Source organism: Clostridioides sp. ZZV14-6345 (assembly GCF_020657775.1).
GTDB classification, from domain to species: Bacteria; Bacillota; Clostridia; order Peptostreptococcales; family Peptostreptococcaceae; genus Clostridioides; species Clostridioides difficile_D.
In genome coordinates, this window is record NZ_JAGWCX010000028.1 from 1 (window position 1) to 49,382 (window position 49,382).

The 49,382-nt window shown below is 27.8% G+C and carries 39 protein-coding genes and 1 other annotated feature; of the genes, 34 read left to right on the forward strand and 5 right to left on the reverse strand.

The genetic code is table 11. From position 1 onward, the window contains the following. Nucleotides 1–129: 129 nt before the first annotated feature. Entirely contained in the window at nt 130–1,191 is a 1,062-nt protein-coding gene (gene ytvI / locus KGF39_RS09340) for a sporulation integral membrane protein YtvI (RefSeq protein WP_054274299.1), read from the reverse strand. A 274-nt stretch (nt 1,192–1,465) separates the two neighbouring features. On the opposite strand from ytvI, the gene KGF39_RS09345 reads away from it, so the two are divergent. From KGF39_RS09345 to KGF39_RS09395, 11 genes are all read left to right on the forward strand, one after another. Next, nucleotides 1,466–2,206 carry a tyrosine-protein phosphatase gene (locus KGF39_RS09345; protein WP_054274298.1) on the forward strand — a complete coding sequence of 247 codons (741 nt, stop codon included), beginning with the start codon at nt 1,466–1,468 and terminating at the stop codon, nt 2,204–2,206. Between the two features lie 11 nt (nt 2,207–2,217). Then, the gene (locus KGF39_RS09350) at nt 2,218–3,996 is read left to right on the forward strand and encodes a BglG family transcription antiterminator (RefSeq protein ID WP_227822094.1); all 1,779 of its coding nucleotides are present in this window, start codon (nt 2,218–2,220) and stop codon (nt 3,994–3,996) included. 177 nt (nt 3,997–4,173) lie between these two features. Beyond that, on the forward strand, nt 4,174–5,091 hold the full coding sequence (gene pfkB / locus KGF39_RS09355) for a 1-phosphofructokinase (RefSeq protein WP_227822095.1): 918 nt from the start codon (nt 4,174–4,176) through the stop codon (nt 5,089–5,091). 36 nt (nt 5,092–5,127) lie between these two features. Continuing rightward, nucleotides 5,128–7,047, forward strand: a complete 1,920-nt coding sequence (locus tag KGF39_RS09360; RefSeq protein ID WP_227822096.1) for a PTS fructose transporter subunit IIABC — start codon at nt 5,128–5,130, stop codon at nt 7,045–7,047. 496 nt (nt 7,048–7,543) lie between these two features. After that, entirely contained in the window at nt 7,544–8,551 is a 1,008-nt protein-coding gene (locus KGF39_RS09365) for a CPBP family intramembrane glutamic endopeptidase (RefSeq protein WP_107594490.1), read from the forward strand. A gap of 379 nt (nt 8,552–8,930) precedes the next feature. After that, a complete protein-coding gene (locus KGF39_RS09370) occupies nt 8,931–10,457 on the forward strand; it encodes an FAD-dependent oxidoreductase (RefSeq protein WP_227822097.1) in 1,527 nt (508 codons plus the stop codon). Nucleotides 10,458–10,483: 26 nt separating this feature from the next. Then, nucleotides 10,484–11,041: a hypothetical protein gene (locus KGF39_RS09375; RefSeq protein ID WP_227822098.1), complete on the forward strand. Its 558-nt coding sequence runs from the start codon at nt 10,484–10,486 to the stop codon at nt 11,039–11,041. 519 nt (nt 11,042–11,560) lie between these two features. Then, a complete protein-coding gene (locus KGF39_RS09380; protein WP_227822099.1) occupies nt 11,561–12,604 on the forward strand; it encodes a hypothetical protein in 1,044 nt (347 codons plus the stop codon). 110 nt (nt 12,605–12,714) lie between these two features. Continuing rightward, nucleotides 12,715–13,854 (forward strand): peptidylprolyl isomerase, encoded by a 1,140-nt coding sequence (locus KGF39_RS09385; RefSeq protein WP_227822100.1) that lies wholly within the window; start codon nt 12,715–12,717, stop codon nt 13,852–13,854. A gap of 457 nt (nt 13,855–14,311) precedes the next feature. Then, the gene (locus KGF39_RS09390) at nt 14,312–15,703 is read left to right on the forward strand and encodes a peptide MFS transporter (protein ID WP_227822101.1); all 1,392 of its coding nucleotides are present in this window, start codon (nt 14,312–14,314) and stop codon (nt 15,701–15,703) included. Nucleotides 15,704–15,955: 252 nt separating this feature from the next. Then, on the forward strand, nt 15,956–17,749 hold the full coding sequence (locus tag KGF39_RS09395; protein ID WP_227822102.1) for an aminopeptidase P family protein: 1,794 nt from the start codon (nt 15,956–15,958) through the stop codon (nt 17,747–17,749). 176 nt (nt 17,750–17,925) lie between these two features. On the opposite strand, the gene KGF39_RS09400 is transcribed toward KGF39_RS09395, so the two are convergent. Beyond that, complete coding sequence (locus KGF39_RS09400; RefSeq protein ID WP_227822103.1) at nt 17,926–19,308, reverse strand: peptide MFS transporter; 1,383 nt, start codon at nt 19,306–19,308, stop codon at nt 17,926–17,928. 256 nt (nt 19,309–19,564) lie between these two features. Here KGF39_RS09400 and KGF39_RS09405 point away from each other — a divergent pair, with 256 nt between their 5' ends. Next, nucleotides 19,565–19,912 carry a cupin domain-containing protein gene (locus KGF39_RS09405; protein ID WP_054274286.1) on the forward strand — a complete coding sequence of 116 codons (348 nt, stop codon included), beginning with the start codon at nt 19,565–19,567 and terminating at the stop codon, nt 19,910–19,912. Nucleotides 19,913–19,929: 17 nt separating this feature from the next. Continuing rightward, nucleotides 19,930–20,964, forward strand: a complete 1,035-nt coding sequence (locus KGF39_RS09410) for a DUF6398 domain-containing protein (protein ID WP_227822104.1) — start codon at nt 19,930–19,932, stop codon at nt 20,962–20,964. Between the two features lie 48 nt (nt 20,965–21,012). Here KGF39_RS09410 and KGF39_RS09415 read toward each other — a convergent pair whose 3' ends face one another. Then, entirely contained in the window at nt 21,013–22,062 is a 1,050-nt protein-coding gene (locus KGF39_RS09415; RefSeq protein ID WP_227822105.1) for a PTS sugar transporter subunit IIC, read from the reverse strand. A 275-nt stretch (nt 22,063–22,337) separates the two neighbouring features. Between KGF39_RS09415 and KGF39_RS09420 the strand changes: the two genes are divergently transcribed. The 3 genes from KGF39_RS09420 (at nt 22,338) to eam (ending at nt 25,806) form a co-directional block, all read left to right on the forward strand. Then, nucleotides 22,338–23,873, forward strand: coding sequence for a hypothetical protein (locus tag KGF39_RS09420; RefSeq protein ID WP_227822106.1), 1,536 nt, complete (start codon nt 22,338–22,340; stop codon nt 23,871–23,873). An 81-nt stretch (nt 23,874–23,954) separates the two neighbouring features. Beyond that, nucleotides 23,955–24,137, forward strand: a complete 183-nt coding sequence (locus tag KGF39_RS09425; RefSeq protein WP_227822107.1) for a hypothetical protein — start codon at nt 23,955–23,957, stop codon at nt 24,135–24,137. A gap of 400 nt (nt 24,138–24,537) precedes the next feature. Then, nucleotides 24,538–25,806 (forward strand): glutamate 2,3-aminomutase, encoded by a 1,269-nt coding sequence (gene eam, locus KGF39_RS09430; RefSeq protein WP_227822108.1) that lies wholly within the window; start codon nt 24,538–24,540, stop codon nt 25,804–25,806. A gap of 92 nt (nt 25,807–25,898) precedes the next feature. Here the strand turns inward: eam and KGF39_RS09435 are convergent, their stop codons facing one another. Continuing rightward, the gene (locus KGF39_RS09435; RefSeq protein ID WP_227822109.1) at nt 25,899–26,255 is read right to left on the reverse strand and encodes a hypothetical protein; all 357 of its coding nucleotides are present in this window, start codon (nt 26,253–26,255) and stop codon (nt 25,899–25,901) included. A 150-nt stretch (nt 26,256–26,405) separates the two neighbouring features. Continuing rightward, the gene (locus tag KGF39_RS09440) at nt 26,406–27,500 is read right to left on the reverse strand and encodes an AI-2E family transporter (protein WP_054274279.1); all 1,095 of its coding nucleotides are present in this window, start codon (nt 27,498–27,500) and stop codon (nt 26,406–26,408) included. 461 nt (nt 27,501–27,961) lie between these two features. Here KGF39_RS09440 and KGF39_RS09445 point away from each other — a divergent pair, with 461 nt between their 5' ends. From KGF39_RS09445 to asrB, 18 genes are all read left to right on the forward strand, one after another. Beyond that, nucleotides 27,962–28,783, forward strand: coding sequence for an AAA family ATPase (locus KGF39_RS09445; RefSeq protein WP_227822110.1), 822 nt, complete (start codon nt 27,962–27,964; stop codon nt 28,781–28,783). 20 nt (nt 28,784–28,803) lie between these two features. After that, nucleotides 28,804–30,015: a VWA domain-containing protein gene (locus KGF39_RS09450; RefSeq protein WP_227822111.1), complete on the forward strand. Its 1,212-nt coding sequence runs from the start codon at nt 28,804–28,806 to the stop codon at nt 30,013–30,015. Between the two features lie 150 nt (nt 30,016–30,165). Next, on the forward strand, nt 30,166–33,564 hold the full coding sequence (cspBA, locus tag KGF39_RS09455) for a bifunctional germination protease/germinant receptor pseudoprotease CspBA (protein ID WP_227822112.1): 3,399 nt from the start codon (nt 30,166–30,168) through the stop codon (nt 33,562–33,564). 9 nt (nt 33,565–33,573) lie between these two features. Further along, the gene (cspC, locus tag KGF39_RS09460; RefSeq protein ID WP_227822113.1) at nt 33,574–35,247 is read left to right on the forward strand and encodes a bile acid germinant receptor pseudoprotease CspC; all 1,674 of its coding nucleotides are present in this window, start codon (nt 33,574–33,576) and stop codon (nt 35,245–35,247) included. A 263-nt stretch (nt 35,248–35,510) separates the two neighbouring features. Beyond that, a complete protein-coding gene (locus tag KGF39_RS09465; RefSeq protein WP_227822114.1) occupies nt 35,511–35,714 on the forward strand; it encodes a CDIF630_02480 family spore surface protein in 204 nt (67 codons plus the stop codon). Nucleotides 35,715–35,883: 169 nt separating this feature from the next. Then, nucleotides 35,884–36,117: a binding site (T-box leader), on the forward strand. A 76-nt stretch (nt 36,118–36,193) separates the two neighbouring features. After that, nucleotides 36,194–37,591, forward strand: coding sequence for an asparagine--tRNA ligase (asnS, locus tag KGF39_RS09470; protein WP_107594657.1), 1,398 nt, complete (start codon nt 36,194–36,196; stop codon nt 37,589–37,591). 270 nt (nt 37,592–37,861) lie between these two features. Further along, entirely contained in the window at nt 37,862–39,226 is a 1,365-nt protein-coding gene (locus KGF39_RS09475; RefSeq protein ID WP_227822115.1) for a hypothetical protein, read from the forward strand. Between the two features lie 21 nt (nt 39,227–39,247). After that, the gene (locus tag KGF39_RS09480; protein ID WP_227822116.1) at nt 39,248–39,739 is read left to right on the forward strand and encodes a zinc ribbon domain-containing protein; all 492 of its coding nucleotides are present in this window, start codon (nt 39,248–39,250) and stop codon (nt 39,737–39,739) included. Nucleotides 39,740–40,014: 275 nt separating this feature from the next. Then, nucleotides 40,015–40,686 carry an N-acetylmannosamine-6-phosphate 2-epimerase gene (locus KGF39_RS09485; RefSeq protein WP_227822117.1) on the forward strand — a complete coding sequence of 224 codons (672 nt, stop codon included), beginning with the start codon at nt 40,015–40,017 and terminating at the stop codon, nt 40,684–40,686. A gap of 69 nt (nt 40,687–40,755) precedes the next feature. Then, nucleotides 40,756–41,637: an N-acetylneuraminate lyase gene (locus KGF39_RS09490; RefSeq protein ID WP_413927034.1), complete on the forward strand. Its 882-nt coding sequence runs from the start codon at nt 40,756–40,758 to the stop codon at nt 41,635–41,637. Nucleotides 41,638–41,669: 32 nt separating this feature from the next. Continuing rightward, the gene (locus tag KGF39_RS09495) at nt 41,670–43,172 is read left to right on the forward strand and encodes a sodium:solute symporter (RefSeq protein WP_227822118.1); all 1,503 of its coding nucleotides are present in this window, start codon (nt 41,670–41,672) and stop codon (nt 43,170–43,172) included. 133 nt (nt 43,173–43,305) lie between these two features. Next, nucleotides 43,306–43,758, forward strand: coding sequence for a YhcH/YjgK/YiaL family protein (locus KGF39_RS09500; RefSeq protein ID WP_227822119.1), 453 nt, complete (start codon nt 43,306–43,308; stop codon nt 43,756–43,758). A gap of 160 nt (nt 43,759–43,918) precedes the next feature. After that, nucleotides 43,919–44,722: a sialate O-acetylesterase gene (locus KGF39_RS09505; RefSeq protein ID WP_227822120.1), complete on the forward strand. Its 804-nt coding sequence runs from the start codon at nt 43,919–43,921 to the stop codon at nt 44,720–44,722. A gap of 57 nt (nt 44,723–44,779) precedes the next feature. After that, the gene (locus tag KGF39_RS09510; RefSeq protein WP_227822121.1) at nt 44,780–45,667 is read left to right on the forward strand and encodes an ROK family protein; all 888 of its coding nucleotides are present in this window, start codon (nt 44,780–44,782) and stop codon (nt 45,665–45,667) included. A gap of 18 nt (nt 45,668–45,685) precedes the next feature. Continuing rightward, nucleotides 45,686–46,534, forward strand: a complete 849-nt coding sequence (locus KGF39_RS09515) for a MurR/RpiR family transcriptional regulator (protein WP_054274188.1) — start codon at nt 45,686–45,688, stop codon at nt 46,532–46,534. Nucleotides 46,535–46,597: 63 nt separating this feature from the next. Next, nucleotides 46,598–47,287, forward strand: coding sequence for a Crp/Fnr family transcriptional regulator (locus tag KGF39_RS09520; protein WP_227822122.1), 690 nt, complete (start codon nt 46,598–46,600; stop codon nt 47,285–47,287). Between the two features lie 271 nt (nt 47,288–47,558). Continuing rightward, on the forward strand, nt 47,559–48,566 hold the full coding sequence (gene asrA / locus KGF39_RS09525) for an anaerobic sulfite reductase subunit AsrA (RefSeq protein ID WP_227822123.1): 1,008 nt from the start codon (nt 47,559–47,561) through the stop codon (nt 48,564–48,566). Beyond that, nucleotides 48,567–49,358, forward strand: a complete 792-nt coding sequence (gene asrB, locus KGF39_RS09530) for an anaerobic sulfite reductase subunit AsrB (protein ID WP_054274185.1) — start codon at nt 48,567–48,569, stop codon at nt 49,356–49,358. It abuts the gene before it with no gap. Nucleotides 49,359–49,382: the final 24 nt, after the last annotated feature.

Here is a 49,382-nt window from a genome sequence, read left to right on the forward strand (position 1 = left end):
AATGAGTCCGATTGAATATCGAACTCATTCCGCGTAAAGATAGCCTTTTTTAAGGCTGTCTACTTGACAGGGACATATCCAATTTTGAAACAGCCTATTTTTAATTTAAATAAAAATATTAAGGTTAAACTATTTAAATGCAGTAATAATCCCATTATCGTGTAAATTTTTTATGATTGTAGCTGCGATAGGAAATCCAAATAATCCAGCGATTCCAAATAGTTGAGCTCCGACAAACATGCACATTAAAGTTATTAAAGGATAAAGACCAATTTGGTGTCCTACTACTTTTGGTTCTAATATTTGTCTAACAACAGTTATAATGATGTATACTATTAAAAGCCCTATTGATAAGTGGATATTTCCATTAATTAATGAAATAATCATCCAAGGTGTCAAAATACTTCCTGTACCTAAAACTGGTAAAATATCAACAAGTGCTATGATGACAGCTATAATAAATGCATTTTCGACTCTTAGGAGATTAAGTCCAATAAGTAGTTCTATAAATGTTACAGATAGTAGTATTGCATAGGCCTTTAGCAGTTTTAAAAGAGCATTAATACTACTATTTTTTATATTTATTATCATCAATTGACTTTTTTCTGGAAATTGTTTTAAGATGAAGTTTACTATTTTTTGATAGTCAAAAGTAAAGAAAAAAGAAGCAATTAAAGTAATAATAAGTTTTAACATAAATGCAGGTGTTTTACTTGCAATACTTGCAATAGCATTGAGTGCATTTGTTGAAACAGAAGCTACTAAAGACATCATAGATTGACTTATATTATCCCAACCAAGTATCAACGCTAGGTTAATATTAGGTGTACTAGCATCTATCTTTGAAAATAAAGTGTTTAGTGTTGGTTGTATGCTTGATTTATATATTTCGGGAAGCCTAAAAAATATGTCACTTACACTTGCAAATATCTTTACACCAAAACTAACTAATAAAAATATACACAATCCATAAAAGGTTAAAAGTATTACTACTGAAATAAATGTACGATTTAACTTTGTATTATTTGTAATAAGTCTTATAATAGGTCTTAAGATGGATGCAATGATAAAACTGATTACAAAAGGCATTAACAATGGTAATAAGAATTTTAGTACAATATATACAATACTTGCTATTAAAACTACATATGTAAATTTAATTATAAAATTCTTTTGCTTTTGAATGTCCATAATATAAAACCTCCAATGTATTTGATATTATTCTAAATATGGTCTTTTTTACATAAAATATACTACTGTATATTGATTATAAACTATAAAGCTTCTACAAAGTAAGTAAATTATGTAAAATTTAGGTTAATTTTGTATAAGGATATACTTTTAAATTTTACAATTACTAATCAAATACTAAAAAATATTTTAAATAAAGAACATAAAATTGTGATAAAATTAATTTATCGATGTTTAAGAAAAGTATAATAGATAGTTTTTAAGAGGTGGTAATATGAAAAATTTTAGAGATTTAGGTGGAAATAAAACAGAAGATGGTAGGACTGTAAAGAGAGGTTTATTCTATAGGTCTGCAAAATTATCAAATCTAAGTAAAAATGATATAAAGACTTTAAAAGAGTTAAATATTAAATATATATTTGATTATAGAAGTGACGAAGAAGCTCGTAAACATCCATCAACAGTAATATCAAGTATAAAAAATATAAGAATTCCAGCTATGAGAGAGCTAGAAGAATCAGAAGGTAGTTTTGGCTCTATTGAAGATATGATTGATAGTCTGTTTGAAAAAGATGGTGCATTTAATATGTTAAATAATAGTTACTATAATCTACCTATAAACAATCCATCATATAAAAAACTAGTAGAACTTATAAAAGACTATTCTAATTTACCAATATTAAATCATTGCACAGCTGGTAAGGATAGAACTGGTGTAGGGAGTGCTATAATTCTTATGATTTTAGGTGTATCAAGAGAGAACATAATGAAAGATTATCTAAAAAGTAACGATTTTGCAGATAAAGAGATAGAGCGATTTATAGAATATAAGCCTAAATTTAAGGGAATTCCAAAAGAAAATTTAAAATATATATTTGGTGTAAATGAAGAGTATATGAAAACTGCGTTTAGAAGAATTGATGAAGAATACAACAGTGTAGAAGCATATTTATATGGAGAATTTAATTTAGATAAAGAAGAAATAAAAAAATTAAGAAATCAATATCTAGAGTAAAAGGTGATTTTATGAGTTTAAATATAACAGCAAGGCAGATAAATATAATAAAAATACTGTTAAATTCAAATGATACAATTAGTGGTCTTGCCTTAAGTCAAGAGATAGGATGCTCTTCAAAAACTATACAAAATGAAATAAAGGATATTAATAAACAACTTAGAAATAGTAAAATTTTGTCAATAAGAGGAGTTGGTTATAAACTAGAGGGAAGTTTTGATGAGGTGAATCTAAATAGTAATCTCTATGATGATGTAGATAGAGTAGAATATATAATCAGAAAAGTATTAACATTAAGTAATGAAGAAAAAAATACTATAAGGCTTGAAGATTTAGCCGATTCTATGTATGTAAGTGTTTCAACAGTAAAAAATGATTTAAAAGAAGTAAAAAGATTGTTGGAAAGGTATTCAATTTCAGTTAAATCTAAACATAAACAAGGTATATGTGTTTCAGAAAGTGAAGATAAGATATTAAATTGTATAGTTGATTTAAGCAATAAGAGAGATAATCAGTTGAGTCTAAGTGATTTTTTAAATGATGATATAAAGGAAAAAAAATTAATAATAAAAAAAATATTATTAGACATATTAAATGAAAATGGATTGGTATTAACTGATATAGAATTTAAAAACGTGTTAAATAATATATTAGTTATGTTAAGCAGACATAAGTATGATGAAAAAGAATTTATAGAGAATTATGTAGAAAATTATAGGAATAAGAGAAGCTCAATTCTAGAAAATGAACAAAACAAAGAAATTATAATAAATTCAATAAAAACGTTTTGTAAAAATTTAAAACTAGCTACATCAATAGATATAAGTAATGATAAGGTATTTGAGGAATTTTTATATAAGCATATTAGTAGTTTATGTAAAAAAATAAAGCTAGGCATAAATCAATCATCTATAATAGCTCAAGATATAAAAATAAAATATCCATTTGCTTTTGAACTAGCTAATATAGCTAAAAAGACAATAGAAAAAGATTTGAAGATAGAAATTAATGAAGATGAAGTTGCAAACATAGCTCTTCATATAGGTGGAGCAGTTGAAAGAGCATCTTATAATAACAAAGATAAGGTTTTCAAAACCATAATAGTTTGTACTTCAGGTATAGGCACATCAATGCTAATAAAAGCTAAATTAGAAAATATATTTAAAGAAAAACTAGAAATATTAAAGATTATTCCTTCATATTTAGTTGAATATATAAGAGTTATTGATGTTGATTTTGTAATATCCACTATTCCTATTGAAATAGGTGATATACCAGTAATAAATATATCTCCAATTTTAAGTGAGAAAGAAGTTAAATTAATTGAGAAATATATAGAAACAGGGACTATATATCTAGATTTAGATATAAAAAATCTGTTTGATAGTGAGCTATTTTTTACTGATTTGGATTTTAAAAGTAAAGAAGAAGTTATAGATTTTATGGCGAGTAAACTTGTACAAAAGGGTTATATAGATGAGGATATGAAAAATTCTTACTTTGAAAGAGAAAAAATAGCTACAACAGAAATAGGAAATATGGTAACTATACCACATGGAGCTATTGGAAAGGTTTTTAATAATAAAATAGCAATTGGTATATTGAAGAAGCCTATTGCTTGGGAAATATCAGATGTCCGTTTAATAATAATGTTAGCACTCGATAAGGACAAAATATTAGATTATGAAGTAATATTTTCAAATATATATAAGAGAGTAGATTCTATAGCAAAAGTTATAAGCATATGTGAAAATAGTAGCTTTGAAAAGTTTGTAAGTCTATTTAAGTAAGCTACATTATAGTATATAGTACTGTATATACACTTGCAAATTTGGATAATATAAAACTAAATAAAATAAAATTGATAAATTTCTCTTTTAATTAAGAGAAATTTTTTGACTTTCAAGGATATTAATATGAAGTTAAGATATAAGCATAAGGTGAATAAATAAAAAAGAGGTGGCAAGATGATTTATACAGTAACATTAAATCCATCAATAGATTATATAGTTAAACTAGATGAACTAAAGACAGGAAGTACAAATCGTGTAAATGAAGAATACGTTTATCCAGGAGGAAAAGGTATAAATGTATCTCGTATACTTAAAGAACTTGGAAATGATAATACATCTTTAGGTTTTATAAGTGGTTTTACTGGAGAATATATAATAAAAACATTAGAAGAAAAAAATTTGAAGACAGACTTTATAAAACTAAAAAATGGTTTTTCAAGGATAAATATAAAAATAAAAGAGTCAGAGGAAACTGAGATTAATGGGCAAGGTCCCAATATAGGTGATGAAGATATTGATATTTTATATAAAAAACTTGATAAGCTAAATCAAGATGATATTTTAATCTTGGCAGGAAGTATCCCATCTACTTTAGATGAAAAACTATATGAAAATATAATGTCTAGATTAGAAGAAAAGAATATAAAAGTTGTAGTTGATGCAACTAAAAATCTTCTTCTTAATGTTTTAAAGTACAAACCTTTTCTAATTAAGCCTAATAACGATGAATTAGAAGAAATGTTTGGTGTTAAATTAAATTCAAACGAAGATATAGTGAAATATGCTAAAAAATTAAAGAAAATGGGAGCTATAAATGTTTTAGTATCAATGGGTAAAGATGGAGCATTGCTGATTACAGAAGAAGATGAGGTACTCATAAGTAATGTGCCTAGAGGAAAGGTTAAAAATTCTGTAGGAGCAGGTGATTCAATGGTAGCAGGATTTATATCTGGATATTTAAATACTGGAAAATATGATTATGCTCTTAAATTGGGAGCAGCTTCAGGAAGTGCAACTGCTTTTTCGTATGACTTAGCCAAAAGAGAATATATTGATGAATTGATAAATGAAATATCTATAAACAAGTTTTAAAATATTAAAAAATATATAGAAAGGTAATTAGTATTTATGAAAATTATAGATTTATTAGATGAAAAATCAATTAAATTAAATTTAAAATCAAAACACAAGTCAGAAGCAATAGAAGAATTAGTAGATTTAGTTGCAAATAGTGGAAATTTAAATGATAAAGAAAACTATAAAAAAGCAATTTTAGCTCGTGAAGAAATGAGCACAACAGGAATTGGAGAAGGTGTAGCTATTCCTCATGCTAAGAATTCATCAGTTACTAAAGCTTGTATAGCAGCAGCTGTGTCAAAAGAAGGTATAGATTATGAGTCATTTGATGGAAGCTTATCAAATCTATTTTTTATGATAGCTGCACCAGATGGAGCTAACAATACTCATCTTGAAGTGCTATCAAGATTATCTACAATACTTATGGATGAAGACTTTAGAAAGAAACTTATAAATTCAACTTCTGAAAAAGAGTTTAAAGAAATAATAGATAAAAAGGAAAGAGAAAAATTTAGTGAAGAATATCAAGACGAAGAAGCCAGTAAGAAAAATATAGTAAATGCTAAAGAGAATGATATTAATAAGTATCCTCAAGTATTGGCAGTGACAGCATGTCCAACTGGAATAGCACATACATTTATGGCAGCTGAAAGTTTAAATAAAATGGCTGAAAGTAAAGGTGTATCAATAAAAGTAGAAACTAATGGTTCAGCAGGTGTTAAAAATAAGCTTACAAAAGATGAAATAAAAAATGCAACATGTATAATAGTGGCGGCAGATAAAAATGTTGAGATGGCTAGATTTAATGGCAAAAAAGTCATAAAGACTAAGGTAGCTGATGGCATACACAAAGCGGAAGAACTTATAGATAAAGCTGTAAATGGAGATGCTCCAATTTATCACGGAGGAGAAGGAAGTCACAACGAATCAAATGATGAAAGTGAAAGTGGATTTAGAAAAGTATACAAACACCTAATGAATGGTGTATCCAATATGCTACCATTTGTTATTGGTGGAGGGATACTTATAGCCATAGCATTTTTACTTGATGACTATTCTATTAATCCTTCAAACTTTGGTTCAAATACGCCAATAGCAGCGTTTTTTAAAGGGATAGGAGATAAAGCTTTTGGATTTATGTTACCTGTACTTGCTGGATATATAGCGTATTCTATATCTGATAGACCAGCCTTTGTTGTAGGTTTTGTAGGAGGAGCTCTTGCAGGTGATGGTGGTTCAGGTTTTTTAGGTGCATTACTAGCAGGTTTTATAGCAGGTTATTTAGTAGAAGGACTTAAAAAAATATTTAGTGTATTACCAGCTTCATTGGAAGGAATAAAACCAGTACTATTATATCCTTTACTTGGAACACTTTTGATGGGGATTATAATGACATTTTTAGTAATACCTCCAGTTACAGCAATTAATAATGCAATGGTTGGATTTTTAAATGGTTTAGGTGGAACTTCAAAAATAGTTTTAGGATTGGTATTAGGTGGAATGATGGCTGTGGATATGGGTGGACCTGTAAATAAAGCAGCATATGTATTTGGGGTTGCATCACTTGAATCAGGGCAGTTTGAAATAATGGCAGCAGTAATGGCTGGTGGCATGGTTCCACCACTTGCTATAGCTCTTGCAACTACATTTTTTAAGAATAGATTTACAAAAGAAGAAAGAGATTCTGGTAAAGTTAACTATGTAATGGGGTTATCATTTGTTACTGAAGGAGCTATACCTTTTGCAGCAGGAGACCCGCTTCATGTTATTCCAGCATGTGTTGGGGGTTCAGCAGTGGCAGGAGCACTTAGTATGTTGTTTAATTCAGCTCTTCGTGCACCTCATGGAGGAGTATTTGTTATACCAGTAGTTACTCATCCACTTGGATATATATTAGCTATAGCTATAGGTGCTGTGGTTGGAATGATGCTTTTGGCATTACTTAAAAAACCATTAAATCAAGAAGTATAGTAATTAAAGGATATTCAAGAACTTAAAATATGATGTTTTATAAAAATTAATATATTGATGAATTATTTTAAAATAAGGATTTTATGAGGCTGTTATATAACGATTTGTAATTGTTATCTTGACAGTCTTTTATTTTTATATAAGTAAAATAAGTGTGTTTTGCTTGATTTGTATTTAAATTGTTTTTAAGTTAGAATATAAAGAAAATTATATATTATTTTAATATTCACTCGAACTAGAAAATAATATTTGTTGTATTTTTTTGTATATAAAAATATATTGTAATATTAAAAAAATAATAGTAAACTAATTGCATAAAAATGATTTTTATATAAATTTTAAATAGAAGAATAAATTTCTAACGAAATTGGATATTTTTTCTGTAAATACATATTCAAAAAAAGAATTATAAGAGTTTAGTCAGCAGTCGTGTAAGTAATAAGGACTTTATAAATATATAGAAATATAATGATATGAGTATAAGTAGAAAAATTTTATGATTTTTACAGTTATTTTTTATAAAAAAGGGAGGTTATGTTTGTTGAATTTACAATCAAAATGGGTAAACTTTTTAAAGCCAACATATGTCAGTGATGAAATAAAAAGAAAAAAACTACAAGTTATAATATTTTTTTCTATAACTTATGGTTTATCTTATTCACTAGGTTTATTAGCAATATGTTTTAATCATTTAATAGATTCAGAAATTTTAGCTCAATTTATGATGATATTGCCATTATCTTCAGTTTCTATTGCAAAATTTTACACAGAGGGAAGAAATAATGATAAATATAATTTCTATTCATCAGTAATATTATTTTTTATTATTTACTTTTTTATATTTATTATTGAATCATTAAAGTTAATAAGTATTAATCAATTTCAATTAATGTATTTTATGTTAATTTTAATAAGTAGTTTATGTGTTATTGTTTATTCTTATAAAATAACAAGTTTATATATTTTTAAAAATTTTAAGATAGGTATTTTGCTAGTTTTTTACTTTTTATTTTCTCAAATTATTTTTGGATTAATAATAAGTGATAATCAATTTGATTATAAGAATTTCTTGAATTATATTCTTCTTCCTATAATATCATTAGTATACATTTATCCTTTTTTATGTGAAGAGTATGGTTGGAGATCTTTTTTGCAAAGTATTTTATTTGATAGATTTGGTAAAAAAATAGGTATTGTAATGGTAGGCACTTGTTGGAGTTTATGGCACTTACCTTTACAATTTACACTATATAGTCCTCAAACTCCAATAATTGGAGCTATAGCCCATTTGATATATGGTATTGGACTTTCTATATTTTTAGGTTATGTTTATATGAAAACTAAGAACATATGGTTTTGCTCTATAATGCATGTTCTAATTAATAGCTTAGGATTAATTTTCAATGATTCTGAAATAATTATTAATTACCATAGTATTATACAAAGATTGATATTTATGCTATTATTTTATACTCCTTTTCTATTTACAAAAGAATATAAGTAAGAATTACAATTAATTTATATAAAATAAATTTTTAAGTAAATATTTTTATAGAGAGATTGTTATATTACACATCAAAAAAATATTAAACGAACTAAATCAATAAAAGAGTTGGTGGCTAACAATTTATAATTGTTAGCACAACATCATCTTATGTATTGAAATCTAAAATATCCTCATTTTTACTTAGCATAAATACTATTGATTAAGAAAATAATATAGAAATTATAAATATATATAAGTTTAGTCTGGTGTATAAAACAAGAAAACTAAGTGATTTTTAATTTAGCTTTTTATTAAGCTTATTTTTTATACTATTTATAATAAATAAACTCCATGATGGGAAAACTATTATTATTTAACATGTAAAGGAGTATTTTAAATGAATGAATCATATTGGTTTTTAAATTCAAGTCCAAAAGAATATAAAAAATTAGGTGAAAATATAAAAACAGAGTGTCTTATAGTCGGTGGTGGAATAACTGGATTGACAACTGCATATTTATTAGCAAAAGAAGGTAAAAAAGTGGTACTTGTTGAAGCTGATAAAATAGGATATGGAACTTCAGGAAGAAATACTGGTAAGGTAACTTGTCAGCATGATATATTTTACTCTAAGATAGAGAAAAAATATGGATTAGATAAAGCAAAATCATATTATAATGCAAATAATGAAGCTTTAAATTTAGTTGAGCAAATAATAGAAGAAAATAATATAAATTGTGATTTTAAAAGGGAAATTTCTTTTGTATTTACAGAAAAAGAGGATACTATAAAGGACATTAAAGATGAATATCGTACATGTAAGAAAATAGGAATAGATTGTGAATACCATGAAACTGTAGAAAATATTCCATTGGATATAAAGGGGGCTATTAGTTTTACTAATCAAGGTCAATTTAATCCAAAGAAATATATTGATGGATTGGCAAAAATAGCAGTAAGTTTAGGGCTAGAAATATATGAAAATACGCCAGTAGTAGACTTAGAAAAAGGCAAAATATGTAGAGTTAAGACAAGAGGAAATAATATAATAGAAGCTGAAAATGTTATAATTTCATCTCATAGTCCATGGTATGATGGATTGAATTTTTATTTTGCAAAAGAATATGCAGAGCGTGCTTACTTAATGGCTGCAGTTTTGGAAAATAAATTAGCAGATGGTATGTTTATAAGTATAGATGACCCAGCAATAACTTTTAGACAATATAATGATGGAAGTGAGAATTTACTGATTTTTGGAGGAGGAGACCATAAAGTTGGTCAGGGAGGAACTGAAAAAGAAATATTTGAGGACCTAGAGAATTATGGAAAAAAGGTCTTTAAGGTAAAAGATTTTAAGGGTAAATGGTCAGCTCAAGATAATATGAGTTTTGATAATGTTCCTTATATAGGTTATATAAATAAAAGAGAAGACAATATTTATGTGGCTACAGGGTTCTCTAAGTGGGGAATTACTAATGGAACTGCTGCTGGAATAATAATAAAAGATTTGATAATAAATAATAATTCTGAGTATAAAGATACTTTTAATCCATCGAGATTGGGTAGTTATTTTTCGAAAGATTTTATAAAGGAAAATGCAAATGTAGCAATAAATTATGTAAGTGGAAAATTAAAAATAGGTAGTGGAGATATGCCTAAAAATAATGGAGAAGGAAAGATTGTCAACATTGATGGAAAGAGATATGGTGTGTATAAGGATGATAAAGGTGATTTTTATATTGTAGATACTACATGTACTCATTTAGGATGTGAACTTAATTTTAATAGTGAAGAAAAAACATGGGATTGTCCGTGTCATGGTTCTAGATTCGACTATAAGGGGAATATACTTGAAGGACCAGCTCTTAAGCCATTAAAACTTTATGGGCATGGTGACAATGATGTTAACCCTAAATTATTATAAATTTGTTTTAGAAAGGTAAAGCGTGTATGAATAAACTCTTAAAACCAATAACCATACTACTATATATAGTTTATATTTTTTCTGCTATATTTTTTGCAATAAATAGGGCGTTTGGAAGTGTAGGATTAGTAGCGATTAGTTTAATTGGTACTTTTATATTGAGTTTTATAAATAAACAAAATGAGAAATTATTAAGTAAAGAATTGTATATAGTTCTTGCTTTATTTATAATGTTTTCATCATTACTAGGTACTTGTTTTAATTTTTATGATATAAATTACTATGATGATTTTTTACATTTATGGTCAGGTGTCATATCTTGTCTTGTGGCATTTTCTATGATTAAATATTTCTATATACAAAGAGATATAAGTAAAATGAGTAAAGTATTTTTAGTTATATTTATATTCATGTTTAGCATGGGAGTAGCAAGTTTATGGGAAATAGGTGAATTTTTAATGGATACTTTTATTGGTACTACTACACAAGCTGGAGGATTAGAAGATACTATGATTGATATGGTAGATGCTTTAATAGGTACAACTATAACTATTCCTTTTATAGTAAAAAAATCTAGTATATAGTTTTAAATTTGTTTATATTAATTATAATGGATTTGATTAATCATGTTGAGTTTTAAGGTCTATAATGATTAATTAAATCCATTTTTGTGATTTATGATTATTCTTGAATATATTTTTACATATGAGATATAAGGTGATAGATAGAAATTGTTGGATTATGTAAATAATTAATATATAATACCATTATGGATAATAAATATAAATCAAATGATAATATAGTCTATTTATGTAAATGTTATATTATATCCTAAGTATAATAGTAAGTTTTTTGATAATGGTGTAGAAAGTAAAAATCTACTAGCTTAAACTGATGTATGAATTAGTTTAGGAACAGTAATTGCATATCGTAAATTTGAGGTCATATTGGGCTACTAGAAATAGGTTGCCTTTTTCACTTGAATACCCTTTCTTTAAACATAGGAAGTATCAAAAACATATGAAAATTAAGTGATTTATAAGAATAGTAATATTTTATATGATAGTATAGAATAGTAGATAAAGTATTAGGAGGAACATTGAGTGTTAAAAAAGTGGTTTGGTATTGTTAAAAAAAGACAAAAAAGTGAGTCAGCAAAAGAAGAAGGTGAAGTAATATTAAAAAATGAAAAAATATTATCTGAAGAAAAGTCGATAGATGAAGAGGAAGTCATAGTTAATATTGATAATGAAATATTAACTAAAGTAGAAGTAGTAAGTGATGATATGGAAATAGCAGAAAAAATAATAGAAGAAGATTGGTTAATTAGTGAAAAGACCATAAATTTAGATGATAAAGAAGCAATTATTAATGATAAAAATATAAATTTATGTAAAAAAGAAGTTCAAGTTGAAAGTGAAAAAACAGATTTAAATAAGTTTGAAGAACTTTACCAAAATGAAAATCATAATCTAGAAAAAGATGTTGTTGAAGAAAAAGATGTAAGTGAATGTTTGACAGAAGAAGACTTAGAGTACATAAAAGACATTAAAATAAAAAGAGGAAAAAGTATAAAAGCTATAAACTTGTATACTAAAGAAGAGCAGATTTTTGATACTCATATACAGTGTAGTAAAAACCTCAAAGTCCCATTAGGATATATAAGAGAAAATTTAAAATATGGATATATGGATTACTTTGGAGATGCAATAAATTATTTAAGTGAAGTATTAAATATAGAAGAATACTGTAAAACTGAATGGAGCTATATAGATAATAGTAAATCTCCATCTGAGATATTTAATATTCTCAATGATAAAATATTTAGTACAAGGCTTTCTAATGAAAAAAGAAATGAAATTTTGACGAATGATAAAATTGAAGCATTAAAAATGAATTATAGATTTGAATGTATTGATGAAGAATACGATGAATATTTTAAAAAATATAAGTCTATAATCAAAAGAGGTGGAAAGAAAAAAATTGAATTAGTAAATAAAAAAGGTGAAGTTTTAGAGATATTTAAGTCTTTAGAAGAATGTTCCATTTATTTGCAAAAGGAAAAGAATGAAGTTATACAAATGTTAAAATATGGAGATACAAAAGTAGGAAGAAACTTTATAAGATATAGTTTGAGAAGTATTTAATTTCATTTTAAATTCATGAGAGTTTCATTTCTGATTCACACATTTAATATTATTTTAATGTAAAATAATAAATGTGAAGTATTGCACAATTAAAATTAAGGAGGGTATTAATGTCTGAAGAAAAAAACCCAAAAGAAAATACATTAGATGAATCTAAAAATTCAGATAATGTAAGTTCTAAAAAAGATGATGTGTCAGATGAAAAAAATACTGATAACAAAGTTAAAAAAAGAGAAATAAAGCTAAACAACAAAACACTTAAAGCTGTTATAGCGATTGTTGCAGTAGGAGCTATATGTTTAGGTGGAGGTTATGTTTTTGGCAAAGAAGCTGGAAGAAAATTGCCTGCTACTTCAAAACACTATAATAGCAATGAAGTAGTAGCTACTATTGGGGATAAAAAAATAACAGGTGAAATGTTAAGAAAGAGAATGGAGCCATTATTTTATTTAAATGCAAAAACTACTATGACTGATGACGAAATACGTTCATATGAATCAAATATGATTGAGACTATGATTACATCTGATATATTATCCTCTGAAGCAGCAAAAGAGAAAATAAGTATAACTAATGACGAATTAGATGCTCAATATAATAATTTAATGACTAGTATAGAATCTGCAATGGGAATGACTAAAGAAGAATTTTTAAAACAGTTTGATTTGACTGAAAAATATATAAAAGATGATATGAAAAAAGAATTAGTGGCATCAAAATACTTAAGTGGAAAAGCCAAAGTGACTGATAAAGAAGCAGAGAATTATTACAATAAAAACAAAAGCAATTATTTACAAGTTAGAGCTTCACATATTTTAATAAAAACTGTTGATGAAAAAGGTAAACAAGTTAGCAATAGTAAAAAAGCTGAGCTTAAGAAAGAAGCAGAAGAAATACTTAAAAAAGTCCAAGCTGGGGAAGATTTTGCTACTCTAGCTAAAAAATATTCTGAAGATAGTAGTGCAGAATCAGGCGGAGATTTAGGCTTCTTTGGTAAAGGTCAAATGGTAGAATCTTTTGAAAAAGCAGCATTTGCATTGAAAAAAGGAGAAATATCTAACAAACTTGTAGAAAGTGATTATGGATATCATATAATTAAGAAAACTGATGAAAAATATCAACCATTTGAAGAGATAAAATCAGACTTAGTAAGTAGTCTAACATCAGAAAAACAAAACCTACTTATACAAAATCTAAAAGAAAAATATAATGTTAAAATTACAGATAAATATCAAATGAAAGCCAAATAATAGATAAAGTCAATTTATTAAAAAAAAGAAAAATTAACTGTATGAATAAAAGCTATTTTTACTCTCAATATAGAGGGTCTAAAATAGCTTTTATTATTTTGCAATAAAATCTATTTATATATGTGAAGTGATAAAGAAATAACATTCAAAAAAATATTGAAAAGAAATATTTTTAATTTGAATTTTTTAAATGAAAATTTACAAAAACGAAAAAATAAACAAAAAAGAATTGAAGATTTAAGTTTTTGTTTAAATATATATATATTAAGATTTTCTGCTGAAGATACTAAAAAAATAATATTTTTCATAATTTTAAAAATAATAATAAAAAAATGAAAATACAGGCGATAATCTATTGAGTAAACATAGAAAAGATGATATTATAAGTATGTGCTAAAATGGTTAAATCAATCTTAATATTAAATTTAACTATAAAACAAAAGGAGGAGTTTTTTTTATGTCAAGTACAGAAAGCGTATCTAAAAAAAGTGGTCATCCGAAGAGTTTTTGGCTTATTTGCATGACAATTTTATGGGAAAGATTTAGTTATTATGGTTTAACAGCTTTATTGGTATTATTTTTTACAGCAAGCGTAGCTCAAGGTGGTTTGGGTCTTTCTACTCAAGAAGCAACATCTATGTTTGGGTTATTTACAGGTCTTATATATCTTACACCATTAGTCGGTGGCTGGTTAGCAGATAAAGTTTTAGGTCAACAAAAATGTATTTCTATAGGTGCACTTTTAATAGCAATAGGCGACTTTGTACTCTTTGCTTCATCTACATCTATTGCGATGGTTTGGGTAGGTCTATCAATAATTATTTTAGGAAATGGTTTTTTTAAATCAAGTTGCTCAAATATAGTTGGGGATATATATCCTAAAACTGATGTGTCAAGAAAAGATGCAGCATACAGTTTATTCTATATGGCAGTAAATGTAGGAGCATTTATAGCTCCAATAATATGTGGATTGCTTTCTGATAATGTATTTGCAGTAAGAGGAGCAAGTGGAGATATAGTATCTTATGGATATAAGATGGCATTTTTAATTTGTGGTATAGGAATGATGTTAGGTATGATTATATTTACACTTCTTGCACCAAAATTATTAAAAGAAGTTGGAAAATATCCTGTTACTAAAGGTAATAAAGGTGAAAAAATTGAGTATGGGCCACTTACTAAGTTAGAGAAAAATAGGATAATAGCAATGGTCGTTTTATTTTTATTTGTGGTTTTATTCTGGACAGCATACTATCAAACACAAAGTTCGTTTATGATTTATGTAAGGGATAATGTAAATAGAACTCTATTTGGATTTGAAATGCCAGTAGCATGGCTTACGTCATTAAATGCTATATTATGTGTGGCTTTATGCCCAGTATTAGCTGCTTTATGGGTTAAATTATCTAATACCAAAAGAGGTGATTTCTCTATTCCAGTTAAAATGGGATTAGGAATGATAATAATGGGTGTTGGGTTTATAGTCATGGTATTTGCTACATTAGCTAATGGGCCAGATGGAATGGTAAAGGCCAGTATATTGTTTATAGTACTGACTTATATATTTACAACAGTAGGTGAATTATTCTTATCTCCTATAGGACTTGCGATGTTTAATAAATTAGCTCCAGCTAAGTACGCTACATTATCTATGGGGGCATGGTATCTAACAAGTTTTTTTGCAAGCTTATTATCAGGAAAGATTGCTGGTTTTACAGCTACACTTGGTTTTCTACAGATATTTGGTGGAATAGCAATAGTCTTGATAATATTTGGCTTAATATTATTGGGAATAAGAAATATATTAACAAGATTAATGGCTATGGATTTACTAACAAAAGAAAAATAATTTATGACGAATTAGTGTAAATAGATGAATTACTTTAAATATAAGGAAATTACATTTAAATATAAAATAAAATGTAATTTCCTCTTTGATTATGAAAAAAAGCTTTACACAAATAGGTATTATAATTAAAATTATAATTGTGATAATTATAGTGTATAAGATTTATATAAATTATATGAAAAATATTTATGTAATAAACTTTACATACTTATATATTTAGTTATTAAACTATTATTTTGAGGAGGTCTTGTTGTGAATATAAAAGATAGATTAAGTGAATTAAGAAGACTTATGAAAGAAAAAAATATAGATGCCTATATGATTCCATCTTCTGATAATCACCAAAGTGAATATGTAGGAGATTACTTCAAATCAAGAGAATTTATATCAGGATTTAATGGTTCAGCTGGGACAGTTATTGTTACTAAAGATGAAGCTGGATTATGGACAGATGGAAGATATTTCATACAGGCAGAGTCTCAATTAGAAGGAAGTACAGTAAAATTATTCAAAATGGGACAAGAAGGGTGCCCAACTACAGACGAATATTTATATACAAATATTCCTGAAGGTGGAACTTTAGGGTTTGATGGTAGAGTTATATCTGCTAGAGAAGGAGCTACATTAGCTGAAAAATTATCTAAAAAAGGTATAAAGATAGAATATCAATATGATTTAATAGATAATATATGGTCAGATAGACCTGCTTTATCAGATAGTAAAGCATTTTTATTAGATGTCAAATACTGTGGAGAAAGTTTTAGTTCAAAGTTAGCTAGATTAAGAGAAAAAATGAGTGAAAAAGGTACTTCTATTCATGTAATAACTACTCTTGATGATATAGCATGGTTGTTTAACATAAGAGGAGGAGATGTTAAATACAATCCAGTTGTTCTTTCTTATGCAGTAATAACTTTGAAAGAAGTTTATTTATTTGTTGATGAAAACAAATTAAATGAAGAAATATTAAGTGAGCTAGCTAAAGAAAATGTTCAAATAAAGCCATATAATGATGTGTATGAGTTTGTAAAAACTATAGACAAAGCTGAAAAAGTTTTAGTAGATGGAACTAAACTTAGCTATACAATTTACAATAATATACCTTGTGAAGTTGAGAAGGTTGATGAATTTAATCCAGTAATGTTCTTTAAAGCACAAAAAAATGAGGTAGAATTAGAAAATATAAGAAATTCACATGTAAAAGATGGTGTAGCTTTTACTAAATTTATGTACTGGTTAAAGAAAAATGTAGGTAAGATGGAAATCACTGAGATAAGTGCTACTCAAAAATTAGAGGACTTAAGAAGAGAACAAGAAGGTTTCTTTGAGCCAAGTTTTAATACAATTGCTGCATATAAAGAGCATGCTGCAATGATGCACTATAGTGCAACTCCAGAGTCAAATTATAAATTAGAAGCAGAAGGATTATTTTTAGTAGATTCAGGTGGACAATATTATGATGGAACTACTGATATAACTAGAACTACAGTATTAGGACCTATAAGTGATGAATTAAAATTACACTTTACTTCTGTAGCAAGAGGTATGATAAATCTTTCTAAGGTTAAGTTCTTACATGGTTGTAGAGGATATAACCTAGACATATTATCTAGAAGTTGTATGTGGAATATGGGAATAGATTATCAATGTGGAACTGGACATGGCATAGGATTTGTGTTAAATGTTCATGAAGCTCCAAATGGATTTAGATGGAGAGTAGTACCTGAAAGATTTGATAGTGCAGTTCTTGAAGAAGGAATGGTAACTACTAATGAACCAGGTATATATATAGAAGGTTCTCATGGTATAAGAACAGAGAATGAGATAGTAGTTAGAAAAGCTGAAAAGAATTTCTATGGTCAATTTATGGAATTTGAAGTTGTTACATTAGCTCCTATTGACTTAGATGGTATAGTTCCAGAATTGATGAATCAAGATGAAAAAGATTATTTAAATTGGTATCATAAGCTAGTTTATGATAAAATATCACCTTTCTTAACTGATGAAGAAAGAGAATGGTTAAAAGTTTATACTAGGGCTATATAGTTTGTAACTAGATATAATAAAAAGAGTGTGTCTCAAAATGAATTTTTTAGTTTATGAGGCACACTTTTTTGTATGAAATAAAATATATTTTTATCATTTCAACAATGAAAAAGAAGCTTATCTCTATTTTGAGACAGCCCCTTTTGTTATATCTTTTATTAAGTTTAGAAAAAATTTTAATTTGATAATTCTACTAATTTTTTATTCATTATAAGCAGTATAAATCCAAATATCAATAAAAATGATGGTATCACTATGAATACTTGTAACATACCAAGTTGGTCTATAATAGCTTGAGTATAACCAGATAATTTATTTGCTGCAAATTTACCTAAAAACCAAACACCCATTAAGAATGAAATATACTTTTCAGGTGAAAGTTTATTCACCATGCCATATCCAACTGGAGAAAAGCAAATTTCTCCTATACTTTGGAATGTTAAAAATCCAACTACCCAAAATACACTTGCCTTATGAATTGAATTAGGGTCTGTTCCTGTCTGTATAACTGCTACTATCATAAATAAAAAGGCTATAGCCAATAGTATAAAACCTAAACTCATCTTTTTAGGGACACTTAAATCACCTTTTTTAGTTTGAGATAATTTTACCCATACTAGAGCAGATATAGGTCCAAGAATGACACAAAGAAGACCATTGTATGAATCTATCCATGAAGTAGGGATTTGAAAATTGCCAACAGTAAGATTTATGTGTTCCTTTGTATAGAGTGCAATAGACATAGAAGCTTGGTTATATGCTATCCAAAAAAATACTGTGAAGAAAGCTAATACCAATATTACTATTATTCTTTTTTTCTCAATTAAAGTTAATGGTTTTGAAGCTAGTATCTTCTTATATTCTAGTGATTTCTTTATAGATTCTCTTCCATTACTGAATTCATTATTTAAGGATTTATAAAACTTTTTGTGACCGAATATAAAGAATAATAAGCCTATTAGAACAGTAATTGATGAAAATAGGAATACATATCTATATCCGTAAATACTTATAGAGGTTCCACTTTTCATAGCGAACCATTCATTAGCAACTAAACCACATACTAAAGGTCCAAACAATGTACCTAGATTAGTAGCCATATATGTAATAGAGAAAGCTCCATCTTTTCTTGGGTCATCATTTGTATATAAATTTCCGACCATAGTGTGTAAGTTTCCTTTATAAAAACCTATTCCTAATCCAGAGAGGAATATCATAATGTTTATATCCATTTTACTATTTGCTGTGTATCCTAAAAAATAACCAATTGAAACCATTATCATTCCAAGTATGATACAGTTTTTAGGACCTAGAAATCTATCACTGACCCATCCGCCAATAACTGGAGAAAAATAAGTCCATGCTAAAAAAGATGCAAGCATTGATGCAGATTCTGCTGGCGTTAATCCTAAACCACCTTTAGACGCTTGTTCAGCTAAAAACAATAATAATACCAATTTCATACCATAGTATGCAAGTCCCACAAAGGTAAATATTGAACAGCAGAAATATAAATCTTTAGGTTGTTTAAGTTTTTCTTGAGTTTTTAAAACTGACATATGTCGAGAACCTCCAGATAAATAATTTAACAAAATTTTACCATACTATATGAGTATATGTTTTTTTCATAGAGACGTCAACTTGTGAGATAATTTAATTAAGTTGAAGTATATGTAAAAATAGTATCATTTTTGTATATTCAGTAATATTTTTTTATGATAATATATGTTATTATTATATTAAAATACAAACATATTATGGAAAGGATATGCCAATTTAGTAGTTAGATTGATTGTTTGGCAGGTGAGATGAGCTATGATAAGAAAAAAATCCGAATTACAAGTAGAAGTAAAAGAAAATTTAAATGGTGGTATTGGAAAGGTTAAGCTTGAAAACATAATACAAACTGAAGAGCTTAAAGGAAAAGGAAGACTGTTTAAAAGAATAGCTTTACCAGCAGGAAGTTCAATTGGTGTGCATGACCATACAACAGATTTTGAAGTGTATTATATACTAAAGGGAAAAGGTAAAGTATTTGATAATGGGAAATTTGTAGAAGTAAATGAGGGTGATGTAGTGTATACAGCTGATGGTGAAGAACATTCTATAGAGAATATAGGAGAAGAAGATCTTGAGTTTGTAGCACTAGTTTTATATATGTAAAATATGGAGGAGGAGTCATGACAAGCAAGATAGAAGAAATTAAGGACAAGATAAACAGATTTTGCAACTCCAATTTAAATCAAGAATACAAAGATATAAGTTTTAAAATTTTGCAAAACCTTTTAGATAATAATAAAGAGATAATTCATTCTTCTAGAGCTGATATATGGTCTTCAGCTATACTAAATATAGTTTTAGAGCAAAATCTTTTATATAATAAGAAACATCCACTACATATAACAAAAAAAGAGTTTTCAAAACAAATAGGTGTTTCTTTAAACACTATAAATAATAAATCATCTTTGATAAAGGATGTTTGTAGTATTGACTTTTTAAATCAAGATACTGTAGCTATTTCCAATGTGGAATTTTGGGTAAAAGAGACGAATTCTAAATCAAAGTCTATAGATTTAGATTTAGAAAAAAAGAAAATATTGTATAAAAGATATATTAAGTTATCACAAGATGCTAATAGTGATATTGAATCAATTAGGTATATGGAGGAAGCTGTAAATATCGGAAAAAGTATGATTACTAAAGAAGATAAAGAACTTGGATTTTGGAAAGGTCTATCTACCAGAGCCTATATGATAGCACTTGAATCTCTTGCTAGGAAATTAGAAAGTATTAATAATTTAAAAGAGTCCAAAAAAGTATTGGAATATTTAATAGAAATTAATCCTAGTGATGAGCAAGGAATAAGATATAAATTGCTAAATATATTAATTAGATTAAATGATAGGACTTCAGTCAATAAATTGTTTGAACTTTATAAAGAAGAAAAATCTGCCACATGGATGTACAGTAAAGCTCTTTATTACTTTAAAAATAAAAGTGTATTTTTAGCAAATGATTCTATTAAGGTTGCCAGAAGTAAAAATAAGTATGTTGGATTATATTTATTAGACTGGCGAAATGCTTTTGGTAGAGAATTTGTTACAGAAGAAGAAAAGGCAGAAGCTGTATATTATTATGATGAAAATGTAGTGATTTGGAATGAAGTAAAAGGCTCTATGGATTGGTTATTAAAAAAAATGTTGGAATTTTCATAAAAAAAACTACTCCTTACTTTTATATAAGTAAAAGGAGTAGTTTTTAATTTATACATCTAGTTTTAAATCTTCTGGTTTTATTAAACCTTTTTTTCTCATAAATTCTGAGATCAACAAAGTCACAATAGCAGGAAGTATAAAGTTAAGTAAAAGTATACCAATCCACATAACTATACCTCCTTTTCCAGCACTTTGCATAGCAGTTACCGTTCCAAATTGTCCAACCAATCCACAAGTACCCATACCAGAACCAATAGGAATATTCTCCATTTTAAATATTGTTGTAGATAATGGTCCAAGCAATATTGAAGCTACAGTAGGTGGTATCCAAATTTTCCAATTTTTTATTATATTAGGGACTTGTAACATAGAGGTACCAAGACCTTGTGCTACAAGACCACCAACTCCATTTTCTCTAAAGCTCATAACAGCAAAACCTATCATTTGACAGCAACAACCTACAGTTGCTGCTCCACCAGCAAGACCACCCAAACCTAGCATCATACAAATAGCTGCACTACTTATAGGTAATGTAAGGGCTATTCCAACAAGTGCAGAGACTAGAGCTCCCATTATTATAGGTTGCATAGTTGTAGCTTGCATTATTATGTTTCCAAATGAAGTCATAAATACTGAGACAGCTGGACCAATAAATTCAGATACAAGTACTCCAGTTAGTATTGTTACAACAGGTGTAACTAATATATCTACTTTTGTTTCTTTTGAAACCAATTTTCCAATCTCTACTGCAAAAAGTGTAGCAACAAATGCTCCAACAGGACCTCCTAATTCATTACCACAAGCTCCAACAAGTGCACAAGAAAATAGTACAAGGGGAGGTGCCTGAAGCCCATATGCAATAGCCACTGCTATAGCTGGACCTGTAACTTGTTTAGCAAGAGGACTTATAACTTCAGTAAAAAGAGAAATATTGAAGTTATCTCCTAATGTATTAAAAATTGTTCCAATTAAAAGGGAAGAAAAAAGACCGAGTGCCATGTAACTTAGTGCATCAATAAGATACCTTTGAACAGAAATTTCAATGTTTTTTCTTTTAGCAAACACTTTGAAATTTCTTTTTTTGTAATTGATTTCCAATTCAAAATCCTCCTCATATAATATAAGTATAAATTTCTTTTGAATTAATTATATAACTTTTTAGGTGACAAGACAAATGTTATTTCACTAAAATTAGACTATTGTAATAGTAAGAAATTAACAGTAATTTTAGTTTTAAATTTTAAATTTATGGTTTATAATTAGTATAGGGATATTCTGAAATATAATAATTTTCCAGTTTATCCCAATATTTAACTTAGGTAGATTGCTTACAAAACAAATGATTATATATTGAGCTAAAAGGAAGTGGATAGATGAGATTTGTAGAAAATAAGAAATACAGAAAAATTGCCATAATTATATCTATTCCTATATTGCTTGTTGCGCAGTACTACCTTTTTAAATTTGGAATACTTAGACCAATGGTAAAAGGAGTAGAAATTGAAATTGTAGATGGGGAATATGTTAAAGATATAGATAAATATGTAGTAAAATTAAATGAAACAGTTACTTTGTCTACTGGTGAATATATTAAGGTTCCTTCATATGCTAAAGAGCCAAATATTTGGTTTAATGTATTGGATAATTCAGGAACTTTAAAAATAGATGGAAATAAGATGACAGCATTAAAGGTTGGGTATTCTTCTGTGGGTATCATGAAAAATTCAAGAGTATTAAAAAAGGCTACTATAAAAGTAGTAAACCCAGAGGTAGAATCACTAGATATGGAGATTAATGGAGATTTAAAACATGTTGGTGATAGTGCTACTATAGAAAGTACAATAGAGGTTGATTATGAGAAGTTTAAAAAATCATATAAGCCAATTTATAAGAGCAGTAATGAAAATGTTTTAAAAATCAAAGGAAATAAAGTAAGCGCAGTTGGAGTTGGAAAGGCAACAATATATGCTAAGTGTGGAAATAAAGAAGTTGAGAGAACATTTAGAATTCAAGCTAGAGTTGATGGAATAAACATAAATGATGTAAAAATAGAAGTTGACCAAAATGAAAAATTAAAACCAGATATAATAACTTCTCCGCCTGGTTTAGAGCCACCAAAAATATATTATGAGTTGGTAGATTCAAAATTACCTGTAGAAAGAGCAATAAGTCTAAGTAATGATGGAGGCATAGTAGGACTTAGAGAAGGTAAAGATAGAGTAAGGATAACTTGTGGAGATAAATCTAAGATAATAACAGTAAAAGTAGTCAAAGAAACTATAACGAATGACTATATACAAAACTTAGTAGGTTCACATAAAATAGTAAATAATAAAGTTATTATTAAACTTGAGTGGGATTATATGAAAGATGTCTTTAATTATGATATATATCTTAAAGACAAATTGTCAGGAGAATCATTTAAGAAAATTAAATCTATAACTATAAATGAAAGTGATTTAGGTAAATCCAAAAAAGTATATGCTACTATAGAAGTAGAAATAAAAGAGAATCAAAATGTAGATTTTGATATTTATGTTATAGGAAATAAAGATTCAGATACAACTAAGCCAAGTAATGTAATAAATATTACTAATGGAAATGGAAATTCAAATAATAATGACAACATTCAAGATATGAAGGTTGAAAACATATCAGCTAATGTTGATAGAGATAATAATGTTATTAGAGTTAACTGGAGTAGCGTATCCCATAAGGATTGTACTTACAGTATATATATAAAAAATAATACTAATGGAGATGGAGAATTTACTTTATATCAAAGTGATATACAGGGTAATGAGCATACTATAAATATCCCTGAAGGAGACTTAAATTTAGATATTTATGTTGTTGCAAATTATAATGGTAATAACTCTCAAAATAGTGACACTATAAATGTAAGGTAGATTTATATACGGATTAAGAGTAAAAAATTAAATAAAAAAAGGATGGTATGATAGAAATTATACCATCCTTTTTTTACTAAATTGGATGGAAAGTCATTTGAAATGTCTGCAAAAAATCTAGGCGTTCAAGTATATTGTGCTGAACGATTTTCAGTGGGAAACTCTACAGTGCCAAAAGCAATTCGTATTTGTGTAACAGCTCCAAAAGATATAGAAGAATTAGAAAAAGGGCTCAATATAATAAAGTCACTTCTTAAGAGTTAGAGTTATTTTACTATGATTTAATTAAATAAACAAAAAGGCGAAGAAATTTATTATAATAAACCTCCGTTTTTATTATTTGATGAAATACTTTACTTTCTATTAAAATTTTAACTTCAATAATCTTGAAAATATAATCGTTTTATGATAAAATAATTCTTAAAAATAGAAAAAATTAATCATTTGTTAAAAAAAATGCATAATTTATTGTAATTTATTGACGAAGGTTGAAAAATATTCATAAATGTGTGAAATAATAAAAAAAATGCAAAAATTAATTCAATTTCATTTGTTATAAAATCTATATGGCAAAATCAAATTTGCCTATCAGAATGATATAAACACATCAGAAAGGAGGACGCTATCAAATAATATAAGTAGTTAATTTTGATAGCAAAAAATTATGAATGAACAAACTAGAATATCCTTAGAGAGAGCTGCTGAACTAAAATCAAAAATTGATGATTATATTCAGGCTAGAAAAACGATTAACAGAGGACTTGAAAAGGAAGAAGAAATAAATAAACGAAAACAGAAAATATTAAGTATATTAAATGGAACAGAAGAGGATTGGAATAACTACAAATGGCAACTATCAAATAGAATAATAGATGTAGATACTTTATCAAAGATTATAACTCTAACTAAGAAAGAAAAAGAATATATAAAAGAGGTTGGTACTCAATTTAGATGGGCAATATCTCCATATTATTTAAGTCTGATAGACCCAGAAGATATATGTGACCCAATAAAATTACTGTCTATACCGACACATATAGAATTGAAAGATGAACAAGAGGATTTGGACCCAATGGGAGAAGAATATACAAATCCAGCAGGATGTATAACTAGAAGATACCCAGATAGACTAATAATAAATGTAACAAATGAGTGTGCTATGTATTGTAGACACTGTCAGAGAAGAAGAAATATTGGTCAACAAGATTCTCATAAGTCAAAAGCTATTATCCAAGAATCTATAGACTATATTAGAGAAAATGAAGAAATAAGAGATGTACTAGTTACTGGGGGAGATGCACTTACATTAAAAGATAATTATTTAGAATGGATTCTTAGTCAACTTAAAGAGATACCACATGTTGATTATGTTAGATTAGGTACTAGAACTCTTGTTACAATGCCACAAAGGATTACAGATGAATTTTGCAATATGCTAAAAAAATATCATCCTGTATATATAAATACTCATTTTAATCATCCAATGGAAATAACCAAAGAATCTAAAGAAGCTTGTGAAAAATTAGCAAATGCAGGAGTTCCATTAGGAAATCAAGCAGTATTGTTGAATGGTATAAATAATGATAAGTTTGTAATGAGATGTTTAAATCAAGAATTACTAAAAATAAGAGTAAAACCTTATTATATATTCCAAAGTAAACATGTGAAGGGAACAAAACATTTCAATACATCAGTAGATGATGGTCTTGAAATCATGGAGTATTTAAGAGGATATACATCAGGAATGGCTATACCAACATATATAGTGAATGCTCCAAAAGGAGGAGGAAAGACTCCATTACTTCCACAATACCTTGTATCAAAAGGAACAGATTATGTTATGCTTAGAACATGGGAAGGGAAAGTTATAAAAATGGAAGATGAGCCTGCTGTAGATATAAAGAAACTTATAAAAGAGCAAGCACAGGATTAAAAAAATACTTAAAGTGTAGAAAAAGAAACAACTTTAAAATAAAAACAAAATGGATGCTAAAATTATATCAATTTGCATCCATTTTTTATTAGTTATTTATTATTTTGTTGTTGATTAACTAATTCAAGATATCCACTTGGGTGGAAGTAATATATCTCAGAAGTATTTTCATTTACAAAGTAACCGATGTCACCATCTGCATCTGGTAAAAATACATAACCATTAAGATTTTTAGTTTTTAATGCTTCGAAATCGCTAGCATTTCCTTGATATATGTAATCAACTTTATTGTTGTATTTTACTAAAAGTTCTTTAGCTTGTTCTTGAGTCAATTTAACATTCTGGCTTACAGGAACATTCTTTTGAGAATCAGCATAAGAAGATTCATTTACTGGTACAGTTAATAACAAACAAGATAAAACTAATAAAGATATAAGTGCTTTTTTCATACTAAAACCCTCTTTCGAATTTAATTATATAAGATTCATTACTTAATAATATTGTATGTTTCCTATAATTAAATATTACCATTAAAGAGAATAATATTACAGTTACACAGCTGTAACCTTTGATTACAAAATCGTAATTAAATTGTATTTTTATTCCATTTGTATTTTATCATGTCTACGATTTACAAATTCACAGAAATATATCTTTATAACACCCATAACAGGAGCAGATAGAATCATACCCGGTATACCAAAAAAACCTCCTCCAACAGTAACTGCTAAGATTGTAAAAAATGGGCTAAGACCTAGTTGTCCACCTACGATTTTTGGCTCTATAAATGTAACTTCAACTTGTTGAATTATTATTAAGTAAATCAAAGAAGTTAATGCAGTTGTTGGATTGGAGAATAAATTAATTATTACAACTGGTGCCATACCTATTACTGGACCAAAATATGGAACCATATTCATAATACCCATAAGTGTACCAAATAATAGTGCATATTCAGATTTTAAAAAGTAAAGACCAATTCCAGAAAGTAATCCAACTATAAAAGAATCTAGAATCTTACCTGTAAAGTATTTACCAATATTCAAATTCAAGCTCTGACATAGTTCTATTATAAAATCCCCATACTTTTTACCTAAGGAAATATAAACTATCTTCTTTGTAAATAATAAGAACTTTTCTTTCTCTAATAATATGTAGAAGCATATTATAAAACCTAAAAGAAATTGTACTATAAATTTTCCAACAGAGAATGTAGTACTAAATATTCCGCCAAGTGAACCAATAAGCAAGTTACTAAACTTAGGCATTACACTCATAATTTTGTCACCATATTCTTTTAATGTATTAGGGTCTACTGATTGTAAACTTTTGCCTAAATCAAATAAGAACTGCTCTGTTTTATCTATATATGTAGGAACTTGAGCGACTAAATCAGCTAAACTACTTACTATTGATGGAACTGTAAATAATATAAAGGAAATTAGTATAATTATAAGTACTCCATAAGTAAGGAGTAATGAATACATTCTCTTAAAATTTAGTTTACTTTCTAAAAACTTTACTAGTGGGTTGAATATATATGCTAATACAAATGCTATTATAAATGGTGTTAGTAATGACATTAATAGACTTACTATTCCAAAGAAATATTTGTAATTATCAATAACTTTAATCAAGATATATGAAACAACCACAGTAAGTACAATATTTAAATAAATTTTTTTATCTTGCAAAATAACACAACCTTTCTTATATTTGTTAAATTTAGATATACTTAAATTTAAGTTCAAGTTAATATTTATAGCTTATTATACAATAAAAAGCAGTATTAATATAGTATGATTAACATGAAATTATAAATACATGAAGACTTTATATTTATGATTAAAATAATGAAAATTAATTACATTATGTTCATATATAATCTAAAATGAAAAAAATGATGATTTTGATTAAAGTAAGTTTTTATAATCTAAATTTTGTGTAAGAAGTTATCTTTTATTGTTTTTTAAATATATATTTCATTTAATTATGACAAATAAAGATAAAATTTAAATATTTTAGAGGTAATTTTATTTAGATATAGAATTTTAGAATAATGCTATACAAATGTATTGTATTATTATTTTTATATAAAAAACAGTAATAGAGTCTATATACATTTAGAAAATACTGTTTAAAAGGAGTAGAATTCATGATAAAAAAAGAGATATCTAATTTTAGAGGAAGTAGTGATTATGTAGTATCACCAGAATTAATGGCATCAGTTAATGTTGCTATTGCTCTTGAAAAGCCACTTTTAATTAAGGGTGAACCTGGAACAGGTAAAACTATGCTAGCACAAGCAATTTCAAATGAGTTACAAAAAGATTTAGTAATTTGGAACATAAAATCAACCACAAAAGCACAAGATGGGCTTTACGTATATGATACTGTCCAAAGACTTTATGATAGTCAATTTGGAGGAGAAGGTGTAGATGATATTAGTAAGTACATAAAATATGGTAAACTGGGAGAGGCTTTTAGTTCAAAGCAACAAGTAATTCTTTTAATAGATGAGATAGATAAAGCAGACTTAGAATTTCCAAATGACTTGCTTTGGGAATTAGATAAAATGGAGTTTTATATAAATGAAACAAAAGAAACTGTAAGAGCTAAACAAAGACCAATAGTTATTATAACTTCAAATGCAGAAAAAGAACTTCCAGATGCCTTTTTAAGAAGATGTATATTTCATTATATAGAATTTCCTGACAGAGATATGATGGAGGCAATAGTCAAAGTACATTTTGATAAAGTAGAAGAACATCTGTTGGAACAAGTAATGACTACTTTTTATTGGATTAGAAGCTTAAAGGAGATACAAAAGAAACCTAGTACATCAGAATTAATAGACTGGATACAAGCATTAACTCTGAGTGGAATTCCTATTGAAAAAATAGAGAAAGAAGTTCCTTTTGTAGGAACATTGCTTAAAAATAATGAGGATATTGAATCTATGCAAAGACGTTTATAGTTAATAGGAGCTGGATAATTATGTTTATTAAATTTTTTTATTTATTGAGGGCAAGAGGATTAGATGTATCTTTAAATGAGTGGATGACTTTAATTGAAGCATTGGATAAAGGACTTTGCTATTCAAATTTTTCGAATTTTTACTACCTTTGCAGAATGATTTTGATAAAAAGTGAAAGTGATTTTGATAAGTTTGATGCAGTGTTTTTAGAGTATTTTAAAGGTATAGAACATCAAGAAGAAATTCCAGAAGAGATTATGAATTGGCTTAAAAAAACAGATATAGATTTAGAAGAGTTTGAAAGATTAGAACAAAATCCAAATATAAATCTTGATGAATTAAGAGCTAAATTGGAGGAGCGTATAAAAGAACAAGATTCTCCACATAATGGAGGCAATTATTGGATAGGTACAGGAGGTACTTCTGAATTAGGACATTCAGGAAAGGGACAAACTGGTATACGTATAGGAGGAAATTCAACTTATGGTATAGCTGTTCTTGAGGTTGCAGGAGAAAGAAAGTACAGAGATTTTAGAGATGATGAAGTTCTAAATATGCGACAATTTCAAGTTGCATTAAAAAGACTACGTCAATTTTCTACTAGAATAGATGCTCCAAAGACAGAGCTTGATTTGGATAAGACTATTGAAGAGACTTGTAATAATGCAGGGTATTTAAAACTGTTTTTTGAGAAGCCCAGAAAAAATACAGTAAAACTTTTACTACTTATGGATTCAGGTGGTTCAATGAGAGGGTATAGTACTTTATGTAATACATTATTTCAGTCTGTAAGTAAATCAAATCATTTTAAAGATGTAAAAGTATATTATTTTCATAACTGTCTTTATGATAGATTATTTACAACACCCGAATGTTGGTTAAGTAAATCTATTGATACTGAATGGATATTAAAAAATATAGATAAAAACTATAAAGTTATAATTGTTGGAGATGCTTCTATGTCACCTTCTGAGCTACTTTATATTGGTGGTAATTACCGAGGCCCATATAATTACACACCTGGTATAGAGTGGCTTAAAAGATTCAAAAGAAAGTACAGTAAGATTATATGGCTGAATCCAGAATTGAGAGGTGGATGGGATTCAATTGGCTATTGGTATCAGACTCAAAGATTGATACAAAGTGAATTTAATATGTTTCCACTGACTGTAAAAGGTCTAGAAAAAGCACTGAAAAATTTAATGGTTTCAAGGCAAAATAAAGATAAATAATGGTACAATTTATTTAAAATTGTACCATTATTTTTTGTTTTTTAAATATATTTATTATAAATTGTATGATTGAAATTCAAAAATTATATACTCTGATACATTTTAGACCTATAGAAAACATATACATTAATAATAATTTTAAAAATCGAGGTGATTATAATAAATTATGAATTAATTGTAAAATACAATGGAGATATATTAAGATTAGAACAAGAATTAGGGGTCTCAGTAGAGATACTCAATTCATCATATGCAATAATAACATCAAGTAATGAAGAAGATGTAAACACACTTTTGACTTATCCAGAAATTGAATTTATAGAGAAACCTTTCATATTACAGACTCAGGATGCACAAAGTTTCTCAAGTACAGGAATAACAGGATTTAAAAATAGAACTGGTTTAACTGGAAAAGGAACTATAATTGGTATAATCGATTCAGGAATAGATTATACTTTACCTGTATTTCGAGATAGTGATGGAAGGTCTAAAATATTATATTATTGGGACCAGTCTATTCAAGGAAATCCACCAGAAGGTTTTAGAGAAGGAACATTATATACTAATGAAGATATAAATAATGCAATAGCTGGAAATATGTATATACCTATTTCAACAACTAGTTTACACGGTACACATGTTGCAAGTATTTGTTCAACTATTGCAAGTGATGCCAGAATAATAGTGGTCAGGGTTGGAAATATACAGACAGATATTTTTTCAAGAAGTACAGAGTTTATGAGGGCAATTAAATTTATTTTAGATAGAGCATTAGAATTAAGAATGCCTGTTACATTAAATATAAGTTATGGAAGTAATGAAGGTTCACATAGAGGAACATCTTTATTTGAACAATATATAGATGATATGTGTTTGTTTTGGAAAAACAATATAGTTGTAGCGGCTGGAAATAATGCAGATAAAGGTGGTCATAAAAGGATTAGGCTTCAAAATAATACTACAGAAGAAGTTGAGTTTATAGTTGGGGAAGGAGAGCGTATATTAAATATAAATATATGGCCAGATTTTGTTGATGATTTTAGTGTACATTTAGTAAACCCATCAAATAATCAAACACAAGCAATTTCTCTAACTTCAGGTGAAATAAGGAATACTTTGGGCGAAACTAGAATAACTGGTTATTTTTATCCTATAGCACCATATTCTCTTACAAGAAGAGTTACTCTACAATTAAGTTCAAATACACAGATAACTCCTGGGCTATGGAGAATTGTATTTGAACCAATAGATATAGTAACTGGTAATGTAAATATATATTTACCAACTTCTGAAGGATTAAATAGAAATACTAGATTTCTAATTCCTACTCAAGAGCTTACTGTAACAGTTCCTGGAACAGCAAGTAGAGTTATAACAGTAGGTAGTTTCAATTCAAGAACAGACATAGTATCTATATTTTCTGGTGAAGGAGATACACAATTAGGTGTCTTTAAACCAGACTTATTAGCTCCAGGTGAAGATATAGTATCTTTTTTACCAGGAGGTACAAGTGGAGCATTAACTGGAACCAGTATGGCTACTCCTCATGTTACAGGTATTTGCTCATTGTTTATGGAATGGGGAATTGTAAATGGAAATGATTTGTTTTTGTATTCACAGAAATTAAGGGCATTGCTTCTAAAAGGGGCAAGGAGGTTAAGTAATCAATCTTACCCAAATAATTCATCAGGATTTGGTTTTTTAAATTTATCAGATATAGATTTGTATACTCTATCTAGTATAAATCAAGACTTAGAAACAGAGGATATTGGATATAGAAGTATTAATAAGTCATTTAAAGATAGGGAAAATAATTATGAGCTTATAGATGGTTATAATGTACAAATACATAATGACTTAGAGACGGAGAATTATATAAGTAGAAGCATAAGTAGACAATCAGGAACACTATCAGGAATAGATATAGTTCACACCCCTGAATTTGAAGAAGAATTAGCTGGATTAGGCATGAGTCAAAGATTTTTTAAGATAAGTGATTCATTAGGTGTACTATCTATAGATAATACAGATTATAATAGCATAGAGAGAGTTTTACAACTTACTTCAATTATAAGAACGGTATCAACTACAAAGATGACACTACTTGGAGAAATTAATCGAGGTACTTTTGGAGGTGTAGTTGCAACAGAAGAAATGGGCGTAAATTTCTTTAAAAATAATCCTAATATTAACATAACAGGAAGAGGTACTCTAATAGCAATTGCAGATACAGGAATAGACTATCTACACCAAGATTTTATTTATCCAGATGGTACTTCAAAAATAGTATATTTATGGGATCAAACAAAAGAAGGAAATCCACCAGATGGTTTTTATATTGGTACAGAATATACACGAGAAGATATAAATCGGGCTATTGCAGACAATGACCCTAGTCTATCTCAGGATGAAGTTGGTCAAGGAACTATGTTAAGTGGTATATGTGCAGGGCTTGGAAATGTGAATAATGAATATGCAGGGATAGCAGAAGATGCTGAACTAATAATAATAAAGCTTGGTAAAATAGAGGGGTTTTATAATAGTGCAATGTTATTTGCTGCATCTCAGTATGCATATAAAAAAGCTTTTGAACTTGAAAGACCATTAGTTATAAATATATCTTTAGGTACTAGTAGTTTGGCAGGCTTAACTAGTAGGAGTAATAGTGAAAAAGCATTCTTTACTAGAGGTCTATGTATAACAGCAGGAGCAGGAAATGAGGGCAATACACAAACACATACATCTGGGATAATACCATATGTGGGAGGCTCTGTTGAAGTTGAGCTAGAATTAAATGAAGATGAAGAAGAATTATCATTAGAACTTTGGTTAAATAGACCAGATAAAGCTGATGTAATAATAGTATCTCCTACTGGAGAAGAAAGTAAAAGTGTTGGAATTTCAAATTATAATAAAGTAACAGGTTTATTTGATTTAGAAGGGACTGAATATTCTATAACGTATATATACCCAACCACTTTTTCTGGACAGCAATTTACTAATATTACTTTAAAAAATGCAAAAAGAGGTGTGTGGAAGATTCGATTAGTAGGAGTTTATATTATAACAGGAAGATACAATTTATACCTTCCAAATAGAGCACTTTTAAAAAGTGGAACTAGATTTAGAGAGGTAGACCCTTTTTATACTATAAATTATCCTGCTATTCAAGATGATTTAATAACTATAGGAGCCTACAATACTATTAATAGTAGTTTATGGCAAAGTTCATCAAGAGGACCAACTATTGAAAACAGACTAAAACCAGATATAGTAGCTCCAGGTGTTAATATAATAGCTGCTTATCCTGGGAACACATATGCAACTATAACTGGTACAGCAGCAGCTGCTGCACATGCAGCTGGAGCTGCTTCAATGTATTTTCAGTATACTTTTGTTGATCGTAGATATCCAAACCAAGCATACGTTCAAAAAATAAAAACGTTTATGCAAGCTGGAGCTAGAAAGGATTCAAACACAGAATATCCAAATACAAATGCTGGATATGGGCTTTTGGATGTTAGAGGAATGTTTGATGTTTTAAGATAGGAGGGATTTATGGAAAAATCTTATTGTATAATTTATCAAGGTGATATAGAATCTGCACTCCAAGAAAATGGAATAAATAGGTATATGGTTTTAAATAGTCAACTTGCAGTAATATATGTACCTATAGATTTTGATGAAACTATTTTAAATAATATAATACAAGTTGCTTGGTGGGAAGAATCTGAACCAATGAGCAGTCTAATTGAAATAACTAATAATGTAGCTAGTGGAGAAACCATTACAACAGCAGCTGAAACTGAGTATATCTATGAAAATCCATATAATGATATAACAGGAAGAGGAATTTTATTAGCAGTTATAGATTCTGGCATAGATTATTTGCATCCTGACTTTATAAATGATGATGGAACTAGTAAAGTTTTATATTTATGGGACCAAGAAGCAAATACAAATCCACCTCCAGAAGGTTTTATTTTTGGAAGTGAGTTTACAAGAAGTGAGTTAAATATAGCCATAAGTAGAAATGATGGAAGTTTGAGTCAAGATAATATAGGTACTGGAACTTTAGCTTCTGGTATATTGGTTGGAAATGGAAGAGTAAATTCGCAGTATAGAGGTATTACTACAGAATCGGACTTAATAGTAGTTAAATTAAAATCATATACAGATACTTATTATGCTGGAAGGATAAATTACAGTGTTTCAGATTTTTTAGCAGCTATAACATATGTTACCAATATAGCAAGAACAGAAAATAAACCAATGATAATAAATTTGACTATTGGAGTTAAGTCAGGTGCTGTAGCAACTACTTCAATATTAGACACTTTTAATATATTGAGTAGTGCTGGTGTGGTAGTAGTGAGTGGTGCAGGAAATCAAGGGAATACAGATATTCATTATTCTGGAAGATTTAGCAGTGTAGGCGAAGTTCAAGATGTAATAATACAAGATGGGGATGACTATGCACTTGATATAACACTAAATACGAATGGTCCAGATAAAATAGGAGCACAGATAATATCTCCTTCAGGTGAAGTTAGTCATGATATAAGGTATTCTCCAGACTTTTATATATATAGAGGAAAATTTAACTTAGAAAATACTACTTATGCAATGCGATTTATTTATCCATATATTACTTCTGGAAAAGAAAATCTGGAGATAAGATTAAGAGATATAAAGCCCGGGGTATGGATTTTAAGATTGACTTCAGAGCTTATAATAGGGGGCGAATATGACATATACTTGCCAAATAAAAACTTGATAGCCCCAGATACGAGGTTTTTAGACCCTGATTCAGTAGCTACAATAACTATGTATGCTGCTAGTGATGATGTAATTACAGTTGGTACATTCAACAATAAGACTGATAGCATGTGGATTGGTTCTTCAAAAGGGCCGATTAGAGGAAGAGGAATTAAGCCAGATATAGTAGCTTCAGGTGTAGATATAATATCTACATATAAAAATGGAACATATAATACAGGAACAGGAACAGGAGTGAGTAGTTCTATTGTCACAGGTGTTTTAGCTTTATTAATGGAATACTTAGAAAAACAGAACAATATACCAAGATTATCATTGTTTACACAAGTTTTAAAAACGTATTTGATACTGGGGGCTACAAAACTAGACATATATACATATCCAAATGTATCACAGGGATATGGGATTTTAAATTTAAAAAACACAATTCAACAGATAGCAAATACTCTATAAATAAGAACTTATGTAAAATTATACTTCCATAAATAGTTTAATTTTATTATATAAATTAGACATCAAAAAAATGGCATCGGAAATCTATATGAAAATTTAAAAAAATAGTTCTGTATTTTGTGTATATGAAATAAATATTTTGTATATAAATATGTATAAATTAAGTATTAAAAAGATATGCTATTGATTTAAAATCATTATAATTTTAACTTATGAATTTTATTTGAAAAATTGCTAAAACTATTACAAAATAAATAATAGAGGTGATAGTTTTGGAAAATAAAAAAGCAAGAGCATTAAAAGGTAAAGACAATAAAAGACTTAGAAGTCCACTTTTAGTTGGAAATGAGTCAACAGCAGCATGGGCTGATGTTGAAAAATTAAAACCTCATAGTAAAGTTTCAGTACCCTCAATTAAGGGTGTCGAAGAAGCAAAAGACTGGGTTGACAATGGAAGTAAATTATAAAATTTTGGAAATTGAATTAATAAAGTAGTAATAAAAATGAGTATTTATTGTAGTTATGTAGAGTAGAGCTATTCATATTATAAATAGCAATCAGTATCAATTATATAAATTTATTGACTAAAAATTTATAAATTGGTATAATTTTGTTAATTAGCAGAAATAATAAAAGATAAATACTGTGAAGAGAAGAGTAGGTATAAAATGTAGTTTTAGCGAGTTGAGGATGGTGAAAGCTCAATACGAGGTTTATATTGAAGAACATCTTGGAGTTTCTAATCGAAAGCTTATTTAGTAAGTAGACTTAGACGGAAGGCACCGTTATAGGCTTTAAGCATTGCTTAACTAAGAGGTCATTATGACAACTAGGGTGGTACCGCGAGAGTAATAGTCTTTCGTCCCTTTATATAGGGATGAAGGGCTTTTTTTATTGAAATTATATTTAAAAGAAATTAATAACAATTATACTAGGAGGATTTAAAATGCAAAAGGAATTTATAACAGTAAAAGAATTGTACAGAGATAAAGAACAGTACATAGGGAAAACTGTAAAAGTAGCTGGATGGATAAGAACATCTAGAGTATCTAAAAACTTTGGATTTATAGAGTTAAATGATGGGAGCTTCTTTAAAAATATGCAAATAGTATTTGATGAGAAAGTAGAAAATTTTAAAGAAGTAGGTAAGTTACCAATAAGTTCATCTATACTTGTAGAGGGAGAATTAGTATCTACAGAAGGAGCTAAACAACCAGTAGAAATACATGCAAAAAGTATAGTTGTAGAAGGTGAATCAGATAGCACATATCCATTACAAAAAAAGAGACATACACTTGAATATTTGAGAACAATAGCACATTTAAGACCAAGAAGTAATACTTTTTCAGCTGTATTTAGAGTAAGATCAATAGCTGCATATGCAATACACAAGTTTTTCCAAGAAAGAAACTTTGTATATGCACATTCTCCAATCATAACAGGTAGTGACTGTGAAGGTGCAGGAGAAATGTTTAGAATAACAACTATGGATTTAAATGATATTCCAAAAACAGAAGATGGGAAAATAGATTATACTCAAGATTTCTTTGGAAAAGAAGCTAATTTAACAGTTAGTGGTCAATTAAATGCTGAGATAATGGCACTTTCTTTTAGAAATGTTTATACTTTTGGACCTACATTTAGAGCAGAAAATTCTTATACAGGGAGACATGCTTCAGAATTCTGGATGATAGAACCAGAAATAGTCTTTGCAGACCTTGAAGATAACATGGAACTAGCAGAAGATATGATAAAATATGTTATAAGCTATGTTTTAGAAAATGCTCCTGAAGAGATGGAATTCTTTAATAGCTTTATAGACAAAGGTTTATTAGAAAGATTAAATAAGATAGTAAACTCTGAATTTGTTAGAATAACATATACTAAAGCAGTAGAGTTATTGATTGAGTCAGGTCATGAATTTGAGTATCCAGTTGAATGGGGATGTGACCTTCAAACTGAACATGAAAGATATATAACAGAACAAATATACAATTGTCCAGTGTTTGTTACAGATTATCCAAAAGATATAAAAGCTTTCTATATGAGAATGAATGAAGATGGTAAAACTGTTAGAGCAATGGATTTATTAGTTCCTGGTGTTGGAGAAATCGTAGGAGGTTCTCAAAGGGAAGAAAGAGAAGATGTTTTACTAGATAGAATTCATGAAATGGGATTAAGAGAAGAAGATTACTGGTGGTATTTAGAACTTAGAAAATTTGGTACTGCTACTCACTCTGGATTTGGTCTTGGATTTGAAAGAATAATTATGTATATGACAGGTATGTCTAATATAAGAGACGTTATACCTTTCCCAAGAACTCCTAAAAATGCTGAATTTTAATAATTATATATAATACAACTATAAATAACTTGTATATTATCTAGTTTAGATATATGCAAGTTATTTTTATTGTGTCTATAAATATATAATTTTAAATTAAGCATAATAAAACATAAACAACAAAACTTAATAAATTATTAAAGTACTAGTGCTTGTTAAAAAATAACAACAATAAATAAATTAGATAAATATATCCAATTAAGGTATAATTAAGATTTATATGATATAGTTATATTTGATAATTTACAATAGTAAAACTTGGAGGGAAAAATGAGTGAAAAAAAAGTAAATAATATGGATTATTCAAATGATAATTATTCCAAAATGACAGGTGAAGCAATTAGAAAAATAAAAAATATCAATATTACACTTAAGAATAAAGAAGAAAAAATTTGTTCTAGTTGCAATAAAGAAAATAGTACTAAAGATAATTACTGCAAATTTTGTGGAAATGAACTTTATGAAATAGCATCATTAAGACCACTTGAAGCAAAACTAGACTTGAAATCTAAAATAAAAGAGCTTTCATACTACGCAAATACAAGAGGCGTATTTTTAACAACCTTTACAACTGTATTTATATTATTTATCATTGCACTGATATTTAAAGCTATTATAACTATTCAATTTAATGATATTAGTTATTTGGTAAATCCAGCACATATAATCCTAGCTCTTAACTTAGGTCAAATTAGTGTATCTATGTCTACTATGATGGGCTCTGGATTTATAAATGCTAATATAGGTTTATTAATATTACTTATAATTCCTATTCTAGGATTAATAATATCAAACTTAATTTTTATGAGAAAAAGATGTATAGATTCAAAAACTGTATTAGCAAATTCTCTTGGAGTTGGAATTATTTATGGATTAGTTTTAGCTATTTTATCTATTTTTACTAATGTAAAAACTAGTTCACATAGTATGTTAGAATATGGATATGCATTAGAATATAGTTATGAGTTTTTTAGTGTTCTTTTAAATGGATTTGTATTAGGATTTATATGTACATACATAACTACTTATAAAAAAAGTTATGAAAAGGAAAATATGTATATGTCTCTTTTTTCAAATTCTATAAAAATATTTATATTAGGTTATGTTTTAGTATTAGTCATACTATTTGTATTAACTATATCTGATAGTAGTTACTTAAATGAATTAGATATGAGTAGCTATTTAAATGGATTAAATTTATTTGCTATATTGCCGCAAATAGCCAGTTATATGTGGGCTTTTGCAAATGGAATTTCAGTAACTATAATAAATTCAACAGTATCAATATTTACTTTAAGCTCATCATCTTTATTTGGAGATACTAAATTAATGTTTTATGCGATGGGAGCTTTGTCTATATTAATACTATTATTAAATGGATATAAACTAAGATTTAAGTGTAGTACAGATAGTGTCAAGCCTGTAATAGTATTTAGTGTGTACTATGCATTTTTAATGGGAATGTTGGCTTTATTTAGCACATTTATACTCGATAGTAATATTAATTTCTTTAATACAACTAATTATGGAGCAACTTTAATAATGCAATTTAAAGTATTCCAAACTATTATAATTTCATTTATATATAGTTTTGTGATATCTTTAATAGGATATAAGCTAAACTCAGCGGATTAAATATGATTGGAGGGAATTTTTATGGAAGAAAATACTAATAATAAAGTAGATGATAAATTTTCTAGAATTAAGAAAAAATTTGGTAGTGGAAAGTTTAAAGTTGAATTATATAAAGAAAAATCAAAACTAAATAGAGAGATTGATTATATTCAAGAGAAGAAAGCTAAGATATTCTTGGAAATGGGAATATTGACATATCAAAAAATTAGAGAAGATTATATTGATGATGAGAGTTTTGACAAATTCTGTGATGAGTTACTGGAACTTGATAAATTAATCTATGAAAAAAATATGGAAATTAATGAAATGGAAATGGCAGAAAGTAATGTAACTTGTGAATGTGGTTATGTTGGAAATGTAAATGATAAATATTGTGCTGAATGTGGTAAAAAGTTTGAGTTGGAAAATGAATGTGATGATTTTATAGTTTGTGGATATTGTGAAAGTGAAATAGATTCAGAGACTGAATTTTGTCCATGTTGTGGAAGAAAAATTATAATGGATTTAGAATAATATTGGGAAACCTATGTATAGTGTACATGGGTTTTTTTATTGAAACTATTTAAAGATAGTGTCTGTAAAAGTATTCAAAGAAAATGAAAATAAACACCAAAAAAATGAAATAAAATTTCTTTTATATATAAAAAATGAGCTTATATATGGAAAAAACTAGTATAAACCTAGAATTAAGAAAAAAATATGAAAAAATATTGCAAAGAAAAAGTTTTCATGTTATTATTAATACATAAATCAAGAAAATAAATTTCAGAAATGAGGTAATTGAAAAAATGCTAGATAAGGTAAAGGGAAGATTAATAGTATCATGCCAGGCTTTAGAAAATGAACCTCTTCACAGCCCTTTTATAATGGGTAGAATGGCTAAGGCTGCTATGGAAGGTGGAGCTGTTGGAATCAGAGCTCAAGGAGTTGAAGATATTATTGAGATAAAAAAAGTTACTGGACTTCCTGTTATAGGTATTATAAAGAGAAATTATGAAGATTCAGATATATATATAACACCAACTAAAAAAGAAGTTGATGAACTTTTGACAACAGGGTGTGAAATGATAGCTTTAGATGCTACTAATAGAGTTAGACCAAATAATGAAGATTTAAAAGAAATTATAAAGTATATAAAAGAAAATGGTGTTCTAGTAATGGCGGATATTTCAAATTATGATGAAGCTGTCAAAGCACAAGAATACGGTGTAGACTGCGTTTCAACTACACTATCTGGATATACTCCATATACAGAAACTTTAGAAGGTCCAGACTTTGTATTAATGGAAAGACTAGTTAAAGATTTAGAAATACCTGTAATAGCAGAAGGAAAGGTAAATACTCCTCGAGATTTAAAAAAGGTTTTCGAACTAGGAGTTCATTCATCAGTTGTAGGTTCAGCAATAACAAGACCACAATTAATAACAGAAAAATTTGTTAAAGTAATTGAAATTAATTAAAAATTAATTTATAAATTAAAAATTTATTATATTTAACTATATTTGAAAATTAAAATTGGAGGTAAAGGTATGAGAACAACAGATATGAAGGGAATTTATTCAGCATTATTAGTTTCATTTGATAAGGAAGGAAATATAAATGAAAAAGGGTTAAGACAAATAATTAGACATAATATAGATATTTGTAAAGTAGATGGGCTTTATGTAGGAGGTAGTACAGGAGAAAACTTTATGCTTTCAACTGATGAGAAGAAAAGAATATTTGAAATAGCTAAAGATGAAGTGAAAGAAGAAATAAAATTAATAGCTCAAGTTGGTTCAGTTAATTTAAAAGAAGCTGTAGAACTTGCTAAATTTACAACTGATTTAGGATATGATGCTATAAGTGCTGTTACACCTTTTTACTATAAATTTGATTTTGAAGAAATAAAATACTATTATAATACAATAATAAATTCTGTAGATAATAGATTAATAATATACTCTATACCATTTTTAACTGGGGTTGATATGAGTTTAGACCAGTTTGGAGAATTATTTGAAAATGAAAAGATAATAGGTGTTAAGTTTACAGCAGCAGATTTCTATTTATTAGAAAGAATGAGAAAAACATTCCCAAATAAATTAATATTTGCAGGATTCGATGAAATGATGCTACCAGCTACAGTTCTAGGTGTAGATGGAGCAATTGGTTCTACATTTAATGTAAACGGTATCAGAGCTAGACAAATATTTGAATTAACTAAAAATGAAAAAATATCAGAAGCACTTGAAGTACAACATGTGACTAATGACTTAATAACAGATATATTAGGAAATGGTTTATATCAAACAATTAAATTACTACTTGAAGAACAAGGTGTCGAAGCTGGATACTGTAGACAACCTATGAAAGAAGCAACGGATGAAATGAAATCAAGAGCAAAAGAAATATACAGAAAGTATTTTTAATAAAATGCTTTTAGTATGGGAGGAGTAGTCAAATGGTAGGATTTACTTGGATAGATTTTGCAATACTGGTAGTTTACTTATTGGCAGTTTTATTTGCAGGATTGTTATTTTCAAAAAAAGAAATGAAGGGAAAAGAGTTCTTCAAAGGTGATGGAACTATTCCATGGTGGGTTACATCAGTATCAATATTTGCCACATTATTAAGTCCAATATCATTTTTATCATTAGCAGGTAATTCTTATGGTGGGACTTGGATTTTATGGTTTGCACAGTTAGGTATGTTTATAGCTATACCTTTAACAATAAAATTTTTCTTACCTCTGTATAGTAGGTTAGAAATAGATACAGCATACCAGTACTTAGAAATGAGATATGAAAGCAAAGGTCTTAGAGTACTTGGAGCTTTAATGTTTATAGTATATCAAATAGGACGTATGTCTATTATAATGTATCTTCCATCAGTAGTGCTTGCTGGTCTTACAGGAATACCTGTAAATGTACTGATAATAGTTATGGGTGTAATAGCAATAATTTATTCATATACAGGTGGATTAAAAGCTGTTTTATGGACCGACTTTATACAAGGGATGGTGCTAATAGTAGGTGTTACAGGGACATTATTCTATTTAATAGCAAGTATAAATGGTGGTTTTGGAACAGTAATGGATACTCTTACAACTGGACACAAGTTCTTAGCAACCAATGAAGTTATGTTTGATAAAAATATACTATCTACAAGTGCATTTATAATATTTGTTGGAGCTGGTCTTAATACTTTTTCATCATATGTATCAAGTCAAGATATAGTCCAAAGATTTACTACAACAACTGACATAAAGCAACTTAACAAAATGACATATGGAAATGGTGTTTTATCAATGGGACTTGCAACAGTATTTTACCTAATTGGAACTTGTTTATTTATATACTATACTCAAAATCCAGATTTAGCTCAAACAGTTCAACAAGACCAAGTTTTTGCATCATATATAGCTTATGAATTACCAGTAGGTATAACAGGAATACTACTTGCAGCGATATATGCAGCTTCTCAATCAACTTTATCAACAGGGCTTAACTCAGTTGCTACAAGTTGGACTTTAGATATACAAACTATCATAACAAAAGATATAAGTATGGAAAAACAAACTAAGATAGCACAATATATATCATTAGGTGTAGGTATACTTTCCATAGCTGTTGCAATAGTTTTAGCAAATGGAGAAATAAAGTCAGCATATGAATGGTTCAATAGTTTTATGGGGCTAGTACTAGGTGTTTTAGCAGGAATATTTGTACTTGGTGCATTTTGTAAAAAAGCAACTAAGATGGGAGCATATGTTGGATTTATAGTATCAGCAATTTTAGTTGTTTATCTAAAATACTGTATGCCAGAAGTAACTTCTTGGGCATATTCTCTAATAACAATAACTACTTCTGTAGTAGTAGGCACAATATTTAGTGCAATAGAAGCTAAAGTCAAAGCAAAAGTATCCTTACCAAGAGCTGAGACTACTGTTTATTACGAAAAATAATATTATAATTGAATGATAAATTGTCTTATAGAGTGATTAGATAAATAATTTAGTTACTCTATAAGATTGTATAATACTTTATATATAAAAGTCTAAAAAATAGCGTATATAATTATATAGGGAGATAGTGCTTATGATATTTGGAAATATAAATCATAGTAAGACATATTCAACATTACATGAAGATTTACTTAGATGTTTTGAATATGCTAAAGATAATTCATTAATAGATTATGAAAAAGGTACTTATACAATAGATGGTGATGATATTTTTGTGAATATTGTAGAGTATAAAACTTGTGAAAAAGAAGAAAGATTCTGGGAAGCCCACAAGAAGTATATAGATGTCCATTTGATGCTTGATGGGAGTGAACGAATAGACTTAAATTTTATAGAAAATTTAGAACAAAAATCATATGAAGAAGAGGGCGATTTTTTACCTCTTGATGGAAAAAATAATGGATATGTTGAACTTAGAAAAGGTGATTTCTTAGTGTGTTATCCAGAAGATGCTCATATGACAGCAATAAAAGTTTTAGAAAAAGAAAATATCAAAAAAGCTATTTTTAAGGTTTTGGTTAGATAATGAGAATTTATATAATCACTAAGGCTGAAAATAGTGATTTAACTTTCAGCGATTAGTGAGATTTCGTAAATTTTAGTTAGATTACTATTTTCAGTCTTAGTTTTTTACAAGATAAATTGAAAACAATTAAAAGCTTAAAGATTTGTAAAGGAGTTAACTTATGGAAAATATAGATGTATTCTTATTAATAGGACAAAGTAATGCTAGAGGATTGGGAAATCCAAAAGAGAGTGTCATTCCAAATGAAAATTGTTTTGAATATTTGAGTACTGATGAAATTATAAATATGAGATGTGAACTAGAGACTTCAGAGGGAGATGGTACTATAGCACCTGCGTTTTCAAATGAATGGAATAAACTTACTGGTAATAAAGTTTGTTTTATTCACAATGCAAAAGATGGCTCAAGAATAAAAAACTGGAATCATGATAATAACTGGTTTCTAAATGATACTATAGAAAAATTCAATGCAGGATGTAGTACCTTAAGTAAGCATTATAATATAGAAAATAAATATATTATTTGGATTCAAGGTGAAAGTGATGCAAAATACGGTACTGATGCCTTATACTATAAAGAAAGTCTAAAAAAAATTGCATATAGACTTAAAGAAGAATGTACAATTGATAAAATGTTTGTAAGTTTAACTGGTTATTGGCTTGGAGAAGATGAATATTTTATTAGAACAAGACGAATTGCAGCAGCACAGGAGTCTGCTTGTAAAGAATGTGATATATTATGTGTAGGAAGTAAAATTGCCATGCAATTTCATGATAAAGGGCTAACTATTGATGATGTTCACTATACTCAAGAAGGTCTTAATATGTTAGGAGAAGATTTATGTAAAAATATTTATAAATATCATATAACTAAGGAAAAAATTATATTAAATGATACAATAGATTTATCAGAAGCAAGGAAATATATATGTGAATTGGAAAAGATAAATAAAAAATTCGTATAATATAAGATTTTAAATAATGATGTTAATTTATAAAAATAATTTATATGGAGATATGTTATGAAAAATTACGTTTGTATAGATGTTGGAGGTACTTCAATAAAATATGGATTTATTAGAGAAGATGGATTAATAATTGATAAATCAAGTTTAGATACTGAAGCAAAAGAAAAAGGTGGAGAAGGAATATTATCTAAAATAAAACAGATAGTAAAAAAATATATAAAAGAAAATGAAATAAGTGGTATATGTATATCAACAGCAGGTATGGTTGACCCAATTGAAGGTAAGATATTATTTGCATTAGAAGAATTAATTCCAAATTATAATGGTATGGAATTAAAAAAGGAAGTAGAAAAAGAGTTTAATATAAAATGTGAAGTTGAAAATGATGTCAATTGTGCTGGGCTTGGTGAGATGTGGCTTGGAGCAGGCAAAGGAGCAACATCCTCTATATGCTTGACAATAGGTACTGGAATTGGTGGTTGTGTTATAATGAACAATAAACTAATAAATGGATTTAGTAATAGTGCTGGTGAAGTAGGATATATGAATATAAATGGAAGTTCTTTTCAAGAATTAGCATCTACCAGCAGTCTAATTAAAAAAGTAGCAAAAATAAAGAATTTGAATGAAAATGACTTAAATGGAAAAATAATTTTTGATTTAGCAAAGAATAATGACGAAGATTGTTTAAAAGAACTCAATAATATGATAAAATCATTAGCAGTTGGAATCGCAAATATATGTTATGTAATAAATCCAGAAGTAGTAATTTTAGGTGGTGGAATTATGGCACAAGAAAAATTTCTAAAACCAAAAATAGACGAAGCATTAAAGGAGGTTCTTATAGAGAGAGTTTACAAAAACACTAATGTAGAATTTGCAAAGAGACAAAATGATGCAGGAATGCTTGGGGCATTATATAATTTTTTAAACAAAATATAAAGAATAGAAGGGTTTTTAATGAGTATTTTAGAACAATTGGAATCACCAACTTTTAAAGTCACAAAGTCAGATAAATTATTGATAGCTTATATAAAAGAGAATATAGAGGATGTATTTTATAAGCCAATATCACAAATAGCTAAAGAGAGTAATATTGGAGAAGCAACTATAACTAGATTTGTAAAAAAAATGAATTTTAGTGGATTGCAGGATTTTAAAGTTACTTTAGCACAAGAGATATCAACCATCAATAAAAAGAATATTATAAATAAAAATATACAAAATGATGAGCCAGCTTTGGATACAGCAAAGAAGCTTTTAAGTTCGAATATAACAACTTTAGAGAATACAGTAGAGATAATCAACAGTACAGATGTACATGATTGTGCAAGGCTTATAATAGATGCAAAGAAAGTTTACTTTATAGGTATTGGATATTCTGGTATAATAGCACAGGATTCAAACTATAAATTTATGAGAATAGGACTTAATTGTGTGAGCTTTGATAGTAGCCATACAATGATAATGATGTCTTCCATAATGAAAGAGGGAGATTTAATAGTAGCAATTTCACATTCTGGTGAGACTGAGGAAATTATAAAAACTGTAAAGCTTGCAAGAGCTAATAATGCTAAAATTATATCAATTACTGAAAATAAAAACTCTGAATTAAAAGATATTTCAGATGTGCACTTATCTTATGTATCAGGAGAAACGGTATTGGAAACTGGTTCAATATCTTCTAAATTAGCACAATTTTTCATTATTGATTTAGTATATACACAGGTAGTAAAAGAACTTTCTAGTGAAGCTATTGAAAGAAAGATTAAAACTACAAATGCTATAAAATTGTTTAAAAATGAATAAAATAAAAAAATTTGTAATGTTTTATAGAGCTTTCTTAAAAATTTAGGAATGGAGAGATATTACATGTCTAAATTAAAAGATTATAATATTGATAAAGTAATGATTTTTAACAATTTATGTACTGAAACGAAGAATCAACTTAAGGAAAAAGCTAAACTAAAAAGATTACAAAAAAAAGAAATTTTATTTTATGAAAAAGATAGCTTGGACAGTGTTTATATACTCTTAGATGGAAAGGTGTCTATTTTTAAGATAAGTGAAAATGGTGAGAGAAAGGTAATTTTTATTTTGAATACTGGTGAAATTATAAACGATATTACCTTTGACTCTTCTAAAAATTCTACTGTTGGATGTGAGGCATTTGAAAACTCAATTGTAGCTTATTATAGTATTGAAGACTTTTTAGAAATTATGCAAAATGATTTTCAACTTACAAAAGATATTATTTCTTATATGGAAAGAAGAATAAGACGTTTATATAGACAGTTAAAAAATTCTATATCCATAAAAGTAGATAAAAAACTTGCAGCAAAGTTATATAGATTAAGTAAAGAATTTGGAATTTGCTGTGGAGAATGGACTCTACTAAATGTAAATATTACAGTTACATATTTAGCTGATATGCTTGGCTGTAAAAGGGAGACTGTTTCTAGAATGATAAAAGTATTGCAAAAAGAAGAACTTGTAAAGATTGATAATAAAGGTTTTTATGTTAAAGAAATTGAGTTATCAAAATACTTTAAAAATAATTAATTATTATTAAGTAAAAGTATTATTAAAAATTTAATTAAATGAAGATATTATCAAGAGAATCTATTTATAGATTCTTTTTTATTTTATAGATTTTTTTATTATCTAATTCACTAATATTTATCTTAACTTTATTGAATTTTATAAAAAGCAGATAAGGTTTTTTATTATTTTTGAAACTGTGATAATTATCACAGAAGTATAGAAAATAAAGTGTTAAGATTTAAACAAGATAACAAGTAAGCAAAACTAAAATATAAGAAAGGTGATAAAAATGAAATTAAAATTAGATTCATCTAAATTCAATGAAGGTCTGAATTATCTAAAAAAAGACTACAAGATATTTGCACCAGTTCTAATACCATTTAAAGGTACTTTTTCAGATACTGACATGATAAGGTACAAAGAGGTAAACGCTTTTGAAGAAATGGAGTTTGCTCAAAAATCAAATTTTTCACCAAAAGAAGTTGTACTCCCTATAAATCAAGTATTATTTTATTTTACTGAGAAAGAGTTTAAGGAAAGCGATTTAGACGACAAGAAAATTTTAATTTTCTTAAGAGCTTGTGATATAAATGGAATAAAAAGACTTGATGAAATATATCTAAATAATGGAGAAGAGAAAGATTATTTTTATAAAAACATTAGAGATAAAGTGAAATTCGCGCTTGTAGGATGTAAGGAAAGTTTTAGAAACTGTTTTTGTGTAAGCATGGATTCTAATAAAACTGATAATTATTCAATTGGATTAAATATAGAAGGAGATACACTGTATTTAGACATAAAGGATAGTGAATTTGAAGTATTTGATGGAGAAGCAACTGAGTTTAATGTTAATTATGTAACTGAGAATTTAATTTCTGTAGATGTACCAGAAAATATTGATTCAAATGAAATGATAGGAAATTCAATATGGGATGAATATGATACAAGATGTATTGGATGTGGGAGATGTAATTTTGTATGTCCAACATGTTCATGTTTTACAATGCAGGATATTTTCTATAAGGAAAATGAAAATGTAGGTGAGAGAAGAAGAGTTTGGGCTTCATGTCAAGTAGATGGATATACAGATATAGCAGGTGGAAATTCTTTTAGAAAAAAACAAGGGGAAAGAATGAGATTTAAAACTATGCATAAAATAAACGATTTCAAAAAAAGATTCGGATATCATATGTGTATTGGATGTGGAAGATGTGATGATGCCTGTCCACAATACATATCATTTTCAAAGTGTATAGAAAAAATAAATGATTTAGTAACTAGTAAGGAGGAAATATAAATGAACTCATATATACCAGTAAGTGCAAAAATACTAGATATAGTTAAACATACTGATAAAGAATGGACTTTTAGAGTAAACTGCAATACAAAAGGGGTATTGCCTGGAAAGTTCTATGAGATATCTATACCTAAATATGGTGAAAGTCCGATATCAGTATCAGGATATGGAGAAGATTATATTGACTTTACAATAAGAAATGTAGGAAAAGTAACTAGTGAGTTGTTTAATTATAAAGAAGGAGATTCTTTTTTTATAAGAGGTCCTTATGGAAATGGATTTGATGTGTCTCTTTATGAAGGAAGAGAAATTGTAGTAGTAGCAGGAGGAAGTGCATTAGCTCCTGTAAGAGGAATAGTTGAACATTTTTATAAAAATAAAGAAAAATGTGAAAAATTTAAGCTAATAGTAGGATTTAAATCGCCAAAAGATATTTTATTTGCAGATGATTTAAAGAGATGGAGTGAAAAACTTGATATTTTAGTTACTGTAGATGGAGCAGATGAAGGATATAGTGGAAACGTAGGATTAGTAACGAAATACATACCAGAATTGGATATAAAAGATATAAATAATACTTCTATAGTTGTAGTTGGACCTCCAATGATGATGAAATTTACAGTAGGAGAATTTTTAAAAAGAGATTTAGATGAAAAGAATATTTGGGTTTCTTATGAAAGAAAGATGTGTTGTGGAATAGGTAAATGTGGACACTGTAAGATGGATGATACTTATATATGTTTAGATGGACCAGTATTTGATTATTCATATGCTAAAAATCTTATTGATTAAAAAATAGCTACGCACACTCGTGAC

Excerpts from the sequence above, each read along its gene's own strand:
- ytvI (WP_054274299.1), bottom strand. The coding sequence starts at position 1,191 with ATGGACATTCAAAAGCAAAAGAATTTTATAATTAAATTTACATATGTA.
- KGF39_RS09345 (WP_054274298.1), top strand. The coding sequence starts at position 1,466 with ATGAAAAATTTTAGAGATTTAGGTGGAAATAAAACAGAAGATGGTAGG.
- KGF39_RS09350 (WP_227822094.1), top strand. The coding sequence starts at position 2,218 with ATGAGTTTAAATATAACAGCAAGGCAGATAAATATAATAAAAATACTG.
- pfkB (WP_227822095.1), top strand. The coding sequence starts at position 4,174 with ATGATTTATACAGTAACATTAAATCCATCAATAGATTATATAGTTAAA.
- KGF39_RS09360 (WP_227822096.1), top strand. The coding sequence starts at position 5,128 with ATGAAAATTATAGATTTATTAGATGAAAAATCAATTAAATTAAATTTA.
- KGF39_RS09365 (WP_107594490.1), top strand. The coding sequence starts at position 7,544 with ATGATTTTTACAGTTATTTTTTATAAAAAAGGGAGGTTATGTTTGTTG.
- KGF39_RS09370 (WP_227822097.1), top strand. The coding sequence starts at position 8,931 with ATGAATGAATCATATTGGTTTTTAAATTCAAGTCCAAAAGAATATAAA.
- KGF39_RS09375 (WP_227822098.1), top strand. The coding sequence starts at position 10,484 with ATGAATAAACTCTTAAAACCAATAACCATACTACTATATATAGTTTAT.
- KGF39_RS09385 (WP_227822100.1), top strand. The coding sequence starts at position 12,715 with ATGTCTGAAGAAAAAAACCCAAAAGAAAATACATTAGATGAATCTAAA.
- KGF39_RS09390 (WP_227822101.1), top strand. The coding sequence starts at position 14,312 with ATGTCAAGTACAGAAAGCGTATCTAAAAAAAGTGGTCATCCGAAGAGT.
- KGF39_RS09400 (WP_227822103.1), bottom strand. The coding sequence starts at position 19,308 with ATGTCAGTTTTAAAAACTCAAGAAAAACTTAAACAACCTAAAGATTTA.
- KGF39_RS09405 (WP_054274286.1), top strand. The coding sequence starts at position 19,565 with ATGATAAGAAAAAAATCCGAATTACAAGTAGAAGTAAAAGAAAATTTA.
- KGF39_RS09410 (WP_227822104.1), top strand. The coding sequence starts at position 19,930 with ATGACAAGCAAGATAGAAGAAATTAAGGACAAGATAAACAGATTTTGC.
- KGF39_RS09420 (WP_227822106.1), top strand. The coding sequence starts at position 22,338 with ATGAGATTTGTAGAAAATAAGAAATACAGAAAAATTGCCATAATTATA.
- eam (WP_227822108.1), top strand. The coding sequence starts at position 24,538 with ATGAATGAACAAACTAGAATATCCTTAGAGAGAGCTGCTGAACTAAAA.
- KGF39_RS09435 (WP_227822109.1), bottom strand. The coding sequence starts at position 26,255 with ATGAAAAAAGCACTTATATCTTTATTAGTTTTATCTTGTTTGTTATTA.
- KGF39_RS09445 (WP_227822110.1), top strand. The coding sequence starts at position 27,962 with ATGATAAAAAAAGAGATATCTAATTTTAGAGGAAGTAGTGATTATGTA.
- KGF39_RS09450 (WP_227822111.1), top strand. The coding sequence starts at position 28,804 with ATGTTTATTAAATTTTTTTATTTATTGAGGGCAAGAGGATTAGATGTA.
- cspC (WP_227822113.1), top strand. The coding sequence starts at position 33,574 with ATGGAAAAATCTTATTGTATAATTTATCAAGGTGATATAGAATCTGCA.
- asnS (WP_107594657.1), top strand. The coding sequence starts at position 36,194 with ATGCAAAAGGAATTTATAACAGTAAAAGAATTGTACAGAGATAAAGAA.
- KGF39_RS09475 (WP_227822115.1), top strand. The coding sequence starts at position 37,862 with ATGAGTGAAAAAAAAGTAAATAATATGGATTATTCAAATGATAATTAT.
- KGF39_RS09480 (WP_227822116.1), top strand. The coding sequence starts at position 39,248 with ATGGAAGAAAATACTAATAATAAAGTAGATGATAAATTTTCTAGAATT.
- KGF39_RS09485 (WP_227822117.1), top strand. The coding sequence starts at position 40,015 with ATGCTAGATAAGGTAAAGGGAAGATTAATAGTATCATGCCAGGCTTTA.
- KGF39_RS09490 (WP_413927034.1), top strand. The coding sequence starts at position 40,756 with ATGAGAACAACAGATATGAAGGGAATTTATTCAGCATTATTAGTTTCA.
- KGF39_RS09495 (WP_227822118.1), top strand. The coding sequence starts at position 41,670 with ATGGTAGGATTTACTTGGATAGATTTTGCAATACTGGTAGTTTACTTA.
- KGF39_RS09500 (WP_227822119.1), top strand. The coding sequence starts at position 43,306 with ATGATATTTGGAAATATAAATCATAGTAAGACATATTCAACATTACAT.
- KGF39_RS09505 (WP_227822120.1), top strand. The coding sequence starts at position 43,919 with ATGGAAAATATAGATGTATTCTTATTAATAGGACAAAGTAATGCTAGA.
- KGF39_RS09510 (WP_227822121.1), top strand. The coding sequence starts at position 44,780 with ATGAAAAATTACGTTTGTATAGATGTTGGAGGTACTTCAATAAAATAT.
- KGF39_RS09515 (WP_054274188.1), top strand. The coding sequence starts at position 45,686 with ATGAGTATTTTAGAACAATTGGAATCACCAACTTTTAAAGTCACAAAG.
- KGF39_RS09520 (WP_227822122.1), top strand. The coding sequence starts at position 46,598 with ATGTCTAAATTAAAAGATTATAATATTGATAAAGTAATGATTTTTAAC.
- asrA (WP_227822123.1), top strand. The coding sequence starts at position 47,559 with ATGAAATTAAAATTAGATTCATCTAAATTCAATGAAGGTCTGAATTAT.
- asrB (WP_054274185.1), top strand. The coding sequence starts at position 48,567 with ATGAACTCATATATACCAGTAAGTGCAAAAATACTAGATATAGTTAAA.